Source organism: Bradyrhizobium sp. BRP19, assembly GCF_020194195.1.
Classification (GTDB): domain Bacteria; phylum Pseudomonadota; class Alphaproteobacteria; order Rhizobiales; family Xanthobacteraceae; genus Bradyrhizobium; species Bradyrhizobium yuanmingense.
Genome location: NZ_JADYVZ010000016.1, coordinates 1 through 56,423, shown reverse-complemented (window position 1 = coordinate 56,423; position 56,423 = coordinate 1). Strand labels below are relative to the sequence as shown.

Here is a 56,423-nt window from a genome sequence, read left to right as displayed (position 1 = left end):
TGATAACGCATATACAATCGGCCATCGGCTCCAAGATCGAGGATCTCGATCTTTCCCGTGTAGTGCGACATGGCGTATTTGAATGTTTTTTGGATGCCGCTGAGACGTTGGTTGATCTTGCGTGCAATCTCGATTCCGCGGCGTAGCGAAACCTGAAAATGCGACGCGCCCCTCACCGGCCTGGCCTGAAAGAGATAATAGGGGCGAACACCCATTTGGTGGCACTTAGCGAAGGTGGCAGCCAAGATCTCAGGATCATCATTGACTTTTGCGAGAAGCACCGTTTGGTTCAGTAACTGCACACCCTGTGCACGCAAGGAGCGAATGTTCCGCTCCGCATCGACAGATATTTCGCCGATGTGATCGAAGTGCGTGACAATCACTGCGGCCTTACCCGCTTCATGGATCCGTTGGAACAATCTCGGTAGAGCAGGATCCTCGAATCGCTTGGGTTGATAGGCTAATGCTTTCGTGCCAAATCGAATCGAAGTCAGATGTGGAATTGGCAGCAGATGATCAAGTATTTTGTCCAGCTTGGCCGTGCCGAGCATGAATGCATCGCCTCCCGATAGCAGCACGTTCGTCATCTCGGGATGGCTGGCAATATATTGCGCAATTTGGTCGAAATCAGTCGCTATTTCATCGGAGTCCTTGCCGACGATGCGTTTGCGAAGGCAATATCGGCAATATGAAGCGCAACGATCCGTTACCAGCAACAACCCGGTTTGGGCATACTTATGCTGGAATCCGGGCACAATCGTGTTTTCATGCTCACCGCTGGTATCCAGATGGCCAGGACTGTCGAACTCCTTGAGTGAGGGCTCCACGATGTACTTCAGCTGGTCATAGTAGCCACTGTTGGTGATCTGCTCACGGTAGAACTTTGTCACCTGATAACGCGTTATGCTGTTGGCTTGCAGTTCGCTTTCGCTAACGACTCGCGTTTCCTCGATGAAATTCATCACCGCAGCGTGGGGGCGCGGATCCGAGTAGGTGGGTGGTGCAGGCAGATGAGCGGCTGCTGATTGTTCTCGTCTGCCAAGGGTTGGGATCGAGATAGGGTCGATACCGTGAAATTGCGACGGCGTACTCGCGGTTGTCCGCTTGTCATCTAAACGCGTGCCCCTTCCGACCTTGCATTTGATAGTATTCGACATAGCGCCCTCTTTTTCGTTCATAGAACCCGCCATCTGACCGAAGCAGCCTCGCGCACGAGCAACAGCTAGGCCCTGCTACCAGCTAAGCTCGGTCGTAAGGTGAAGAGGCCTCAAGATCCGCTGCTCAACGGCTCGAGCCCAGAAAACTCAGCCTTATGCTCCACCCGTCCGATTAGGTCGGAAGGGCTTGCCTTGAAGTACCGGTCGTTGCCTCAACGTTGTACGAAAGTTCACGAGTCCTGCATCAGCCAATTGCCAGTCCATGAACGAACACTCCGCTTCTACTGCTGTCTCAGCAATCGGCGTGCCAAAGACATCGCGCGAGCCTTGCCCTAGGAACCAGGGGCGTGTTTCGCTGCGCCAGCGAAGACTTGCACCTTTATGTCGGGTATGGAACATAAACGGCTTGAACGGATCGCGCCAAACACGTCTCGCGCAAAGCTCACCAAATTTTATGTGACGGCTCTAGCGTCGCTTGACCAATTCCGTCGTGAACGTGTGATGCGCGCGAAGGACCAGAGGGAGAATGCACGTTTCTTGCGCTGGCATAAGATCACAGACGAGTAGATCGGCCAGTTGGCTTCGCCCTCACAGATCCGGGCGGGCCGCTTTCCCGCACTCCGGATCTTCCCGCGGAGCCCGCGTCATATCCACACCTGCGCACATGTGCGATTAATGCGTGGAGTTGGCAGGCGAACGCGGTCCTCAAGGCGTCGAACTCCGGCCGGCCATGCGCCAGCTTTTCTGGCTGCGCCGTCTCACACCACGCAACCAGGTCCGACGCACTCCCCGGTAGAAGCCGCTGAGCGAAGGAGAGTTGTGCGGCCATAGTAGCCGTAGTGGCAACGGCGAGCGGCGACGAACCATTCGTGCTGTGTAACCGGTATGAGCTCCCACGTCCGCGATGATTAGCGGTCGCGGGCGTAGCGAATGGGCATCCAGTGCTGGCGCAGCGCCTCGACGACGGCTGGGATATCGAGGTAGGCGTTACGGAGGAAATCCTCGGTTTTGCGACCGCTTCGTGGCGGTCCGAGCAGCGGACGGGCCTGATCGTCGCGACAATGCAGCAGGATGGGGAGCAGCAGGCCGTGATTGACGTTGTTGACGTCGAGCAACGGCGCCCACGCCGACAGTCTGAGCCGCATCGCAGCATAGAAACCCTGGCACCAGGGATGCGCATCGATGTTGCCGCTGGGGTCGCGCCGGTGCATCGGCTCGAACCGATCGGGGGCAGTCGAGAGGGTGTTGCTGATGTCGTTGTGGGGCAGCGCGACGGCGGAGATCACTCCGGCGTGCCGCCATGGTTGAAAGCGTCGGCATCGATCGCGAGCAGCGGGCAGATCCAATCGAGCGGGCTCATCGACACCGGTCCGGCCACGATCGCGGCGGTATAGCCGTCGAGCATGGGAATGCTGGTGGCGGCAGGATGGCGATCGACGCGATCCTGGAGCCATCGCTCGAGCTCCGCAAGCGACATCGCGGCTGACGCCATCGACGATGCTGCCTTATGGCGACGTGGGCTCATGCCGCCGCCTGCGGTGTGTGCCGGCGCGCCGCCTTCCAGTTCCAGGCGAGCAGCTCGTGCAGCTGATGGCTCTTGGTTCGCCCAGACACGATGCGCTCCAGCACATCGGTCAGGTAGGCCTGCGGGTCGAGCTCATGGAGTTTTGCCGTGTTCACGAGCGACGCCAGGATCGCCCAGCTCTCGGCGCCGCCTTCGCTGCCGCTGAACAATGAGTTGCGTCTTCCCATCGCAATCGGGCGCATGGAACGCTCGACTGTGTTGCTGTCAACTTCGACACGGCCGTCGCGGAGAAACAGCGTCAACCCGTCCCAGTGATTGAGTGCGTAGTTGATGGCCTCCGCCAGCTTCGATTGGGAGAAGAGCTGGCCGACCATTGCGGTCAGGCGCGTCCTGAGCGCCTCCATCAATGGAGCGGACCTGGTGCCGCGGGTGGCCAGCCGCTGCTCGGCAGCTGCTGCCACGGATCTCTGCTTCGATGGCATAGACCGCCTGCAGGCGCTCGATCACTTCGCGCGCGAACGCCGACTGGGTCTTCTTATACACCTCGACGAATTTGCGGCGGGCGTGGGCGACACAAAAGGCGAGTTGGATCGCGCCGCCATGATCGCGGGCGAGCGCTTTGTAGGCGGCATAACCGTCGACCTGCAGAATGCCGGAAAAGCCCATCAACTGTCTGGCGATCTCCGCCGTGCCGCGGCCGTCGGCGAACACGTAGGCCACCGCCGGCGGCGAGGGACCGCCCCATGGCCGGTCATCCATGGCATGCGCCCAGAACTGGCAGATGCGCGGGCGATGTCGTCCGGGATCGAGCACCGGCATCGGCGTCTCGTCGCAGAACAGGCGCGGCGCGGTCTGGATCGTGCGCAGCTGAAGCGCATAGAGGCTCCTGAGCCACCAGGCCGCACGCTTCACCCAGCCGGCAAGCGTCGCCCGGTCGAGATGGACACCCTGGCCGGCCAGAATTTGCACCTGTCGGTACAGCGGCAGATACCAGGCGAACTTCGAGACTACCACGTGGCTCACGAGTGCGGTCGAAGCCATGCCGCTCTCGATCAGGCGCGGCAGCACCTTCGCCTGGATCACACCATCGGTGCAGCGGCGGCAGCCGTACTTGGGACGGACCGTCCGCAGCACCCGCAGGATCGCCGGGATGATGTCCAGCACCTCGCTGACGTCCTCGCCGATCTTGTGAAGCTGGCCCTTGCAACACGGGCATGCGGTCGCCTCCGGCTCCAGCACATGCTCACAGCGCGGCAGGTGCTTTGGAAGCGCGCCGATGTTGCGGCGCGCCTTCTTCCGCAGTGGCTTGCCGGGCGGCTTTGCCGCAGCTGCATCGTCGTTGGCAGCTGCAGGCGGCGTGACGTCGGTCTCAAGATCGCCAAGCTCAAGCGCGAGCTGCTCGGCCACGAGCGCGGCAAGCCGCTCCGAGCGCTTCCCGAAGATCATGTCCTTGAACGTTTGCATTGCTACGCGCAGCGTCTCGTTCTCAGCGTCAAGCGCGAGCACCATCTCGGTCAGAGCTGCCGGATCGGTCGGGAGAGTGTCGGGGCGAATCGCCATGACCAGACGATACATCCGTGCGACCCATGCTCCAGTGAAATCCTCACTTCTCAGCCGACAATGGCCGGCTGCTTCACAGGCTTGGGCGACACACGCGTCCACTCGAGCCCGTCGAGTAGCATCGCAAGCTGCGTCGCACTGAGATGCACAACGCCGTCGCGGATCGGCGGCCAGGTGAAACGCCCCTGGTGCAACCACTTCGTTACCAACACCATGCCGCTGCCGTCCCACGCCAGAAGCTTCACTCTGTCCATGCGCTTGCTGCGGAACACGAAGACGTCGCCGCAATATGGGTTCGCGCGCAGTGCTTCGCTCACCAGCGCCGACAGCGTATGCACCGACTTACGAAAGTCGACCGGCTGGGCCGCCAGCACCACCTTGAGGTCTGACCGTAGAGCAATCACCGGATCCCTCGAAGCGCCGATAGCACCACCGAAAGCGTCGCCAGTTCCACCCCCGGCTCGACCCGGATGCGCGCCCCGTTCACCTCGATCTCGACCACTCCACAGACCTTGGCCGGCGGCGTGGCAATCTCCACGGGCTTCGTCTGTACCGGCGAAATACACTCGGACTTGCCAACCCTCCCGCCATCGCTCTCGGCGCCAATTTGGATAGGCACGAAGTTCTGGGCTTTGCCGGCCAGCGCCGCCGCTACCTGGCGGCGCCACACCGTGAGCAGTCCGCGAGAAACGCCATTGCGCCGCGCCACCTCGGAGATGTTCGCCCCCTCCTCAAAGCTCTCTGCCGCGATCCGGGCCTTCTCCTCGCTCGTCCACCGTCGCCGCCGGCGCTCCCCAGTGATCACCTCAACGCGGCGATAAGAGTCACCTTCCTGCCTGGCATCAAGCATGGCATTTGCCATCGCGCCACCTCCACCGATCAGCTCTTGCCAGCCTGTATCGCAGACAAGCTTCGTCACTGCGAGGTGAGGCCCTCATGCCGGTTACCGTGCTGTGTGGCTAGTGGCGAGTGCATAAGCCGCCAAGCTCAAGCACAACGCCCTCAGCTTGCGCGTCAGGCGTTCCCCTTCCGTCTTGTGATTCACGATGAACGGGCCGTCCCAGGTCAGCCCGCAGTAATGGATGACGCCGAGAACGGCAAAGGTTTCGGGTCGCCGTTCGCCGCGCCGCTCACGCAAGAGGGCCGCGAACCGGCCACACTCGATCAGCCGCGTCTCGCCCTCATGGAGTGCCAGGCCGAAGCTGGCCAGCCCAAATAATCGGTGATCTCGGCAAGCGTGCCGGTTTCCTACTTTGCGCGAAGAATTTCTCGATCTCCAGCACGTTTGTGGCTTGGCGAACGATCATAGCGGCGCGGCGTCCTGATAGGGCTGACCGAGCATCTTCTTCGCGGCGCGAAGATGCGGCTTGTCGATCATCATGCCGTCGAGACGCAGCGTGCCGGAGTTCGGATTGCTTGCGAACGCCGCGATCACCTTCTGCGCCCAGGTACGTTCAGCCTCCGTCGGCTCGAACGCCGCATTGACGACGTCGACATGCTTGGGGTGGATCAGCGCCTTGGCCGAAAAGCCGTCCCGCCGCGCCGCGCGCGTCTCCTGCTCGAGCCCTGCAAGATTATCGATGTCAGTAAAGACGGTATCGATCGCGGCAACCTCGGCCGCGGCCGCCGCCATCAGGCAGAGATCGCGCGCCAGACGATAGGGGCTGTGGAACACGCCGCCGCTGGCCCTTTCGGTAGCGCCGAGCGAAGCTGACAGATCCTCCGCACCCCACATCAGGCCGGTGAGGCGCGGAGAGCAGCCGTTGTAGCTGCCGAGACCGAAGATCGAGCCGGCGGTCTCGGTAGCCACGCAGACGATGCGGGTTGCGCCGACCGTGATGCCGGCCGCAGCCTCCAGCGCTTCGAGCCAAGAGGCAATCCGCCGGACGTCGTCGCCGCCCTGCGACTTCGGTAGCACGATGCCGTCGGGCTTGCCTGGCATGACAGCGGCGAGATCGGCAAGTGTCATCCCGGTGTCGAGCGCGTTGACCCGGACATAGAGTTGGTGCAGGCCGCGCCTACCCGTGACCATCGCCAACGTCAGCTTGCGCGCCTCTTTTTTCTTCTCGGTGACGACGGAATCCTCGAGATCGATGATCAGCGCGTCGGCCTTGCCTTCGCTCGCCTTCTCGAATTTTCGCGGAGAATCCCCCGGCACAAACAGCATCGAACGCATTAGACGGCTCTTACGCATCATCCTTAGACGTCATCGCGGTGAACCCCGAACAGGATCTAGCGATAACTTCTTCTTTCCGAGTACCGCGGCGACAAGCCCATTCCCGCTCCCACGGCGCGAGTTCTGCTGCGCGGCGTGATTGTCAATGTCTCAGCCGCTAATCGCCCGCCAACGCCGAAACAGAAACAATATCAATACGCCCATCACTGGGACGATCAACACCACAGTCGAGATTGCCGGGAGTATGGGTGTGACTTCGAACAAGATGCCGTCCCAGAGCCGCACCGGCAGCGTCTTGTTGCGCGCACCACTTAGGAAGAACGACAAGATCACTTCATCAAAAGACACATGGAAGGCCAGTAACGCGCTACCAACCAGAGCGGTACTGATTTGCGGCAGCGTTACACGCCAGAACGTCTGCCAAGGCTTCGCTCCCAAATTGGCGGATGCCTGCGCCAGGTCGGGGCTCAGCGTTTGTAAGCGGCTTCCCATCATGACAACGACAAACGGCAAGGCGACTACAGTGTGCATCACCGCTATGCCTGTAACGGTGCCAACCATCCCGAGTTCAACAAATATGAAATACGCAGACGCCGCGATCACCACCGAAGGAACAATCTGAGGCGACATGAACACGGCCTCAGCAATCCCGCGCAGGCGTGCGGGCAAACGCCTAATCCCCATCGCCGCCAACGTCCCGAGCACGGTCGCGTTGATCATGACTATCGAGGCAACCTTTACCGAGAGCCAGAACGATTCCATCCATCTCGCGTCGGAAAAGAACAGACGGTACTGAGTCAGCGATGGATGGGAAGGAACGATCTCAAAACGAGTCGAGTCGTTGAACGACATTGGAATCACAGCGAATACCGGAAGGAGAAGGAACAGAATTGTGCCAACTCCAGCGAGCGCAAGGAGGATCCGCATTCCAGTGCTTTGGGGGCGATATTGAGACATGCCGGAAATGGTCTCGAAACCGTGGTATTCAGACTGCCTTCAACACTGTCGCTTCGGGTAAGAGCGCGCGATAGATCATGTATAGAATCAGCGTCGAGGCGAGTAGGCTCGTCGACAATGCAAATGCAAGCGACCAATTCAGCACTTCCTTGACGTTGAATGCGATGAGGTTTGCTACCATCATCTCCCGTGTCCCACCGAGCATTGCAGGCGTGATGTAGAAACCTAGGCCCATGATGAACGTCAGAAGCACGGCCACCGCGGCGCCCGGAACAGTGAGCGGCAGCGTCACGCGAATGAAGGTCCGCATTTCGCTCGCGCCCAGGCTAGAAGAAGCTGTTTTCAGTTCCCGCGGTATTGCCAAGAGCGAGCTCAAGATAGGCAATATGGCATACGGCAAGAGCATGTTCACCATCGCGACAACCACCGCAAAGCGGTTGTACATGAGCTCAAGTGGTTGAAAAATCAAACCGCTATCTACCAGGAGCCGGTTGATCAATCCTGTATCCTGCAGGATGAGCATCCACACATAGTTCCTCACCAAGACAGACAACATGAACGGAAATGAGATCAGGCCGATCGCAATCGTGCGCCACTTCGAGTCCAGTGAGGCGATGAAGTACGCACACAGGTATCCGACGATCAGACAAATCGCACAAACGATGAGCGCCACCTCGAATGTTCTCAGAAATACCGAACGGTATAGAGGAACTTCCACTAGACGACGGTAATGCGAAAAATCGAGAGCCGTCGATCCGACACTTTGGGCGATACTTCCAGCAATCGGGAGCAGGAAGAACACGCCAAGGAATGCTGCTGGAAGAGCCATCAGCGCGGCAGTGGCACCGTAGCTGCCGAGATAGCGGCTCATGCAGTCACCATACGCGCGTCGACGATGTGTGCCCCCTCCGAATTCACGATGACAGGGTTGAGGTCGAGCTCAATCAGATCATTTCTTCGATCCCAGCAGAATCGAGACACCTTCTCAATTAGCTCCACGAGCGCTTGTTGCGCCACTTTGTCGCCACCTCGGAAGCCGGACAAGAGGGGCGAGATGCGGGACGCGTTTACGATTGCGGCCGATTCCACGGCGGTCATAGGCGCTAGCCTGCAATTCACATCCTTCATGATTTCGATCCACACGCCGCCCGCACCGAAGAAGATTGCGGGCCCGAACTGCGGGTCGATCTTCGCCCCGATAAAGCATTCGATCCCCTTCCCTATCATAGGAGTGACTAAGGCCTTGGGATTCTCCTCCCCCAGCCGGGCCGCGATACCTTCGAGTTTCGTATACGCTACCGCTGCGTCTTCATCGGTAGCTATACTAAGCAATACTCCACCAACATCCGACTTATGAATTGCTCGCGACGACACTAATTTCATTGCCACTGGCACACCAGCCTTTGACATCACTTGGCGTGCTTCTGCAGAGCTGCGTACAACCCACGAGGGCGGCATTGCTATGCCTGCTTCGCTCAGGATCCGACGGCATTCATCTTCAAGCAGCACCGCGTCCACGACGTCTTCATGGGCATCAGCATGCGCTTGCACCTCAACAAGAGCCGACAAGGTTTTGCGCTGCATCAATGCAGCCATGCCTTTTGCCGAAGACTCAAGCTTTCCATAGACAGGTACGCCTGCAAGATGCAGGGGGCGCAAAGTACTCGGATGGCTGTCTGCATGATCGCTGTGGATCAATACGGGTTTACCCGAGGCAGTGGCAAGCTGACCAATGCGCTCAGCTGCAGCCGATTCAGCAGACTTCACTCCACTCAACAATTCGCCACCAGGCGCCATCAAGTGGTAGCCGCCGAAGTGACCGGCAAAGATGACACCACTCACAGCCGGATCTTCGAGACATGCTTGCAGCACCCCTGGGATGCTTTCGGGGTTCGATTCAGCCACGCCAGCGAAGTCGACTGGATTTCCGATGCCGCTGCGCACCGGCAACAGAGTCTTCAGCTTTTCATGGGTGCTAGGCGAAAAGCTAGCAAGCGTAAGCCCTAGGCGCCCAGCAGTATCGGCCACCATGGTCGCATGGCCGCCGCCATCAGACAGGATCGCAACCGCGTTGCTTCGAAGCCTCTTCCCAATTGAGAAAGCCAGGGCGACATCAAACGCCTCATCGATTTCTTGGGCTCGATACACCCCGGCCGCGCGGAGGGCGGAGTCAGCAATGATGTCATCACCGGCCAGCGATCCGGTGTGAGACTGGACTGCCCGGCGCCCCTCTTCCGATCCGCCAGGTTTGAGAATAACAACCGGCTTTCGGATTGCCGAACGCGACAGAACGTCTATCAACCTGCGCCCGTCATTGGGCGCGAAGCCTTCACAATAGATCAAGATGACATTCGTCTCGTCGTCCAACAACAGAACCTCAACCAGCTCTGAGATGGTGAGATCAGCGCTATTCCCCACGGCAAGAATGCTGGAGAAGCCGACCTGACGCGCGTGCGCATAGCGCGTAAAGCTGAGCGCAATATTCCCGCTTTGGGTAATCAGACCGATATGACCGCTTGGAATCTCCCAACCGAGCGTGTTCACCCCGCCAGCAGCGCTAAAAACGCCAGCACTGTTGGGTCCCAGCATGCGGATACCGCGATCGCGCAGGGTGGCTACCATCTCACGCTCTGCGACGCGCCCCGCCTCACCGGTCTCGCCGAAACCAGCCGAGACAACGATGACGGCCTTCGCATTCGCGGCCGCACATTCGCCGACGACGTTGGCCACGAATTCAGACGGCACCATCACGACCGCCAGATCTACCGCATCCGGCAGTTCCTTTAGAGTTCGGTAAGCGCGCTTTCCATCGAGTTGATCGGCGGAGGGATGAATCGGGTAGATAGCTCGGTCGCCGCGTGCAGTCAGGGCACTCCGCCAGCGCCGTCCGCCAGCTTTGTGTACGGCCGCAGTAGCGCCAATCATCGCGATGGAGCGCGGCCGCAGAAAACTGTCGGCCAACGATTCAACCGGAGCGCTCATGTGTCAGCGCCCCTTCCAAACGGGCTGACGCTTTTCGGCAAAGGCGAGAGGGCCCTCCTTGGCGTCTTCACTCGCATGCATCAATGCCAATCCGGCGGCAACAAAGCGCATAAATTCTTGCGGATGTTCGTGCAAACCTCGCCAGCCAAGTTCCTTGGTGATCTTGACCGCCATCGGAGCATTCTCGGCGATAGACCCGGCGAGCTGCAAAGCTGTCGGCAATAGCTCGTCAGGCGCAACAACTTGGCTAATGAGCCCGGTTTCATATGCGCGCTGCGCATTAATGTGCTTGCCTGTGAGCAACATTTCCATCGCGACGGCGAACGGAATCGTCTGCACGAGTCTCATTGCCCCATACCCATGCAGGACAGCTCGCTTCACTTCGGGACACCCGAATGACGCCTGTGTCGAGGCAATGCGTAGATCGCACGCCAATGCGAGCTCGAGGCCGCCAGCCAGACAATACCCGTTAATGGCAGCAATTACCGGCTTGCGAACTTGGATGGCCTGTCCGAGCCGATACGATCGATCATCGTCCCAAAGTTCCGCGACGCCACCGCCAAAATTTGCCCCGTGCAGGCTTTTCAGATCAGCGCCAGCACAAAAGGACTTTTCTCCGGCACCGGTGAGGATACACACTTTCAGTTCTGGGTCTCGATCGAATTCACCAAAGTATTCGCCCATGGAGGCGACCACCTCTGCATCATAGGCATTCATTGCAGCCGGGCGGTTGATGGTTAGGATGGCCACTTGACCACGACGTTCGAAGACGACCTTTTCCATAGAATCACTCATTGCCTTTAAGGTTTCGCGGCCCCTAAGTCGATTAGCTCAGTCGCCATTCGTTAAACTGCTCCGTGACACGAGCCAGGTTCGGCCCCCACCACTCACCGTTAAAGAGGAATCCCGCTTCAAAGTTTTTCGGTGCGGACGGCAGCAAATCGAGGATCGAAGGCGCTACTAGTGGAAGCGCCTTACGATTTGTTGGTCCGTATGCGATGTACTTTGTGAGCTCAGCCTGACGGTCGGGGCGAATCGCGAACTCGATAAAGCGCATCGCCTGGTCGTAGTTCTTCGATCCTTTTGGAATGACCCAGCCCTCGTATGAGATTGCGGCCCCTTCGTACGAAACGCGAATAGGCTTGCCCGCGAGTTGGGATGTGACACCTCGGGTCCATGGCGTCATTACAATCTCGCGCGAAAGAAGCATCTGCTCGACCTGTGGGAACTGGGTCCACCAGACGGCGGTTCGCTTAAATTTTTCCAAGCTTTTGAGAGCTCTTTCGACGTCGAGCGGATAGAGCTTTTCTTTCGGAACGCCGTCCGCCAGGAGTGCGAACTCCAGTAAATAAGTGACCGAAGAGAGCATGCCGCGGCGCCCCTTGAACTTGTCCGTGTCCCACACGTCACTCCACGTAGTAGGGACGGACTGAGCGCTGAATACCTCACTATTGTAGGCAAGTTGCGCAGCGAACGTGACGCAGCCACAGCAGTAGTCGGTCACCGTCTGGGGAAGCAGATCCGCGGCTGAAAATCTGCTGTAGTCCAACTTCTCAAGAAGCCCATCGAGCAGAGCCGTGTAGCGCAGGCGATCTGGCAGCGAGATCAGATCCCATTCGACATTGCGGGAGCCCACCTGCGCTTTCAGGCGCGCTAGTTCAACGCCTGTTGTCGCAACGATACGGATGCCGGTCTCCTTCTCAAATGGCTCGAACAGCGCCTTGACTTGCCCTTCTTGATAAGCGCCACCGAAGCCTGCAAAGACAAGCTCCTTGCTGCTCTGCGCGCGCGCCCGTATCGCAGGAAGAGCTAGCGCGGCGGAAGCGGTCGCCATCGTGGCAACGAAGCGACGGCGCGTGGTCATGCGGCTTTCGATTGTCATGGGTGGCTTCCTTTCGGCACTGGGGAGATGAGCACTAACTCGGAGGGATGCCAGGAAACTCGAGCGTCTTCGCCCGGCTCGGGCAGCCATCGAGAATTGCCGCCGATCGGCTTCGATAAAAGACGGGTGCCGTCCGACAATTGCAGAGTCACTCGGAACGTGTCGCCGCAGAAGATGCGCTGAAGGACTCGGCCTCGCAGTTCACGAGATGCATCTGCTGTAGGCGGGAATAGGTCGATGGCCTCAGGGCGAACGAGGCAGGTGACAGATGCACCCGAGCTAACTGAGGAGGGCTCATCCATCTGGACTCGCAGTCCTGAGCCCAACACCAGCTCAGCTCGGCCCGCATCCACTTCGACGCGCCCTTTGAGGACGTTGGATTCACCGAGGAAGCCCGCAACAAATTCATTTTGGGGTCGGTAGTAGAGGTCCGCGGGATTGCCAGTCTGTTGAACTACCCCATCGTTAATAACGACGATCACGTCCGACATCACGAGTGCTTCGGTTTGGTCGTGAGTGACAGCGATCGTGGTAATCTTCAGCTCGCGTTGAAGATTGCGGATCTCAAGCTGCATTTCCTCACGTAGCCGCTTATCAAGCGCCGCAAGCGACTCGTCCATCAGCAGCACCGGCGGACGGAATATCACGGCCCGAGCAAGCGCGACGCGCTGTTGTTGACCACCGGAGAGATCCGAAGGTCGTCGAGTTGCCAAGTGCGAGAGCCGCACCATCTCAAGCGCTTCTTTAACCGCGACTTCAATCTCGCGCTTTCGCATCCCGCGCATTTGAAGTGGGTAGGCCAGATTGCCAGCGACTGTAAGGTGCGGGAACAGCGCGTATTGCTGGAATACGAAACCGACGTTGCGCTTTTGCGGGGCTAGACCTGTGACCTCGCGGTTACCTATCAGTATTGCCCCTGTAGAGGGTTGTTCGAATCCCGCAATCATTTTGAGCAGGGTAGTTTTTCCTGAGCCGCTCGGTCCAAGCAAAGTCACGAACTGCCCCGGCTCAATCGAGAGTGACGTCGAACGCACGACTTCTAGATTACCGAAGCGCTTGCTCACGTCGCGAATCTCAAGCCTGCCGCGATCGTTCGTCCCTGATCGTTCTGCGTACATCGTCATCGAACTCGGCGATTCAGGTGATGCCAATAAACCAATCGAATTTCTCTGGCCTAAATGTAGGACCTATGGTAACGGTCCGTCAAGCAAATTGTTGGACCAATTGTTCGACGCGAGGTAAGACCGCAATGAAGCCAGATAAGCCCACCCTGGACATCGATGTCATTCAGACGCCGAAGAAGTCCGGCGTCCTCGCAGCCATGTTGCGCGAGAAAATCTTGAATGACGAACTGCGAGAGGGTGACCCTCTTCCTTCCGAGCGCGAGCTTGTAGAAAAGACTGGGATTAGTCGCACCTCGGTTCGCGAGGCGCTTAGCCTGCTAGAAGCAGACGATCTCATCACGACGCGACCCGGGCGAAACGGCGGGGCCGTTGTGCAGAAGCCTGGGCCGGCGATCATGACCCGCCCGATTCAACTCCTGATTCGCGGCCGCCGGCTCCCCTTTCAAGCGATTATTGAAACTCGAGAAGCGCTCGAACCAAACGGCGCGAGCCTAGCAGCGATCCACCGTACCGATGACGACCTTGAGCGTATGGAGCGCGCATGCCTGGAATTGGAGTCATCCTTGGATGATGTAAGCCGGTATCTCAAGGCCAACACAAAGTGGCACTTAGCTGTAATGCAGGCGAGCCACAACGACCTGTTGATCGGATTCATGCTCGCGATTTCAGACGTCATGCACGCAGCAACCGACATCGATGAATTCAATACGGCTGAATCGCGGGTCGCGGTGGCCAAAGCGCATCGGCGCGTAATGGATGCAATCTTGCGCCAAGACGCAGCGGCCGCACGCAGGCGTATGGAACGACATGTGGTCGCCTATTCGAAGCAGATCGCGCCTCATGCGCCAGCCAACATCTCACTCGAAGACTAGACAGAAGGCTAGACATGAGCATTGATCTTACCATCGACGATGGGATAGCGACGGTAACCATCAACCGTCCCGATCGCCTCAACGCGCTGAATCAAGAGCATTATCAATCGCTTTCCGCGGCGTGGATAGAGGTGCGGGACAACGCAAATATTCGTGCGGCCATCGTCACTGGTGCAGGCACAAAATCATTCTGCGCAGGCGCAGATCTGAAGGAGTTCATACCGAACCCGCCAAGCGCAAGCGAAATGTGGCTGACACAAACGGAGCAGCTTCTCAATCGAGGGTTGGAGGTTTGGAAACCGATCATCGCAGCCGTGAATGGGTGGTGCTTGGGAGGTGGAATGACGCTCCTTTTTGCAACCGACATTCGCATTGCCGCCTCTCACGCACGCTTCGGCTTACCAGAGATCAAGAGAGGGATCATCGCAGGCAATGGCGGCACACAACGGACGTTGATGAATTTGCCGTATCCGCTCGCGATGGAACTACTCCTGACCGGCGACGATGTTGATGCAGAGACGGCGAGAGGTTGGGGAATCATCAACAAGGTTGTTGCGCCCGATGAATTGATGCCTGCAGCGCTGGAATATGCACATCGGATTGCTCGCAACGCGCCGCTCGCTGTGCAGGCGTCAAAGGAACTTGCCCTTCGGAGCAGGGACGTCGACTTGGCAACGGGGCTCCGGATAGAGCAGATGTTCAATCGGTTCCTTATGAGCACACAAGATGCGTCTGAAGGGGCCCAGGCGTTCACAGTAAGCCGGCCGCCGAAATTTGTCGGAAATTGAATGGTGATTCGCTGCGCCGGCTCGACTGCGAGCCCAGCACATCGTGCTGGGCTCGCAATGGTCGTGCCTGCGATGTGCTTCGCGTTAATTGCGGAGGCAAGACGCGCACAATTCGTAAAATGTATCGATCTGTACGCAGACAGCCATAACGGTTCGACCGAATTTCGAGACCTGCGCTGGGCGACCGCCGCATTCCAGGATCGGAGCCTTCGTCAGGCGGCAGAGACGCTCAGAATTAGGCAATCAACGCTCAGTCGCTGCCTGCGAAGTCTCGAACACACGTTAGGCAGCAAGCTCTTCGAGAGCATTAGCGGTGGCACGCGACCAACCATGGACGGTCAAGAATTCCTCGATGCTGCCCGGCGCATCGTGGGCGATACGGAAGCACTGACGGCTCAACTCAAGATCCAATCGCGCGGCGAATGCGGTCGATTGATCATTGGCATCCACGCTTCTATCTCCGCCGGCAATTAGCGGGCTACTCTCCTCGACCATCGACGCCGCTTCCCGATGTCGATACGCATCTCGTCGATGGAGCGAGAGACCAACTGATCTCCGATCTCATCAGTTCGACCATTGATATCGCTTCGTAGCGGAACCGAATCCAAAGTGGAACGACAAGTCCTTATTGGTCTGGAGCGTCGTCCTCGCTCTCCCCGAAGACCAGCCGCTGACGGCCCGCAAAGTAGTTCATTGGAGCGAGTTGAGGGGCGAGACGCTCTTGTTGTCACAGCATGGCCCGGGACCGGAATTCCACAAGCTGCTTGTCAGCAAAATGGGAGGCTCCGATCCATGTCCAGTGCTTCGCCATGATGTGGCGCTCGAGCGACTGCTCACCTTGGTCGGCGCAGGCTGGGGTGTCTTGCTGGCCCTTGAAGGTGCGACCGGCGCTGCTTATCCAGGTGCTTCCTTCCGAGAGGTTCGCGATGCCGACGGTCCGACACGAATGAGCTTCCGCGCGTACTGGCGGCATGCCAACAGCGATCCATCGCTGCGGCCATTTCTTGATCTGCTTCGTGAACGCTATCCGGATCTTTCCGCTGCTACTGGGATAGGCTGATCAGCATCCGCCGAGCCTTACCAGACGAGCTATTAGCCGGATGGAAAAGTGCGCGCCCTGTTTCCTTTCCGCTGCAGGGTAGATGAGGCCGACCCAGAGAAGGGGTCAATTGCTCGGCAGGTTTTCGGGTGCGACGGCAAGAGTTTCAGTTAATCCGGTTTACCGTTGTCCAACAGAAGATGCAGGAGCTGTAAATCGGCTACTTGGCATACACGAGCCGCTCATCAGTCAAACACGGCAGGCCTATGCGCATCGGCCGAGAACGCAAATGCAGCTTCGATATCGCTTTCTAGCACCCTTGCATGTGATAGGGGTGGCAGTTCATTGCGCCGGAAGAACCCCACTTCGCTCGTCTCTCCACCAGAGGCAGGTTCGCCGCAGCCGACGCGATCGCAAAGGAGAACATCTTGTAGAAATCCCGGACATCTGCCGAATAAGAACCGCTCGCCTTGTATCGAACGGCGTAAAGACGCCGTGCAGTAAATCGCAAGCCAGCTTCTTCGAGCATCTCTTTCTCGATGTTCTGCGCAACAGATCGTCCGACGTCGGCGAAGCCGCCTGGGAGCGTCCAGCGGCTGTCGCTTCGCTCACGCACAAGCAAGATCGCATCATCCTCAATGATTGCTCCTCGCACGTCGACCCTGGGTGTGGCGTAACCGCGAGCGAAGTCGGAAACGAGAGCTTCGATCCTTTCGATCGGAACATGACCAAGAGTCGCCAGCATCTCATTGGCGATGGTGGCGATTTCGTCGAACCGTTCCCGATCGTATGGGTCCTTTGAGAAATGCAGACCAGTCGAAGCAATCGCCTGGAGACGTTTTGCGTAGGTAAGCCATTGGGGTTCCATTTCAGACCTCTGCTGAGTGACTATCTGTGCGACGGTCCCCAAGTCCATAATCTAGTATGGCCCAGGACGTGGATCAGTACGAGCAAGCACTCAACAATCCGCGAGCGAATGGATTAGAGCATAGCTGGCGCTACTTGAATTCTTATTTGCCGTCTGACTCTGCTCGTTCATGACGAGCAGAGGGCTGAATGCCATCCATGTCATCCGGGATCTCCTGCCGCAGCTTCGGCCCTTGACTGAGCCGGCGGCCGAGCACCGCAACGAAATTGTCCCACCGCGCGCCCCCCTGCGCCTTGGCCGCTTTTGCAGCCGGTTCGGGGAGTGGCGGTGTTGTCGCAAGCCAAAAGCGGATGAAGAGAGCGACGGTCTCGACCGAAATCCCGACATCCCGCTCAAGACGCGCGACCCGGCGATCGATTTGGTCGAGGCGCTTGGTAACTGCGGCCTCCCGCCGCTCGTCAGCATCTGGCGACAGGAAGGACGCAATGGCGGCTTCGGCGATGAGCGAGAGCGATTGCTCGCGCCGGGCGGCATAGGCCGACAGCGCCTTCATGACATCAGGATCGAGATAGACCGACATCTGCGCCTTCTTCTTCGCTGCGGTCATGCTTGCCTCACAATCCGAGATCATCGCCAGGATCGAGCGAGGCTTGGCGCGCGACGCCCCGCATCATGTCGTTCATGCGCCTGATCCGCGGGGGATCTTCATCGAACTCGTCGGCCACGTCAGACGCGAACTCGTTGTCGAGCGGTTCCTTCTTTTCCGCGGTATCGCAATCCAATTCCGGATGCCGCCGCCGATCCGCGGTCTTGGGGTCTTCGTCATCCGTCGGGTCGTCGGTCGATGCCTGCAATGCCATTGGGCGCGGCGGCAGAGGCCGCGAGCTCCAATCGTCTGGCCGCCTGTTCTTGGCCTTGGTCAGCGCCGGCGGCGCCAGGATGCGCTCCTGCAAGCGCCCGTCCTCGTAATAGCGCGCCTTCCTGGCGCGGATCGGATGGAGGCCCGACATCATCACGATCTCATCGGATGGTGGCAACTGCATCATCTCGCCGGGCGTCAGCAGCGGACGGGCGGTCTCTGACCGCGACACCATCAGATGACCGAGCCAGGGCGCCAGCCGGCTGCCGGCATAGTTCTTCATCGCTTTCATCTCGGTCGCCATGCCGAGGGCGTCGCTCACCCGCTTCGCAGTCCGTTCGTCGTTGGTCGCGAAGCTGACCCGGACGTGACAGTTGTCGAGAATGGAGTTGTTGGGCCCATAGGCTTTCTCGATCTGGTTCAGGGACTGGGCGATCAAGAAGCTCTTGATGCCGTAACCCGCCATGAAGGCCAACGCTGACTCGAAGAAGTCGAGCCGGCCGAGCGCCGGAAACTCGTCGAGCATCAAGAGGAGCCGGCGCCGGCCCCCCTTAGCCTGCAGATCCTCGGTCAAGCGACGGCCGATCTGATTGAGGATCAGGCGGATCAGCGGCTTGGTGCGGTTGATATCCGATGGCGGCACGACAAGGTAAAGTGTGGTCGCTCGCTCTCCGCCGACGATGTCGGTGATCCGCCAGTCGCAACGTCGCGTCACCTCCGCCACCACCGGATCGCGGTAGAGGCCCAGAAACGACATCGCGGTGCTCAAGACACCGGAGCGTTCGTTGCCGGACTTATTCAGCAGCTCGCGCGCGGCGGACGCGACAACGGGATGGACACCGGCCTCACCGAGATGCGCGGTCCGCATCATTGCGGCAAGCGTCGTCTCGATCGGCCGCTTTGGATCGGACAGGAACGCAGCAACACCGGCAAGCGTCTTGTCTTCCTCCGCGTAGAGCACGTGGAGAATGGCACCGACGAGCAGGGCGTGACTTGTCTTCTCCCAATGGTTCCGCTTCTCGAGACTACCCTCGGGGTCGACCAGGATGTCGGCGATATTCTGGACGTCGCGCACCTCCCACTCGCCGCGGCGGACCTCGAGCAACGGGTTATAGGCCGACGACTTTGCATTGGTCGGATCGAACAGAAGGACGCGACCGTGCTGGCCGCGGAAGCCGGCAGTGAGCTGCCAGTTCTCGCCTTTGATGTCGTGAACGATCGCCGAGCCCGGCCAAGTCAGGAGGGACGGGATGACCAGGCCGACGCCCTTGCCCGATCTTGTGGGAGCAAAGCACAGGACATGCTCCGGCCCATCATGGCGAAGATAGGTGCGCTCAAATAGGCCGAGCACGACGCCGTCGGGGCCGAGCAGGCCAGCCTGCTCGATCTCCTTTGCCTCAGCCCAGCGCGCAGACCCGTAGGTCTCAGCATTCTTCGCTTCACGAGCGCGCCAGACCGACATGCCGATCGCAACGGCTGCGGCGATGATGCCGCCGGATGCCGCGATGTAGGCGCCCTCGGTGAAGATTGAGGGCGCATAGGCATCGTAAGCGTACCACCACCAGAAGAAGGCCGGCGGGAGATAGAACGGAAAATGGAGCAGTTCGAACCAGGGCTGCCCGAGCTGGGGCTGGAAGCCAAGCCGCCAGGCCGTCCACTCCGTCGCGGCCCAGATCATCAGCACGACGATTGCGAAGACCGTGATGACCTGCCCCCAGAGAATCTTGGTCGCGGACATGGCGGCGGCCCTCTCCTGACGTCGGTGACTGGAAGGATCGCTCACAAGCCGAGCCCCCGGTTGCGCGCAAAACCCCAATCGATGCCGCCATCCGCGCGAGCGACGCCGGAGACATGCCGGCCGAGCTGCTTTTCGAGCGAGGGCGTCCAGGGCACGAGTTGGAAGCCGAGACCATCGTCGATCATGGCGAAGCGGCCGGAAGCGAGCGCGAAGCGCCGCCGATAGGTGCCCGCCACATACTCGCCACCAGCCGACGGGTTGAGTGGCTGGCCGGTCTCGGCGGCGAGCTGCTTGCCGAGATCCTCCAATTCTCGGCGCCGCAGCGTGCCGATGAGATTCTTCTCGAACACCAGCCCATGCGCCTGGCGCTCAGCGAGCCCCTGTTCGATGAGCTGCTCGGCCCGCTGCTGCATGGCGCTGCGGACCTCGGCGCCGAAGCCGACCTGGCCAAGCGGCACCGGATCGCGGGCGACCGCCTGCCGGTCGAGCCACGTCGCGCCGCTCGCCCTCACCTGCGCTTCGATCGAGAGATCGGAGCGCACCGCCAATGCCACGCGCCGTTGCCTTCTCGCGTCATCGAATTTGCGGAGCTCGACGATCGAGCCCGGTGCGCTGTCACCGGCGGCGTCGAGATCGGGCAGCCTGATGTGGTGGGTGCGGCCATCGACGCCGTCGACCACGGCATAGGCGGTTCCCTTGAGCTCGTCGTCAAGGCCGCGATCGACGAGGCGGCCGATGACAGGAACGTCGAGGCTTTCGCCTGCCAGCACATAGTTGGCGCTCCCACGCTCAATGCCGCGTTCGCTCAAGCTGCGGTGGATGCGCTTGATGATGTCGCCGCGCTCGCCGAGCTCGCGCAACGTCGTCTCGGCGGCTTCGTCCATGGACCATTGGCCGGGCCCGAGTTGATGAGCTAGGCCAAGGCTCTCCAAGCGCCGCAGCCGGCCCACCTTCAACGCATGGAACTGATCGGGCTGCCGCCCCGGCTCGGGAGCAAGCTCGATGACACCATGCCGGTCTGCATCCCGGACAAGCTGGCGGTCGAGCTGGGTCCAGTGCTCGGCTTCGACCTGGCGCTCGAGCGAGCGGTGGATGTCGAGATCGGAGCGTAGTCCAAGCTCCTGTGTGACCAGGTCCTGGGCACGGGCTCGCATACCCTCCTTGATGTAGTCGCGAGAAATGACGAGGTCCTGACCATCATCGGCGACCCCCCGCACGATGATGTGGACGTGGGGGTGCTGGGTGTTCCAGTGGTCGACACCCACCCAGTCGAGCTTGGTGCCGAGGTCCGTCTCCATCCGGCCAATCAAATCGCGGGCGAAACCTTTGAGGTTGGCCATATCGGCTGCGTCTTCGGGCGAGACGATGAAGCGGAAATGGTGGCGGTCATTCTGACAGCGTTCGGCAAAGGCCTTGGGATCGGCATCCTCGGTGTCGGGGCCGAACAGGTGGGCCTTCTCCCCGTCCCGGGTCACGCCCTCACGCCGGAGGTAGCTGAGATGGGCGGCGAGCGGCGCCGATCTCGCTCTATGCCGGACAACGCGGGTCTTGATCGTCACCAGCCGCGAACGGCCGGTGAGCAGCCGGTTTGCCCGTTCGCTGGCGACCCGGCCGCGGCCGAAGCGCGAATGACGGTGGCTGACGAGATGGCCAGTTCGCGAAATGCCGCCGCCGGCGCGCTGAGCGGCAGCGAGCGCCTGGGCGATGAAAGGTTTTGCCCGCTGGGCCCGCGAGGAGCGGATGCGGCCGGGCCGAGGCTGAAATTCGTTCTCTTCAGCCATGGCCAGCCTCGGCAATGTGCGAAATCGAGAATCCGTACAATGAGTTGATGGTGGGTCGCACATTGCGCGCCGAAGCCGCACATTGCCGGATCAGCAAAAAAAGAAAGCAACAACAACCAACCAACCGAGCCGCACATTGCGGCCTTTTATCTCGCCATCGTCCGGTCGGTACTTGCGGCGATTTGCGACAGGTTCGGGTCATTGCGGTAGATCCTTCAATAGCGCCCGCCCGAACACGTTGGCTGGTGGCCGATTCATTGGAAAAGATCCGCCGCGACTTGGCAGTTGACCGAGCGTTTGCGATAGCGATCGTTACCCGAAGGGCCGAGACACCCGTAGGGTGGCTCGGTGAGGAGCGAAGCGACGAGTAGAGCGCGGGCCGAAGGCATCGCCCGTATGACTGTGTTGCAGCGTTTCGAATGCAAACCGAATGTCCGTCACGGGGCGCCAGCGAACCTGGAAACTGACGGCTGATATCACGAGCTGCCCGATGTGCAGCCGCCGCGACAAGGGTGCGTGCAGACGTACCGCGATCCGCGCATTGACGTTGAAGATGCCGTGCAGTCATTGCGATCGCCCCGTGGCCGAAAGCGCGACGAACAGGCCCTCCGACTGCGGCGCTATCGCAGAGAGATCGTGCACGGGAACGGCAGCCGATCTGTCGAGCGCTGGCCGATCGAATGCTGCCGGGGCGGCAGACGACGGACCGTCAACGTGGTCGAAAAACAGCGGCGCCCGCGTCCAGGATGAACGAGAAGAGGCCGCGAGGAGAAGAGGCCCTGGCGCCCCCTCCGCATCGACAAAAGGGACGATGGCTGCGACATAGGCTGTCGTCTCCGCGGGCAGTGGACGGCGTTTATCGCGAAACTCCTCATAGCGGCCGGGACCTGCATTATAGGCCGCGAGAAAGCCCGGCGAGCCGTAGCGGTCGTGCAGTTCGCGAAGGAAGGCGGCGCCGGCGAGGATATTGTCACGGGGATCGAAGGGATCGCGTCCGAGACCGTAGCGGACTCGCATGTCCGTCCAGGTCTTGGGCATGAGTTGCATCAGGCCGAGTGCACCTTTCGGTGAGACGGCACGCCGATCGCCGTTGCTCTCGACCCGCATGACGGCGCGTATCCATGCTGCCGGAATGCCAAAGCGCTGCGCGGCCTCCGCCACATGAGCTGCGTAGTGATCGCTCGCCGGTTGACTTTGCGCCGGCGCTCTCTGCCCGGAGACTGCTGCCGTTGTCCCGCTAATCACCAGCAGGCCGGTAAGGAGTAGAACGGCAAAGCCCGCCGTGGCTCCGCCATCATGGCGAGGCGTCGTGCTGCCTACCGGCGGTGCGCACGGACCGCCGGTTTGACCGCCGCTGTGCGCGGCAGCCGCCCGACCGTTGCGCGAACCCGAGGGATGAGACGGCTTTCCCCCGAACAAGGAGGTGGACCGTTGATGCGCCTGGTTGCCGGCACGCGTGACGGGACCCTGCATGCAATCAGTCCCGCTCGGCGCGCTGGGGCAGACGATTCCAGTTCAGCGTCCAAGCCGACTTGTCGTCGGTCGATTGAAAGAGATTTGCTCGGATCGGCCGCGGAAGCGTCGGATCGTCGATGACGAGCGAAACGTATTCGCCGGCCTTCTCGCCGGTACGCTTCCAGCCTGCCCCGATCTCCGGGCCGTCGGCATCGCCGAGGCGGACACGGTAGTCCGGCGCGTTCTCGGCATCGGAGGATTCGGCCGGGACGAGGGTGAGAATCCGCTCGAAGAACAGCGTTTCAACGCGTCCGGTGAAGCCGGACTTGTCGCGGGTGAACTGGCCGATTTGTGCCATGGGAAAGCTCCTGGGTTGCTCGGTTGGAAACGGGTCAATGGGTGGCTGCACGCCAGACGAAGCGGCCGTCGGCGGCTTCGTCGGTCCAAAGCGGGACCGCACGAGCGACAATCGAGGTGACGGGGAGCGCGCCGAAATAGCGGCCGTCCAGGCTGTCGGGGACGGTCGGGTTCATGAGGAAGACCTCGCCCGGCTCGAGGGTATGGCAACCGCTCCAACGCGGCAGCGGACGGCCGCGATGATCGCGATCGTGCGCGGTACCGGCATCGACATGATCGACGGAAACGGTGTCGCCTGACCGGCAAACAGTCTGCCCGGGCAGCGCCATCACCCGCTTCAGCAGCGGCAGACCTTTTGGAAGAAAGCCGCCATCGGCAAGGAAGCTCGCGATCGGCTCCGGTAGTCGTACCGCGACCAGTTCCAAGTCGTGCAGCTCTCCAAGCGGATGTAACACGTAGAGCCCTATTGGCGTGCTCGCGGTGGCGTTCCAGATCAGCCGCGGCGCAGGATGAACGAGCACCAGGGCGCCAGCGACCAGGGCCGCAATGTAGGTCAACATGAGATAGCCGAAGCGGGTCATGGCGTGACGCTCCGACGCTTGAGCCAGGCGACATGCTGCTCGCGCGTGTAGGCGCGCGGCACATGGTCGGCAGCGAGACGGTTGTGGAGATGCCGCCAATATTCCGGCGCAGCGTCAGCCGGATCGATGGAGAGCGCCTCAATGGCGTCGACGGCCTGCAACACGCGCTCGACCTTCGGCCAGCTATCGACACGCAGCAGGATTTCGCCGCCGGGGCGGACGAACGGCAGCGTCTGATAGCGCTGGCCCGCTTCCACGGCGCGCACGATGTCCATGCGCGACACCACGGTGCCATAGTCGTTCGAGGCCCAGCGGACGAAGCCGAAGATGCTGCCCGGCGTAAAGCTCGACAGGCTGCGGCGGCGGTCAAGGATCCTCTCTTCAGTGCGACGGCCAAAGCGCAGCCAGTGCTCGATCCGCTTCTCGATCCAGGTTAGCTCGACATGGGTCAGCGCGACACCCTGTCGATGCGACGACGGCACGGCGCGCGGCGACAGGGCCTCATTGTCATTCATGACGGCTCTCCGGCGTCAGTGGGGAACTCTCGCGCGAGCAATTCGCGGAGCATGTCGGCGACGGTCACGCCGCGCTGGAACGCGGCGACCTTGATGCGGCCGCGAAGCGCCGGCGTGACGTCGATGGTCAGGCGCGCGGTGAATGCGGCCGCGTCGTCCACGCGGCGTGGCGGTGCGTCGCTGGACTTGATCCAACTCTCGGCATCGCCTGGACGCGAGGCAAAGCCGCGCTTGGTGGAACGCTCGCTCATGGCGCGAACCTCGCGACTTCGGCAGCGAGAGCTGTGATCTCGCGGGCAGCAGCGCTCTGCTCGACAAACTCGAAGACGAGCCGACCGGACTGCGCGGCGTCAGCGAAGACGACGCGTTGGCCGACCGTGCTGGCGAGCACCGGCGGATCGTGATCGGCGAGCGTTTCAGCCGTCTCGCGGGCGATGATCGTGCGCGCACCGCAGCGGTTGAGCACAAAGCGAGCGGCGAGCTGTGGCCGGTAGATGCGGGCCTCTCGCAGCAGAGCGAGCATCTCGGCCGACGCCCAGCCGTCGAATGGCGACGGCTGCACGGGGATCAGGACCAGATCCGCCGCCAGCAGCGCCGAACGCATCAATCCAGCGACGCGCGGCGGCCCGTCAATGACGACATGATCGGCGGTGCGTGCGATCTCCGGCGCCTCGCGGTGGAGCGTATCGCGTGCGAGACCAACGACGCCGAACAACCGTGCGACGTTCTCCCTCGCGCGCTGCTGCGACCAGTCCAATGCCGAACCCTGGGGGTCAGCATCGATCAGCGTCACCCGTTTTCCGCGCAGCGCCCATTCACCGGCGAGGTGCAGGGCGAGCGTGGTCTTGCCGACACCGCCTTTCTGGTTGAGTACGGCGACGATCATCGCTTGCCTCCCGTCTTGCGACCTGGAAGCGGCAGAGATGATTGGCTTGGGTGCTTGGTTGGTGGCTCAGCACGAGCGTCGTCTTTATCCGCAAGACGCGCGGGCCCACTACAACAGTTAGATTCTAAGTTAGACTCTAAGTTAAGACCGGGAATCGCGGTTTCCGGCCAAAGCGTTAGTTGCGGTTCACGCGTGCGAAGTCCCGATAGGGCTGCGTGCGGAATCCCGATATGGTTTGCGTGCGAAGTCCCGAGCGCTTCCACAGCGCCGTCCACAGGGGCAGTGGATAGTTTGGCCGGAACAATGCGCAGCAATTCGCGACGCGCTTCACGCTCGATGCGCAAGCGGTAGCCGGGAAGCGGCTGACGCGCGGCGATGCGCCGGATCTGCAGCGCAAAATCAGAGACACGCGCCAGACTGCCCGACTTTGCATGGAGGTGTGCGACCTCGAACAGCCATCCTCTTGGCTGGCGGCCGGCGTGCTTGCGCGCGACGCGGGAGAGCCAGCGCTCGATCCCGCCGGTCAGGCTGAAGTAGGCCGGATCGATCGTGAGAACGAGCGAGCGATCGATGACGCCGCGATAGAACCAGTCGGGGAGGACAAATTCCATGCCTTCGACGCGGCCGTCACGCCGCGTGCATTCCTCCCATTCGTTGATCCAGGAGAACTGGTGGCGCCGCCAATGCTCGCCCTGGCGGATGCTGGTGCGGATCACGGTCGCCTGCAGGCGTGTCAGTGCTCCCTTCAAGAGCTTGTAGTCGCGGGCTCCGGTCTGTCGGCCGACGGCGGTTAGAAGCTGGTACGGTGTGAAGCGCAGGAAACGTGAAGTCTTCAGGCCAACGTTCTCAGCCTCGACAATCTGGCTGGCCGCCCAAATCAGCACGTCGGCATCCCAAATGGTCGCCATCCCGTGCTCGGGAACCGCATAAACCTCGACGCAGATGTCGCCGGCCTGGTAAAGGATCGGCGTCGTCCGCTTGGCCTTGGCGAGCGAAAAGAACGGGCGCTCCATCAGGTCGCGCTGATCGCGCGGGCTGGCATCGCCGGTGGCGACAACGAATGGGTCGAGCTTGCTTCGCTCGCTTGATGTGATGAGGCGACGCGACATGGCAGGCGTTGCCTTAGCGATGCGCGTTGCCGGCGGCGCGGGCCTCGAGATAGCGAGGATCCGACGTTGAGCTGCAGGCGGCCTGATCGGCCCAGGCTTCGAGATCGCCGACGGCGTAGACGACGCGGCCGCCGAGCTTACGAAAAGTCGGGCCATTGCCATGGCAGCGATATTTTTCCAGCGTGCGCGGCGAGATGCCGAGCAGGCGCGCGGCCTCGGGGGTGCGCACGTAGCGGGTGGCGAGTTGCGCGAGCCTATCGAGCATGGGAGATCTCCGTCTTGCCTCGAAGCGCCGCGGCCAAGTCGCGGCGTGTCCGGGCCAGAGTGGCGGAGAGTTCAGGCGTTGGGGGTGGACGAAAATTGACGTACGTTTGTGTCCCCCCATCGTCGCAACCGGGCGAAGCCAGGCATTGCCACGAGGCGCGGATTAACTCAGGGATGGATGGCTTTGAGGGATCGGGCCGATCAGAGGCCGCGCAGGAGTCTCAGATAGTCGCGCTCGACCAGGGCGATCGAATCGTGAATGAGCCGGTTCGCCTTGCGGCGGGCATGCGAATCCTTCCACTCGACCGAACGACGCTGGGCGTGATCGGAGGCCAGCACCTTCGCCGCCACGTCTCGCGGACCGCCGCCCAGGTCGTGGACGTCGAAGGCGTGAAGAAGCTGTGTCAGTCGCCGTTTCTGAAACGACGTCAGCCGCAGCGCCGCCGGCAGAAGACCTGTGCGCTGGCCGGCAAGGCGGCGGGCGAAGTGTAGCGCCACGTCGGCGCGCAGTTCGCCCATACTGTCGAGCGGCACAAGCACCGCAGGGCGGCGCGCGGCCTGCTCGTCGCGCAAATGGACATGGAGTTCACCCGACGCGTCCGCAATCACCAGCTCGCGACCGTCAGCATCTGTCCGCTCGACGAGCGGCAGTCCGAAAGCATTGCGATCAATCGAATGGACGGTCTCGAAGTCCGGCGGCGCAGGCGTCAGGATTAATGTTCCCGGTGATGCCTCGGGCAGCCAAATGGCTGTCTCGGGCCCAACCGGAGAAGCGGGATCATGGGCGACACCGCAACCTCCATCGATGTGCGAAACTGGTTCGGACAGCTTCGGGATCAGCGCCGTCGCGCGCGATCTGGCGCTCAGTACGGGCGAAGTCGCGGCGGTAGTCAGCGTTGCGGCGAAGGAATTCAAGGGCAAAACCCGGGCGCTCAAGGCGATTGAGGCGTTCGATGGTCTCCGGCGAGCGCCAGTACTGGGTCGGCATGGTCTGTCTTCTCGTCTCTGTGCCCCATGCTACGATCCGAAAAGACGGCACGAGAGACTAGACCCTTAGGTTGCATCACGCGAGATCGCAATTTGCGTTACGTGGGCGCAGTTCACTGCATCCGCGGCTCCAAAAGGTCCTGATAACCGGCTTTCGACATCCATCGCGCACGGGCGAGGTGGCTGTTATGGACGAGTCTGGCACGATCCGGTTCGCGCGCGGGATCGAGGCCGAAGATCACACTGACCACCTCACGCCAGTCAGCGCCCTCCTCTTCGGCCATCAACAACCGAACGTAGATGGCAAGATGTTTCTCGTCGTAGGCGTTGACGCGATCAGTTATTGGCGGCTGGTCCTGAAATGGCGCGTCGTTCATTGCAATTGCCCCTCAGCATCGATGCAGCGGTTAGAATTCATCTAAAGCTCCAGAACTTTGCAAGCTGGGAAATCGTCGCACGCGATTTGTGCCGTGATGCGCAAATCGCATCGCGGCGCTCCCCGCAAGCGGCAAACTCGGCCCAAGCCAGACGATATGAATAGCACGGCTCGGTACGAATCGGAACGATCGTTCCTGGAACGATCGTTCCGATGTGAGTTCCCTTGTCGCCATGGATCTCAAGGAGGTCATGGCGATCAATTTGCGTCGGATACGCCATAAGAAGGAGATGACGCAGGAAGAGTTGGCCGATGGCGCCGGACTAAGTGTCCGTTACGTCGGCGCAATTGAACGCGCCGATGTGTCGGCCAGCGTAACCGTGCTCGGCCGAATCGCGGAGGCGCTAGGGGTCGAAGCAACCGATCTGATCAAACGAACGGCGGTTCATCCTCATCGCGCTCGATGAGGCAACAAACTTGTGCTCCATCGCAGCCTTGTCACGTTATGTATCAACTGGGCATTACCTCACGCACAAGTTGATAGGCAACTTTGCGTAAATCTGGTCTGTCTCAAAAACGCGCATACCAGTCCAGGGGCGGAAGGGCGTGCTGAGCGAGATAGAGTGAGCCTTATGACCACCCTGTACGAGCACTTGCCAGCCGACATCCGCAAAGTCGTGGACGCTTACGTCGCGGACCTCAGGCCCCAAACTTGGCGAATTCGCTTCCTCTTGCTGATTGATCTCCTTCAAGAAAGGTTGGAGAGCGGACCCGCGGCTGAGCACTGGCGCCTACTTCAACAATGGACCGGCATAGTGACGGCAATCTTGGAACACTTGCCGCCTGACAGTACGGTTGTCGAATGTGTGGGGTTGATGAGCATCAGCTTCAACGACCAATGGCGTGCTCAGGCGCTCGGGCAGATCGAGCGCGATCCTACGGTTCTGGATCGTCTCATCGCAATCTGCCCCGACTGGGGAGACATCGTCGAAACGATATCGGAGGCCGATCAGAGACGGCCAATCAAGGCCCGTCAGGTTCGCCGTCGCTGATCGGAATCGATCCGCCACCTGTGCCTGACTGCGGAACTCTGCACGGCTTCTTGAGCTTAGCGATGCCCCGCCCGGGCCAAGCCGGGCGAGGCATTGCGGATCGGATCAGTCGCCGTTCCGACGGTTGGGACGAGACCAGATCAGGCTGAAGCCCTCGCCCTCTTCATCGGCGAAGAGGTTGGCGAAGATCGGTGCGGTGAAGCTCGGGTCGTCGAGCTTGAGGCCGAGATAGTCGCGGCCCTCGTTGGAGCGCTTGGACCAGGCGGCCCCGATCTCAACCCGGCCGACATAGATCCGGTGGCTGGGGGCGTTGTCGCCCGAGCGGCTGCTTTCGGGGACGATGCGGACGTTCCTCGCCTGCAGCGAGAGGGTAACGATTTCGCCGTTGAACTCGTTGTTGCCGGTCTTCTTGAAGGTGCCGATGGTCGCCATGGTAGTTCTCCTTGATCTCTGTTCTCCGAGCCCGCACCTTGCGGCCTCGATGGTGATCGACAGGCCGGAGGCGATCGACGGCGCACCCCGAAGGGGCCGAAGCGTCAGCGGAGGATGGCAGCCAGGCGACTTTCTTGTTTCGCGAGGAATGACGGCGCAGCCGGCAGGGGAAGAAAGTCGATCGGCGCCATTGCGCCATAGGCGGTCGAGGCGTCAGCCGTCCTTCGGCCAGATCCACCCATCGAAGAGGCCGTTCGGTGCGCTCGGTCCGAACAGAGCTGACATCAAGGAGAGCGTGACGATCTGCGAGTCTACTGAAAGACTGGCGCAACCGAATCCAATGGTGATGAGCTCTCTTTATTGCAGGTAGGCGGATCTCCGCTTGCGCGATCGCGGGTCGGCTGGACGCCCCGTTGACGAGAGCGGCTGGCCGTATCTGTGATCCGTCGCCGTTTGGTCGATGCCGCATACGACCGCCACGAAACTGCCACTCTGCGATGATCGGTCGAGCCTCGACGCTTGGGCCCGCTCTGAGTGTAGCTCAAAGACAAGAATCGCGAGCACGCTGGATGCCTGATCCGCCCTTTCAATGTGACGCTATCGGCCGTCGCCAGGCCCTTCGTCGGACGGCGCAGAGGTCACGACATGTGAGCCGCGCAGCCCACGGAGGATCTCGTGCAGGACGATGCCCGTTAACAGCTCAAGGAAGAAGAGAATCGGATGAGCGACAATAGCAACCTCGAAGACAGAACCATCGAAGCGATACGGTACTATCGCGAGACCCTCGCCGTGGTCGACGGCCTGGAGCGAAAAGAACGTTCCGCGCATCGAGCGCTGACCAGGATACTGCCTGAATTGGGGCGCGCCTTACGCAGCCAAGACCCGCGGTGTCTTAAGAATAGCATCAAGATCGGCTTGGCAGCTGTCTCGCGGCAGGACGAAGCGTGGGCCAACCTAACCGAGGCGACCGCACGTTTGGATTCAGCCCGCTCGACTTTGGCCGCCCTTGAGCGCCAACTGGGATATGTTCCAAATGTCTCAAGAGCGCGAGATTCGGACTAGCTCAAAGAACGCCAGGACGTCGAGCCTCGCCTCATCCTAGGCGGAGATTTTCTGCGGCTTGTTTGCCGCTGCGGTTCGTCACCAGCTCGTAGCTGACCTTCGCGCCTTCAACGAGCGAGGTATAGCCCGCCTTCTCCACAGCCGAGATGTGCACGAAAACATCTTTGCCACCATCATCCGGCGCAATGAATCCATAGCCTTTCGTCGGGTTGAACCACTTAACAGTCCCTAACGCCACGTCATTTGCTCCAAAAAGGAAAAACACGTTCATATCTAAATCAATCAACGATCCGGTCGCAAGTCTCCGCGCGAATCGTAGCTTGAAGGGATCCGTTGTCTCGCGCGGTCGCAGGTCTTGGACAGAGGAAATAAAATGCCCGACGTGCTGGTCGTACAAGCACCTTGAAATGGGCCGACGTTCAAGAACGCGGACGCGAAGGTCACATTTTCTTCGAAAACCGCGTGCTAACTGTTGCCTGGTTGTCGCGGCCGGATGTACGCCGTGGCATCACGGGAGCCCCGGCCTTCATGCCGGGGTTTTTCGTTTTTGGCGCGAGAAGCCCGCCGATTCAAGATGCCTTTTGTGCAGCTGATTTGAGTAGGATCATGACGCGTCGTAGACTGCGACAATTCTGCTTGGATCTGCAGGAACTGTCCGGGGCAGAGCGAAAAGCCGAACAGCAGGCAGACATGGCGCAGAATATTTACGACAATCCCGATTTCTTCGCTGGCTACAGCCAGTTGCCCCGACAGGTACATGGGCTGGACGGCGCCCCTGAATGGCCCGCGATCCGAGCTATGCTGCCCGATCTAGGCGGGAAACGTGTCGTCGATCTGGGATGTGGCTTCGGCTGGGCCTCGCGCTGGATGCGCGAGCAGGGCGCGGCCTCGGTCCTGGGTCTGGATCTGTCGCAGAACATGATCGAGCGTGCCAGGAGAGACACAGCGGATACGGCCATCGAGTATCGCATCGCCGATCTGGACACACTGGACCTACCTGAGACGGCTTTCGAACTCGCCTACAGCGCACTGACCTTTCACTATGTTCAGGATTTTGGCCGCCTCGTGCAGGTGATCCGCAAGGCACTGGTTCCTGATGGGCATTTCGTCTTTACGATTGAGCATCCGATCTTCATGGCAGCGGCACATGCGCACTGGATTTCCGATGAGGAGGGCCGCAAAACCTGGCCGGTCAATCGATATTCCGTCGAGGGTGAACGTCGGACGGACTGGTTCGCCAAGGGCGTTCTGAAATACCACAGGACGCTTGGCACTACCCTGAACGCGCTGATCGGCGCGGGCTTTCAAATTCGACGGGTCGAGGAGTTTACCCCGACACGCGACCAGATCCAGCAGATGCCGCAATTGGCCGAAGAATTGGAGCGCCCCATGATGCTGATTGTGTCTGCGTCCACATCGATGGCCGGTAGAGCTTTGAAGCCGTCGTGAGATCCGGCCTGACTGGGTTCCTGCCGGGCCCGCCCCCAGTGCTGACGTCAGCTCCGCGCCACGCGTTGTCTCGCTGGTTCGTCTGCGGCCATCCCGGTGAAGCGAACCAAGGCCGTCATGCTAACGGCAACAGCCCCGACGACTGCGAAAACCATCTGCCACGCGGGTGAAGATATCCCCATCTGGACGATTCCGTGCGTCGCGCTGTAACCGGCGAAGGTAGCAGGCGCGACATAGATGAGGATGATCAAGAGTCGAAGCCAAGTCCATGGCACGAAGGCGAGCGCGAGTTGGCCAATGCAAATCGTTGCACCGCCCGCCACGAGCCCTGCTGCGATGCCGCCGAACACCCCGGCGCCGGTGTGGAAGGCCCAGATGCCGATCGTCAGGCCGACGAAGAAGGGCAGTGCGAAGACAGCGAGCGTGAACAGCAGCCAGCAGAAAAAGCCGATGCCAACTAGGATAAGCAGTGGTCCAAAGATGATCATGGTGGTGGTCTCCGTGAGATAAAGGTCTGACGGTCGCGCCTTCCACCACCACCACGGCGCGAACGCTGTATAGCAGCAAACGCCAGGAATCGGAATCATCACAAATCCGGTTGCGCGCGACCGACAAAGTCACCATATTGAGCGTCAGGAGCCGATCGCCTGGGCTGCAAGCGACCCAAAAGGCGGCATCTCGATTTCCCAATCGAACACCCGAACGGCAACCATTCTGCCGGCGCGCGGTGGTCATGAAGCGCTTGTGACTGCCACTAAGACGCCGGTGTGAATAGGATTTGCCATGTCTACCATCCAAAAGGACTGCGCAGACTTTCTGCGTATGACGTTCAACAATCCGACCGGCGGCAAGCTCGGGTCAGGTCACGCCCACGAGATCGTGGCTGCGTATTTTGGCTATTGCACCGCAGCGGCTTTAAGGGCCGAACCCAAATACCAGCTTTCTGCTTTGGACGAAGCCGCGATCCTAATACCTGATCTTCGCTTGATGGACCACCGGATGCAGCAGCTCAACGGTCTCCCCGTGGGCCTACCCAATGTTGACGAACTGGCGTCGCAGCTCTCCGGCTTTCTCAGTAAAAACGGCTACCTTTCAGGTGAGGTTTGGTACACCCGAGATCTCGAAGAGTATATCGAGGTGTCCTTCATTCAAGAAGATCCCATGATGATTGAGGACGCTCTCTCGGGTGAGATGGCAACGACGAATGCTTTTTTTGACGAGCTTTACATCGACAAAGTAAGCCTGAACGTCGGAGACGATGTGCTTGTGGCAAATGTCTCAGGTGCTCTCAATGGAGAGAACGATCCGGATAAGCCGTTCCACGGGGATTCGATCGCTTTTACGACAATGATGACATTTGAGCGCGTGGCCGGTCGAATCGGCTATAGGCGGCCGGAGCTGGAGACATCGGGCGCCGTTGATGACTCGTACTATTATGATGAGGACGCCTGAAGGCCGTTAGCTATTTCATGGCGCGATTGGACCCTGAGCTCACGCGTAATTCTGCACGACAACGTACGGCGGCGCTCACGCGCCGCCGAATTTCCAGACCGGGATGCCTAGCTTCTTGGCCTTGTCGGCGAGATTGTCCTGGATCCCGGTGCCGGGAAAGTGCATCACGCCGATCGGCAGCTCGTTGAGCATCGCATCGTTGCGCTTGAACGGAGCGGCTTTGGCGTGCTTGGCCCAGTCGGGCTTGAAGGCGATCTGCGGGACCTTGCGGCTATCGGCCCATTTGGCGGCGATCAACTCGGCGCCCTTGGGGGATCCGCCGTGCAGCAGCACCATGTCCGGGTGCTTGGCGTGCACCTGGTCGAGCTTAGCCCAGATTAGCCGGTGGTTGCTGAAGTCGAGACCGCCTGTCAGCGCGACCTTCGGGCCGGGCGGCACGAGCACCTGGTTGTCGGCGCGCTTCTTCGCGGCCAGGAAATCGCGGCTATCGATCATCGCGGCGGTCAGATTGCGGTGGTTGACCTTCGACCCGTTGCGCGGCCACCAACTCGAGTGGGTGTGGCGTTCGAACTCATCGGCGGCGTGGTCGCGCATCAGCTCGAAGGCGCCTCGTCGCTCGATCAGCGTCTGCCCTTCTGCCGTCAGTCGCTCCAGCTCGACGGATTTGATCTCGCTGCCGTCCTGCTCCCGCTGCGAGCGCTGCTGCGCCAGCTCGTTGACGTCGAGCTCGCGCTCGACCCTGTCGATGGCACGGTGGAAGACGTTCACTGTCGACCAGAGCAGGTCTTCGAGGTCTGGCTCGAGACGGGTATCGGACAGCGCCGCCACCAAGGCCTCGAAGATGTCCGCGACGCTGCCAGCGAGGATGTGACCTTCGGGGAGCGGCCTCGGATCAGGCTCGTCCTGGAAGGCACGGTAGCCATAGAGCTGGAGTTCCTGGAGAACCTGGTCGGTCGGGGATGAGCTGTGGTGCGGCTCGAAGTCGTTGTCGCGGTCGGTGGTCATTGCGGCTTCCCTCGTCGGATCGACCGCGCCCATCGCGGCCTTCATGGCGACGAAGGCGGCAGGCGGAACGGACTTGCACCCGCAGCGAAGCGAAAGGCCGAAGCGGAGCGGAGGACCGAAGGGGGCCGACTATTTTGCCTCGCGATGTAAAGGCGGCTCTGCCGCCGACGGAAAATAGTCGGCCCACGAGGTTGCCGGTCCGGGCCGCTTGCCGCCCGATCGCCCTCTCAGAAGGCCGTGGGTGCGGTTCTCTCCGGCCGCCGAGTAGAAGCATGACCACCGACCTCGCTGAGACGAAGCGGCCGCATCGCCCCTCCTCCCGCTTCGGCTATGTCGCCAGCTCCATAAAGCGCGCGAGGTCCTGCGCCGCGATCTGCATGCGGCTCGCGGCCCGAAGGGCGTCAAATCCGAGCAGGCGAAGATCCTCGTTGAAGTCGCCAAGCCGTGGCGAGATCACGATTGCCTCGATCCCGGCCTCCTGCGCCCGATCGATCAAGGTCGCCATGGCGCCGTCACCGGCAGGATCGTCATCGCGGGCGATGTAGAGCCGGCGAAGCGTGTCCGGGAGAAGGATGGCGGAGAGATGCGCCGCCGAGAGGGCCGCGACCATCGGCATGGTCGGCAGGACGCTGCGGAGCGAGAGCATCGTCTCGATTCCCTCGCCGGCTGCCATGACTTCACCAGCGACGCCAAATCGAACAGCGTGACCAAGCAGGTCGCCCATCGCCCGCTTCGGCGTGTCGATCCGCGCCTTGCCGAGCGTCGTCTCGCTGAAGCCTTCGGGGTCAAGCCAGGTGCGATGCGCGCCGGTCAGGCGGCCGGAGAGATCGGTGACGGCGGCGATCATCGCCGGCCAGGTCTCGGTCGGGCTGTGGTCGTCGGGCCGGTAGTAGCAACGTGGGTGAAAGCGCAGACTTCCAGTTTCGTGCAAAGCCGCAATGCCGCGATTGCGGAGATACGTTTCTGCGAGTGTCCCTGTGATCGACCGCGACATGCCGAAGAGCCGCCGCGCCGCCTCTGGCGATCCGAGGGGTACAGGCGATTTTCGCGACCGGCGGTGATTTGGCTCGGGCTCCTGTTCTGAACGCGGCAGACTCAGAAAGCGTCGCGCCTCATTGGCGACATCACGAAAACTGGTGAAACCGCAGCTCTCGCGGATCACGTCGAGGAGATCGCCATGTTCGGCCGAGGCGGCATCGGTCCATTTGCCCGCGGGTCCCTTCACCGATTCCTTGAGTCGCACGAACATTGAGCGACCAGGCGTATTACGGACGTCACCTACCATCCAGTAACGACCCTGGCGGCGCCCGTTGGACAAATAATGGCGGCACACCGCCTCCGCCTCACGCGCGAGACGGTGAGCCAGTTCGGAGGCGTTGTCGCGAGCCATCAGGCGGCTTCCCGCTCACTGACGCGCGCGACCGGATAATGGTCGAGCACCTTTGCCAGCACCACGGCACCGGTCTCGTTAGTCGGCACGAACATGCGCAGCTTCCACGAGATGATCTCGCTGAAGAGGCCGTACGCGCGCAGCCGCTCACGCATCGCATCGGTGAAGCCGGACAGCTCGATACGATGGGCGCCCATCACGCGGACGCGACGGAGTTGCAGGTCCTCGGCGAGGTTAAGGACGGTGCGTCCCTCCATCAGCGCCGAGAACGCCTCGTGTGGGGTCAAACTGCAGGTCGCGGTCGCGCAAGCATTCGCCGCCCAGACCGGCGAGACCCTGCGACCGATGATGCGTTCGCCCTCGTCGGTCTGAAGCCGATAAACCCGGGTCGATTCGTTCGGAAGGCGCTTCCAGATCGGTAGCAGCAAGCCAGCGACGATGTGGAGGGTGCTCTCAGCGAACTCGGGGACGTCGACGACTTCAGCGTTCCAGCTTGCGGCGAATGTCTCGCGATCCGCGGGTTGCCAGTGGCTCTCGTCCATCATCTTCATCGAAGCATGATGGTGCTCCATGGGGCGGATCAGCCGGACACGGCGTTCGATCTCGCCGTCATCGAGCATGAAGCTCGGCGCCGGAATCTGCACGGCGGCACGCCCCGAGCGCTCGTTGACCAGCGGCACCGCGCGAGCATCGGCGAGATGATCGAGCGCTTGATCCAGCGTCATGGGGCGATTGCGCCGGCGTTCCGTGATCGTGAGCAGCCGGGTTTCTGCCCCGGTCGCGGGATGCGTGTAGATCGGGTGCCGATCGGCGACGACGAAGCTGTCGGCCTGCAGTGTCTCCAGGCCGACGTCGTAGACGCCGCTGGCGATGGCGCCCTCGACCTTGGCGTTCAGCAACTGCTCGAAGGCCGTGAACAGCAGACCTTGCAGGTCGATGGTGAGCGCGAGCAGGCGGTTGAGGAACGTCGTGATCGGCGGCAGCTCGTCCTTGATGCCGTTGTCGTCCACTAGCTTTAAGCCCGTGGCGTCCTCGAAGGTCTGGAGCGAGCAGTCTTCTAGCTTGCCGCGCGCGAGCAGCAGGTAGAGCTGGCGCAGCGCATCGCGGGCGTAGTGGCTCTCAAGATTGTCTTCGGGCCGGAACAGACCTTGGCCGCCGGTCTGGCGCTGGCCGCGCGTGATGGCACCGAGCGTGTCGAGCCGGCGGGCAATGGTCGAGAGGAACCGCTTCTCCGCCTTCACGTTGGTCGCGATGGGGCGGAATAGAGGCGGCTGCGCCTGGTTGGTGCGGTTGGTTCGACCGAGCCCCTGGATCGCGGCATCGGCCTTCCAGCCCGGCTCGAGCAAATAATGGACGCGAAGCCGGCGATTACGCGCCGAGAGTTCGGCGTGGTAGCTGCGACCCGTACCGCCAGCCTCCGAGAAGACAAGCACGCGCTTCACGTCATCCATGAAGGCAGCGGTCTCGGCGAGATTGGCGGAGGCTGAACGGTTCTCGACGGCAAGGCGGTCACCCCTGCGCACCACGCGCCGCGAGCGTCCGGTCACCTCCGCCACGATGTCCGTGCCGAAACGCTGCACGATCTGGTCGAGCGCGCCGGGAACGGGCGGAAGCGAAGCGAGGTGCTCGATCAGCTCATTGCGGCGGGCGACGGCCTCGCGGCTCTCGACGGGTTGGCCGGCGCGGAAGACAGGCCGGGATGAGAGATTGCCCTCGCTGTCGGTGAAGGGCTCATAGAGCTGAACCGGGAAGGAATGGGCGAGGTAATCCAGCACGTACTCGCGCGGGGTGATGTCCACGCGCACGTCATTCCACTCATCGGTCGGGATCTCGGCAAGCCGCCGCTCCATCAGCGCCTCGCCGGTCGAGACAATCTGGATGACCGCGGCATGGCCCTGGGCCAAGTCCCGCTCGATAGAGCGGACCAGGGTCGGCGTCTTCATGCTGGTGAGCAGATGGCCGAAGAAGCGCTGCTTGGCCGATTCGAAGGCCGAGCGCGCGGCGGACTTCGCCTGACGATTGAGCGTGCCGGTCTCGCCGGTGATGTTGGCGGCCTGCATTGCCGCGTCGAGGTGATTGTGGATGACGCTGAAGGCTCCGGCATAGGCGTCGTAGATGCGCCGCTGCTCGTCGGTGAGCTGGTGCTCGACGAGCTCGTACTCGACGCCGTCGTAGGAAAGCGAGCGAGCAGTGTAGAGGCCGAGCGAGCGAAGGTCGCGCGAGAGCACCTCCATCGCCGCGACGCCGCCCTCCTCGATCGCCTCGACGAATTCCGCACGCGTGGCGAACGGAAAATCCTCGCCGCCCCAGAGGCCAAGGCGCTGGGCGTAGGCGAGATTGTGGACCGTGGTGGCGCCGGTCGCCGAGACATAGACGACGCGGGCATTGGGCAGCGCATGCTGCAGGCGCAAGCCCGCACGCCCCTGCTGCGAGGGTGCGACGTCGCCCCGCTCGCCCTTGCCGCCGCCGGCATTCTGCATGGCATGGCTCTCGTCGAAAATGATGACGCCGTCGAAGTCGGAGCCCAACCATTGAACAATCTGCCGGACGCGCGAAAGCTTCTCGCCGCGGTCGTCGGACCGCAGCGTAGCGTAGGTTAAAAATAGGATACCTTCGGCCAAGGGGATGTCGCGCCCTTGAGGGAAGCGCGAGAGCGGCGTGACCAGCAGACGCTCCATGCCGAGCGCGGACCAGTCGCGCTGCGCGTCCTCGAGCAGCTTGTCGGACTTCGAGATCCAGACCGCCTTGCGCCGACCCTGCAGCCAGTTGTCCAGGATAATGCCGCCGGACTGGCGACCCTTGCCGGCACCGGTCCCGTCGCCGAGCATGAAACCTCGACGGAAGCGAACGGCGTTCGGCGCATCATCGCGGGCGGCCGTGACAAGGTCGAAGGTCTCGTCAACCGTCCAGGCGCCGGCGAGATAGTCACCATGCGCCTCGCCGGCATAGATGACCGTCTCAAGCTGGGCGTCGGAGAGAATGCTGTCGCTGACGAGGTTGGCCGGCAGCTGGGGCCTGTAGCTCGGCCTCGGCGGTGCGACCGAGGCCATCGCGGCCGACTGCACCAGCTTGGTCGGGTGCGCCTGCGCGCCGGGGATCCGGATGGATTGGAGACGGTATTCCTCGTAGATAGCGTCGCTGAGGCGCGCGCCCTCGGGCGGCGCCCAATCTGTCGTCTCATAGACGAGGTCAACCGCTTCGGGGTCGGCGACCGACGGCTTGGCCGTCTGCCCGGCCGCCCGTGCCAGATAGCCGCGCACGGTGCGAGGCGCTGACGCGGTTGATACGGGGAGCAGACCGGTTGATGCGACGCTCAGGCGAGGTGGAACGTGTTCGCCGATCCAACGGAGCAGCGTCGCGACGTCGGGCGCGATTCCCGGCGACTCCGGGAAACCGTTCGGGTCATCGGCAGGCACCTTGTCGATGACGGTGAGGCGCGTCTCGATCGTGGTGCCGTGCCTGGCATAGACCGCGCCGGCGATCGCGGCGGTGAACACCACCCGGCCACGTTCCTGCAATCGGGCGAAGGCGTCGCGCCAGGCTGAGGCTTCGGGTGAGAAGTTTGCGCCAGTGATCGTGACCAGCCGGCCGCCTTCGGCGAGACGCGCCAGGGCCGAGGCGATGTGACGGTACGCCGTGTCGGCCATGCGGCCGGAGACGTTTGCCATCGCCGAGAAGGGCGGGTTCATCAGCACGACACTCGGGACCACCGTGGGATCGAGGTGATCGTCGATTTGAGCCGCGTCGAAGCGCGTGACGGAAATGGCCGGAAAGAGGGAGGAGAGCAACATGGCGCGGGTCTCGGCCAGTTCGTTCAGCACGAGCTTGCTGCCGGCGATCTCGACTAGGATGGCGAGCAGCCCTGTGCCTGCGGACGGCTCCAGCACGCGATCCGCCGGCGTAATGGCGGCCGCGGTCAGCGCAGCCAGGCCGAGCGGAATCGGAGTCGAGAATTGCTGGAAAGTCTCGCTCTCGGCAGAGCGGCGCGTGTGGGTCGGCAGAAGCTCCGCGATCTTGCCCAAGGCGGAAAGTCGTGAAGCCGGAGAAGCGGCTTTGCGGAAGAGCGCCTTTCCGTATTTGCGCAGGAACAGGACGGTGGCGACCTCACAAACGTCATAGGCCGTCTTCCAATCCCACGCGCCCGTCGCATCGGATGCGCCGAAGGCCGCTTCCATGACGGCGCGCAGGATTGCGGCGTCGATGCGTCGACCATGCTCAAGATGAGGGAGAAGCTGCTCAGCCGCAGCGATGATGACGCTGACGCCCTCGGGCGCGCGCGCAGGCGAGATCGGGGCGGCCTCGTCGGCCGCGATCGAGAAAAGGTGGTTCATGAGGGGAAGCCTTAAGGAGAGCGAGAGGGAGCGAGCCGGCGGCGCTCTCCTCTCGGACCGGACCGGCTCAAATCCTTCCCGGCCCCTCTCTCACTCTCTGCCCGATGCCTTGAAACGTTGCGGCCAGGAACTTATCTCTGCTGCGTCAGGGTCGCTGCGCGTTCGCGCAGCAAGAACCGCTTGTGGTGCGAGCCTCAAGAGCTGAACGGCCTGGTCAACAGGCTGCCGCTGACCTGCCCCCGCGCGTTTGCGCAGGGCGCGGGTCTCGGCATGCGGTTCACGGGCCCCGACAAGACCATCGAACCGCTTCACACAACGAAGGAGGATTTGATGGCTCTAATCTTGAGGTTTCCCACCAAGAAGATCGAACCGGTCACCGTTCGCAGCGGGAGCAAGCACCGCATCAGCGTCGAAGTGCTCGATGATGTTCGGCCGCGACGCACGCGCTGGAGGGTTCAGTTCGAGATTCAGGAAGCGGCAGGGTTTGCTGCTTTGAAAGGCTTTACCGATCGCGCCGTAACCCAAGGCTATCGACATCGCTTCGAAGTCAGCAGCACGCGGGCGGTACGGCGCTTCGTGGCGGAAACCTCCGGCCTCGTGGCCGTCGGCCGGATCGCGATCTGGATCGACGGCTTGCGGGTGCAGCCACGGGTGGCTCGCAGCGCATAAAAATAGGCTGGGGCGAACCTCGTCGCCCCAGCCAGTGCTTCTACTCGGCGGCGAGCATGCGCGACTCGTCCGCTTGATCGGCCGGAGTTTCCTCGTCGTCCCCGGCGAGGAATTCCGGAAGCGCTTCGTCATCGCCCTCGGACTCCGCGGCGTCGCCGGGCGCCGCCTGGTCGGCATCGGCCATTCGCAGGGGCTCGGGCAGCCAGCCGGTCTCGGCCAGGAGGCGTTCGGCCTCCTTGGCCATGTCGCCCTTCTTCAGATGGTCGATGAGCTGGGCGGCCCGCTCGCCGGCACCCTCGCGCACCGCCTCGAGGATGCGGCGTTTCGGCACCCGGCCGAGATAGTTTTCGACGGTCGGTCGCCAACCGGACGCCACCATGTCGAGGTCGACGGCGAGGGCGATGCGATCGGCATCCGCGATCCGCTGCTCGACGGCGTGCGGGGTGGCGCCGCCGCCGTAGCGGTCGCCCTTCTCGTAGAGCGCGTTGACGCCGAATGAGGCGCAGTGCGCAAAGAGCGCCGCCTGCTCGTCGCCCGTCAGCCTGGTGAGCCAGTCCCAAAGACCGGCTTTGTCCTTGGGCAGGCGCTCCTCCCACGTCTTGTGGCGCGCGTCGATGGCCTTGGCCGCCGGTGTGTCCTTCAGGCCCTGCGCTTGCACGGGGAAGCTGACGCTGCGCACGGAGACCTCCATCGCCGTCCCAAAGGAGGAATAGCGGGAGAACACGTCCAGGCAGAATTTGTGCAGCACCGCCTGGAAAGCGACCGAAGGCGTGATCGCCAGCTTGTCGCGTAGCGCCAGCGTCCGCTCTGCCGTGAGCTCGGTCAGCAGGCGGTCCGGCAGCGGCTTCACCGCATCGTCGTCCTCGTCCTCGGGATCCGCGACCTGCCCGCCGATGGTGATGACGGCGCGCTGGACAACGGGCGCTGATGGTTCGTCGCCGTCCAGGGCCGCGGCATCGGGTTCGCTGCCCCTGCCCTGCTCTGGTTCGGACACGGGCACTTCATCCTCGGGTCGGACGTAGCCGCGATCAACCAAGAGCTTGCCTTCGGCGTCGATGCCGACGAACACGCCCGCGCGGGCGATGTCGGCGGGCTGATAGATGACGGGTCGATCGTTCAAAACAGCGAGAGCCGTCTCAATTTCGCCAAGTCGCTGGTCAACCTCGTCGGGAAGCTCATCCGCGCCGTCATGCTCGGCTTCGAGCTTGGCATATTCGGCTTTGAGCGCCTCGATGGCCGCCTGCTCTTCGGCGGTGAGATCGGCGGGTACGCCGTCCAGCTCGCGCAAGCCCCGAGTATGGCCGTAGGGGAAGTCGATCGCGAGCTGGATCCACTTCCAACCTTCGGCGGCGATTGTTTGCGCCTCTGCCTGCAGCTTCTCAGCGACCAGGCGGTCGAGCAGAGCGACGTCCTCGAGCCAGCCGCCGTCGTCGGACTGGAACAGGTCGCGCAGCACCACGCCACCGGCCGCCTCGTAGGCGTCGAGGCCAACAAACATGGCGCGACGATCAAAGGCGCGCACCGTCTTCTCCGTCAGCATGCGGCGGATCTGATAGGGCTCCTTCTGCCAAGCGCCGGAGATGGCCTGCCAGACCTGCTCCTGGCGTCCATGATCTGCGCTGACGGTGAAAGCCATCAACTGCTCGAGCGACATGCCGTCCTCGGCATAGGCGTCGAGCAGCGCGGGTGAGACCGAGGCCAGGCGCAAGCGCTGCTTCACGACGTTGACGGAGGTGAAGAAGGCAGCGGCGATGTCCTCCTCGGACTGCCCCTTCTCGCGCAAAGCCAGGAATGCCCGGAACTGGTCGAGCGGATGGAGTGGCGCGCGCTGAATATTCTCCGCAAGCGAGTCGTCTTCGGCGAGAATGGTGGTTGCCGGGTCGCGTACGACACAAGGCACCGGCGCGGTCTTGGCCAGGCGCTTCTGCTTTACCAGCAGCTCCAGCGCACGGTAGCGCCGTCCGCCGGCCGGGATCTCGAACATCCCGGTCTCGGTGCCCTCGGGGTTTAGGACCGGCCGGACATTGAGGCTTTGGAGCAGGGTACGCCGGGCGATGTCCTCGGCCAGCTCCTCGATGGAGATGCCGGCCTTCACGCGCCGGACGTTCGATTGGCTGAGTACCAGCTTATTGAAGGGAATGTCGCGCGAGGACGACAGGGTGATTTTCTGAACGACGTTAGCCATAGGTGATACTCCGCGACGGGCGGCCCAAAGACTCTCTTTGGTCCTCCAACCCGTCACGAAGCGCAGCGCGGCCCTCTTCCTCTCAAGGGCCGCGCCGCAAATGGACGATCAGTACGAACGGAAAGGCACGAAGCTGCCAGACACGCCGTTCCGTATCTCCGGCTTTCCGGGTATCAGCCTGCGCGATCGAGCAACTTCTTCGCGCGCGTCTCGAGATCGAGTCGTGCGTCCTGATGGGTCTTGCCGCGCGCAACCGCTGTGATGCCCTGCACGAAATCGAACACGCTTTCGGGCTTGCGCCCTTCCTCAGACAACACCCGTTCGATGATCCTCGCTGTCTCGGCCTTAGAGAACCCGCGCTTGCGCAGGAACTCGCTGCGGTCGTCGTCGGTGCGGGCGACGACCTTCTCCCGGGCCGCCTTGATGCCGTTGATGAAGGGCATCGGTGAGGAATTGGCAAAGCTGGCCAGCGCCGGCGCTGCCTCCTGGGCAAAGCGTGAGGCCGCGTATTTGGAGTGGCGGATGGTGATCTCCTCGAAATCTTCCACGCCCCATAAATTGCGGTTCTGGCAGACGGCGCGGAGATAGAAGCTCGCCATGCCGAGCGTCTTCGCGCCCACCTCGGAATTCCAGCAGTAGAATCCACGGAAGTAGAGATCGGGCGAACCGTCGGGAAGCCGCCCGGCCTCGATTGGGTTGAGGTCGTCGACCAGGAAGAGGAAAACGTCTCGATCGGAAGCGTAGAGGGTCGTTGTGTCCTGGGTGATGTCGACGCGCGGGTTATAGACGCCGGTTGTCCAGTTGAGGACACCCGGCACCTTCCAGCGCGTGTCGCCTGTGCCGTTGCCCGCGATGCGCTGAACGGCCGCCACAAGTTCGTCGTCAAAGATTCGCCCGTATTCGGGGCCCGTAACGGCGCGAAGCTCAACGCGACCGTCTTCGATCTCGAGCGTCTTCACCTGCTCGGCGGAATGGGAGGTCAGCCCGTACTGCAGATTGATGCCGGCCAGCGGTGCCGGAAGCTGCCGGAGGTAGGCCGCTGGCGCTCCGACCAGGCTGGCGAGTTGGCCGAAACTCCAGTGGGTCGGTGCAATCGGCGTGTCAGAGCCGGGCAAGATAAGAGACAACCGCTCCGGGTCGGTCCGGCTCGCCTCGACATGGATGAGCGCGGTTTCCACCACGCGCGTCCGGCTGCGCTCCGACCGACCGCGTACCGAGTCCGCCAGTTCGGAGAGCGAGAGGTAACGCTCGTCGGCCGGACGCGAAAACCACTCGGAGGAAACGCGGCCGATCCGGTCGCCGCGGCTGACATCCACCTTGTATCCGCCGCTCATGTCACGGCGGGCATCGAGAACCTTCATGTTCATGGGGTTAGACTCCATGACGGGCGCCGTGAGCCTCTCTCTCGGCACTCAACCCGTCACGGAAATCCCTTCCAAACTCTCACTCTGCGGGGGCGTTGCGGGGTCTCCCCGCAGAAGGGGTCGGCCGAGACCTCGGCTCGGCCGCAGGGGAAAGCTTTCCCCATAAAGGCACGTAGTTTCAAGGGAAGCGTCATTCACCTTTGGTTAGTCGCGGTGTATTGTCAGAAGCAAACAACTGGGGGCTACATGCGTGGAAGGTGAAGCAGAGCCGGCGGATTCGCCGGAGGCATTTCTTACGACATTGGGAGAAAGCCTGAAGCAAAGAGAAGGTGTCGATGCCGGCCTAGCGGAGATCCTGAAGACGTACATCCTGAAGGCGGCGCCCGCTCAGAACGCCGTCGCTCAGGCCAAGGATGCCATCCTGAAACTCGCAGGCGAACGTGCCAATCCTCCAAAACCGGAGGTGGCCAATGGCTGACCCTTACTTCCTCCAGTCCCTGGGACTTTCTGGATTCCGCGCGTATCTCCAACCAAAGACATTCGATTTCAGCAAGAAGCGTTGCCTAGCGATCTTCGCGCCGAATGGCAGCGGCAAGTCCAGTGTCATCGATGCGCTGGAATTCATGTTCTCCAAGGATGGCACACTCGAAAGGCTCGGGCAGCGCACTATCAACAACCAGGCCGGCCCCGTCGCAATGGCGCACAATCTGTCGGAGGAAGCGAAGATCGCTCCGGCGGTCACGATTGGCGTCGTTTCGGGCAAGGATGCCACCAACGGTAGCCGAGCGGCGGCGGGGGCGAAGCGACCGATACCGTGCGACTTTGAACGCCTGCTTCGCGGTGCCGCCGATCATCCGCGGGCATGCGCTGCGCACGTTCGTCGAAATCCATACGCCCGAACAGCGCTACACGGATGTCGCCAATTGGCTGCAGCTTGGCCCGCTGGTCGAGGTGCAGAAGAATATTCGCGCGCTGCGCACGCAGGTGAAGGCTGCCTCAGAGGACGGCACGGCACTACAGCGTGCAGACACCCAGCTTGCTCGGGAGACGGCCCAGGTGGTGAAAGCTTGGGATTCGGTGGAGATCCTCGCTTACGCCAACACGTCGGTCCTGGCCCCGCTCGACGCGGCGCTAGTGCTGGTGGCGCTGACGGCTGGTGATCCGGCCTATATCGAGCTGAAAGTGCGAGCCAAGGCCGAAGAGAACAAGATAGGGCTTGCAGGCCTGCGTCAGATCAGCAATGCGGCGGCCGCTTTGTGGTCGGAGGTAACGGACGCGGAGAGCGGCAAGACCGTCGTCAGCGGCGCGATTCCGACCTTTGATGCGGCCTTGGGGGCGCTGTCGGCCGCCGTCGCGGAGGAAGCGGAGGAGCGCGGCAAGGCGGCGAGCACCATGTTTCAGGCTTTGTGGAAAGCCGCAGAGCCGCTTTTCGCCGAAGGTGTACCGGCGCCTGCTGTATGCCCAGTCTGTGAAACGCCCGTAGCCGACACGGCGGCGGGCAGTGCCGGGGCCATCCGAGGACATATCGCCAAGCATCTGGAAGAGCTGGCCGATTATGCCGCCGCCAAGAAGGTGCTCGACACAGCCAAGACCGCGGCGACCAAAGCTCATACCCAATTGGTGGCGGCGTTACCGGGGCTTATTGGCCTCCTTGGCGACGATGAAGCGAAACTGAAAGCCAATCTCATCGCATATCAAACTGGCATCGCCGGCTGGCCTCAGGCTGCCGTGCCGGCCTCGGCCGATATCGTTACCTCGATCGCCAAGCTGCTCGCTATGCTCGATCAGGCCATCGTCGACATCGAGTCGAAGCAAGGCGACCACACCTATATCAAAGCCAAGACGAAGATCGATCGGCTGCTGGAGCTACAGAGCGAGCGGGACCTCGCCCTGCGGACGCGAACTCAGCTGGGGAAACTCTCTGACGCGTTGACGGCGCAGGCGACGATAATCTCGGCCGAGATCCGCAAGAAGGTGCAAGCTCTGCTCGACAAGCTTCAGAGGCCGATGAACGACATCTACAAGCGGATCCAGGGCGCGAGCGCCGCGTCAATCCGGTTGGAGCTGCCGGCGGAAGATGACACGAACCAACAGCGGCTCAACCTGCTGATCGATTTCGCCAAGAACCGCACGGGCGTGCAGCCGGGTGGCTATTTGAGCGACTCCCAGATCCATTCGGTGGCGCTGGCGTTGCGCATGGCGGCAATCAAGCAATTTAATGCAGGCGCGCCCATCATCGCGCTCGACGACATCGTTACCTCCTACGATGCGGATCATAGGCGCACCATTGCCGGACTCATCGCCACCATGTTCGGAGACTGCCAGATCCTGATCACCACGCACGACGAGCGGTTCTTCAATTATTTGAAGGATCAGCTCGAGGCGAAAGCGTGGCACTTCACCCGGATCATTGGCCTCGATCCGGCCTACGGGCCGCGTTTCGCTGATCACAAGGTCAGCGATGAGATGATCGAGGCGCGTTGGGCAGCGGGCCAGTCGGCGGCCAACGAGATGCGCCAGGCGGAGGAGGAGTGGCTTCTCGGCATCTGTCGGGATTTCGGGGTCAGCGTCCGCATCCGACCGCTGGAGAGGGCCTATTCCTACGAACGCAGCGAATTGGCCTCTGCGCTCGCCGGCCTGCTTAAGGATGCCAAGCTGGTGCCAGCGCTGGTGCCGGGCGTCAACAATCGCTTCCTCGACAGTTTGGTGAAGGGCGAGATCGAAAATTTCGGCAGCCACTTCCAGGACGGGCCCTATGGCGACGGTTCGATTGGTGACGAGAAAGCGCGCTGGGAGGAGTTTAAGACTTTCCGCAGCCAGTTTGCCTGCAAGAAGTGCAGTCGAACGAAATTCCAGCGACCCTTTACTCTCAAAAAGCCGGTATGTGCGCATAATGGCTGCGAGGCGCAGTTCGAGTTTGCGGCAGCACCAGCAGGGGCGGCTTGAATGGCGGGGCGTTCGAAACCCGTCGAGCTGGCGACACGCAGCTTCGAGAAGCAAGGCGACGCAACGGCGTTCTTCAAGGCCATGCTGAACCGCTACCAGCCCGGTGAGCGAGTGAGCGATGAGGATGGCCTCGACGTTGCCGCTCTTCTCGAACGCCACACCGAATATGTTGCCAAGGTGGGCTGTGGCGTCAGCCATTTTCAGGTCATGATGACCGAGCATGGGACGCAATGCTTCCGGATCATCCGCACCGACGGCAGCGGCACGGATTTCTCCTATCCGCACTGCATCTCCCAGCGACCACCCAGCCATAAGCAGGAGGTCGCCCAAGCCTTTCGACGTGCGGTGCGCTTCGATCTCTACAAGGCCCGCGATAACTTCTTCGCCATCCACAGCGGTTCTGACGGTCTGGTTTCTTGCGCCGTGACAGGCGAACGCATCGCGCGGGACGAGGCGCATATGGATCACCGTCCACCGATGACCTTCGAGGTCATCGTGAGGACGTTTCTTTGCGGGCGCGGGCTATCACTCGACGATGTGCCGCTCACGACAGGCAAGGATGATCAAGTCTCGCCTGAGGTGACGGATAATGCCCTGAGCGAGGCGTTTCGAGCCTACCACGCTGGGATTGCGCGGCTCGAATTCGTGCGGAATACGGTCAATCTGGCACAAGCCAGTCGGCATCGGCTGAAGGATGGCCGGATTACCCTGACAGGATAGCGACTGCCGGTCATGAGAGCTTCGCCGCGCGTTCCCGTCTCATCGGGCACTAAGAAAATATTAGGTCGGCGACCATGTCGTCGTCCGACACCTCTCGGTCAAGCTTCGAATAAGGACGGGGATGGCCGAGGATTCGGGCATTCCCAAGCCAACCACCTTGTGATAAAACCTCTGCTATATATTTCCAGATCAGAGGAAACGTCACACTCCATGCCGTCCACCAGCGCCCAGCGACTTCGTGCGCTCGACCTCCTGAAGACCCGAGGAATGCTCCGGCTGAAGGATTTCGTCGCCGAAGGCATCGGCCCGGAGACGCTTGCCCGTCTTGTTCGGGAGGAGGCAGTCGTCCGCCCAGCGCGTGGCCTCTATCAACTCCCCGACGCCCACCTCGAGGCTGCCCATACCCTCGCTGAGGCAGCAGTCCTGGTTCCAAAGGGTGTGGTCTGCCTTACCTCGGCCCTCCAATACCACGAACTGACGCTGCAGATGCCGTCGGCTGTATGGATGGCGATCGATCGCGCCGCCTGGCGACCCAAGATCGATTATCCACCTATCCGGTTCGTGCGATTCACCGGATCGGCGCTTACCGAAGGGGTCGAGCGTCACCGCATTGAGAATGTCGACGTTCCTATCACGGATCCGGCGAGGACAATTGTCGATTGCTTTCGCTACCGGACCAAGATCGGCCTTGACGTCGCGATGGAGGGTCTGCGCGAAGGCCTCCGCCGTCGCCGATGCAAGCCGGATCAACTCTGGCATTACGCACGCAAGGTGCGGGTCTGGTCGGTCATGAGTCCCTACGTCGAAGCAATGGTGTCCGATGGCGCGTGAGCCTCGCAACATCGGCGCATCAGTGCGAGCGCGGCTCCTCGATCGGGCACGTGCCGAGCGATCGGATTTCCAGATCCTCCTGACGCGATATGCGCTCGAGCGTCTGCTCTACCGGCTAAGCGCGTCGACGCACCGCGACCGCTTCATCCTCAAAGGTGCGATGCTCTTCGTGACCTGGATAGCCGATCCGTTTCGGCCTACGCGCGATCTGGATCTGCTTGGCCACGGCGACCGCGACTCCGAAGCCATTGCCGAAACCTTCCGGGCCATTTGTGCGCAGCCGGTTGTCGATGACGGTGTGACGTTTGATGTCGCAGCGCTGATGGCGACCCCGATTCGTGAGGAGCTGGAATATGGTGGCGTGCGGGTCCGCACAACGGCAACTATCGCCGGGGCGCGAATTCCGATCCAGGTCGACATCGGTTTCGGCGACGCCATTACACCCGCGGCCGTCGAGATCGACTATCCCACCCTGCTGGACGCCCCAACGCCGCACCTTCGCGCATATCCGGTCGAAACAGTGGTGGCTGAGAAATTCGAAGCGCTCGTGACGCTCGGCGTCGCCAACAGTCGGCTCAAGGACTTCTATGATCTCTGGGTAATCTCCCGAACATTCGAACTTCGCCGGGCCGCTGTTGCCGAGGCAATTCAGCGGACCTTCGAGCGTCGCGGAACGGTCCTCCCATCCGTTGTCCCGATCGGTCTGACCGATGAATTTGCGGAAGCATGGGCTGCTCAGTGGCACGCCTTCCTCGGGCGCGATCGGATGGCAGCCGCACCGAATGCTTTTGCCGTTACCGTCGCCGATCTCCGCCTCTTCTTGATGCCGCTGGTTGTCGGATCGAAAGAAGAACGAATTTGGCCGCCGAGCGGGCCATGGTCGCCGGGAGCAGCAATCGATGAGGCATAGCGGGATGATAATTTACTTCGTTCCGCATGGCGCGATTGATGGAGAAAAGAGCCGCGATCGCGGTTGGGGGAAGTATGGATAAGAAGCACTTTTATCGCGTAGGCAGTCACTCAGGCGCCTGGCACGATCTGCCCACTGACCCAGATGAACTAGACACCCTGACCAATAGTGCTCGAAAGCATATCGAGCCGTGGCTCTCTGCTGTCTTCCAAGCAGAGCACCTCAACCTGCTGCTCGGCAGCGGGTTCACCACAGCGGTTGGTTACCTGGCGGGCGTAGGGACCACAGGCATGGCCAAGGTTACATTTGGCACGTCATATGACGCCGCGATCGATGCGCACGCCCAGGCCGGAGCAACGGCGATGAAAAGAGGTGCGGCAAACATCGAAGATCAGTTTCGAAGTGCGCTTGCTCTGCTTGAGGGGCTGGGAGTCATCGACAAGGGAGCAGAACAAACCCTCAAGAAGGGCATCGACGCCCAGATGTCTGGCTTTCTCACTTCATTATTGAAGACGGAAAGCGGGATTGTTGCTGGAAAGGATCCCGCATCGAAAGATGCTGCCCAAGGTGCTCTGCAATCATTCCTGCTGAGTTTTGCGAGCCGCGCTGCATCTCGTGAACGTTTGCACATCTTCACAACAAACTACGACCGCCTGATCGAACATGGTTGCGATTTTGCAGGTCTTCGGATCATAGATAGATTCGTCGGTGCCCTGAACCCGGTCTTCCGAGCATCGCGCGTTGAAGTTGATGTCCACTACAATCCACCCGGCATTCGGGGAGAGCCGCGGTTCATGGAGGGCGTCATTCGCCTGACTAAGCTCCATGGTTCACTGGACTGGTTTTTTGATAAGGACGAACGGCGAATCTATCGCAAGGGCATCCCATTCGGAGCGCCTGCGGATCATACCGACATTCCCAAAGAACCCGTCGATACGGTCATGATCTACCCCAATCCTGCGAAGGACGTCGAAACAACGCAATATCCATATGCGGAGCTCTTTCGCGATTTTGCGGCCGCAGCTTGCCGACCTAACGTCGTTGTCGTGACCTACGGCTATGGGTTCGGCGACGATCATGTCAATCGAGTGCTGCTCGATATGCTCACGATCCCGTCGACCCATTTGGTGATTATGGCCTATTCGGCCGACGATCGCCTCAAAGCATTCGTAGAAAAGACGCGCAATGCGCAGGTCTCGTTGATGATCGGGCCTCATTTCTCTGACCTTCAAACACTAGTCGCAAACTATCTGCCAAAACCGGCGCTCGACTACATATCCGGCCGCATGACCGAACTGTTGAAGCATCGTCCGGGCGATCCGAAAGCCAGCGATCCGCCAGCGGTACCGCCTCCGGCGTCCTCAATTGGCGTGGCGTGAGGCGATCATGACGACTCCAATCGAACGTTTGTCAGGTCTTGTGGTAGGTGTGGTCGAGTCGGTCGCGCCTGATGAGGTTCGGGCGCTTCTCGAGCTGGATGCTCCGCACTCCACGGCATTGAATACCGGCGTACCGGCCGGGTTTCCACGTCTGAACGGATACGTACTTATCCCTAACGAAGCTGGAGCGACGGTTGCCTACATCACTTGGATTGGCATCGAGCGCTCTCCCTATCCGAAGCGCGCTGGGCTCAAAGATTTCGGCCTGATCGATCTGCCGTTTCCGCTTCGGAAAATGTCGCTATCCCCGGTCGGAACCCTCACCTTCCGGCGCGAACGCAGCTCGGGAACGACCAAATACGAACTCACCCGCGGCGTCGTCGCATTTCCATCGGTCGGGGATCAGGTCTTAATACCGACGTCGGCACAGATCGAAGCCATTGTCGGAGCGCGAGCCGACGACAAGAGAGTTAGAATTGGCTCGTCGCCAATGGCAGCAAATGCGGCGATCATGGTGGACCCAGATAAGTTGTTTGGGCGCCACCTCGCCGTCTTGGGCAACACCGGCAGTGGAAAGTCCTGCACGGTTGCCGGACTCATTCGGTGGTCGATGGAAGCAGCTAGCAAGGCAATTGGTGATTCGACCAAAATGCCGAACATGCGTTTCATCGTGTTAGATCCCAATGGTGAATATGCTCGGGCGTTTACCGATCTGCCCGATAGGGTGCGTGTCTTCAAGCCTGGAGACCAGCACAACCCACTAACACTGCCGGCGTGGATGTGGAACAGCCATGAATGGGGCGCAGTCACCCAAGCCCAGCCGGGAGCGCAGCGACCGCTGCTTATGCAAGCTCTGAGAAATTTGCGTGCAGGGCGAACACTCCGGGAGCCCATCCACGTTGGTATAGTAAGGCAAGTTCGTCTCTATCGGTCTCGCATTCTCGCATATATCGCCGATGGTACGGGCGCATCTTACACAGATTATGTTGGGCTGCTCGGCTGCTGCCAAGCGTACAAGAACCTATCGGAAGTGATGCGGGACTTTCATGGGCGTATCCCGGCCGCAGATTTGGCAAGCGCACATCTTGATACCTTGGCGACCGCCGCAAAGGCCTTCTTCGACGCACACGCGGTTTGGAATAATCAAAACCAACGCTTCTATTACAACGCGCCAAATGCCGCGGAATTTGGCGCTTTTCTTCCGTTATTTGATCTTATCGAGCAGGCTCTGCCACCGGTAGCGGCTGAAGAAGAAATCAGCGAAGACGCTCCCTCGCCATTTGATGTTCGGAAAATTGCCGACCATGTCGAAGCCCTTTCGGCAGACACTTCAGCAAACCCGAACGTCGCGAACTTTATTGCTACACTAACATTGCGAATACGCTCAATGCTGGCCGATCGGCAGCTCGCGCAAGTGATAGCGCCCGAGAACCCGCCGACTCTCGAGAATTGGCTCTCGGGCTTGCTCGGAATGTCTAACGCTGAAAACGGTCAAGTTGCGATTGTGGATCTGTCGCTGGTACCCTCGGAAACCACTCACATCGTAATTGCCGTCCTCGCGAGACTGGTTTTTGAGGCATCTCAGAGATATCGAAAGCAACATGCTCAGGGCAAGGCACTTCCAACGGTTTTAGTGCTTGAAGAGGCGCACACGTTCGTGCGCGGCGGGGGTGGTGGGGATGACGCAAATATTGTTTCAGCATCCCGGCTCTGCCGCGAAGCGTTCGAGCGGATCGCTCGCGAAGGTCGAAAATTTGGATTGGGCTTAGTCCTGTCGTCGCAGCGACCGTCGGAGCTTTCTCCAACGGTTCTCGCGCAGTGCAACACATTTCTGTTGCATCGAATCGTCAACGATTCCGACCAGAACCTCGTAGCCCGTCTTGTCCCAGACAACGTCGGGGGACTGCTGCGCGAACTGCCGAGTCTTCCGTCCCGCCAGGCGGTTCTCTTGGGCTGGGCAGCGCCGATCCCGGTGCTAGTTGAGGTCGATGAATTGCCCGATGCGCAGCGACCGCAGTCGGCGGACCCGGATTTCTGGAAGGTGTGGACGCTGACCGAGGAGCGTGGCGTCGGTTGGGGCGCAATCTCTGAAGAATGGTCGGGCGCTCCTCCGGTGCAAGATCCGGCGGAATAAAGACAATGATCCGTATCCTTCACACGGCTGATTGGCATATCGGTCAAACTCTACGCGGGTTCTCTCGGGAGCACGAGCACCGCAGGGTGTTCGAGCGGCTCGAAGAGATCGTTGTGGAGCGGGATGTCGATGCCCTCGTCATCGCCGGCGACGTGTTTGACAGCCAAAACCCCTCCGGGGAAGCGCAACAGCTCTTCTACAATACGCTCGTGCGGCTCAGCCGCGCGCATCCGCGCATGGCTATGGTGATCGCTGCTGGCAACCATGATGCAGCTGGTCGGTTGGAAGCGCCGCGGCCTCTGTTGGAGACATTCAACATCCGTGTCGTGGGCAATGTGCGGCGGCGCGAAGGGCGAGTCGAGGCGGCCCGTCATCTCGTTCCCATCGCTGATGCAAGCGGTTCGGTAGCTGCTCATGTGCTTGCAGTCTCCTACCCAACCGCAGCCTGCCTTCCGAATTTGACGCGGCTCGATGGTGAAGTAGGCTCGCCCGTCATCGCTGGCGTGCGGAGCCTCTATGCCGAATTGGTCGACACGTTACGGGGACCTATGGATGGTCTACCGTTCGTCCTGACGGGACACCTCCATGTTGCGGGCGGCATTGAGTCGGAAGGCGCGGAGCGCAGAATTCTAGTTGGTGGCCAGCATGCTGTGCCGCACGACGTGTTCCCGGCGGAAGCGAGCTACGTGGCGCTTGGCCACTTGCATAAGGCTCAGGCCATCGGTCGTGATACCGTCCGCTATTCTGGTTCACTGATCCCCTTGTCGGCGACGGAGATGCCTTACGCGCACGGGGTCACTCTTGTGAGCCTCGACGGAACAACGGTTCTATCCGAACATATCCCGATCGACCGGCCAGTTGCCTTCGTCCGCCTTCCTGAGGCGGAAGATATGCGCTTGAGCGAACTTGGTGATCATCTGACGGCAATGAACCTCTCATCGGACCTGCCGCTTCATGAACAGCCATTCGTCCAGATCAGGCTTGCCAGAGAAGGGTTATCGCCCGGGTTCAGAGAGGAGGTCGACCGCATTGCGGAGAGCTTTCCGGCGCGCATCGTCGACACCCGTGTCGCGGCAATACCCGAGGCGTCAAACGACGTGACTTCCGCCGATCCTATGATCCGCCTTGCGGAAAGAGATCCGGAGGATCTGTTCAAGCTCGCATTTGAGCGCACCTTCGGCGTAGCCCCGGATGCCACGCATCTCGATGTCTTCCACCGCGCACAGGCGGAGACATAGCCATGCGGATCTTGGTTATCCGCGGCGAGAATCTGGCAAGTCTTGGTGCTCCTTTCGAGATCGATCTTGCCGCAGAACCTCTTGCAGGTTCCGGCCTCTTTGCCATCACTGGCGAGACCGGCGCCGGAAAATCGACCATCCTCGACGCGCTCTGCCTCGCGCTCTATGGCGAGTATCCACGAGTCTCCGTCGGTCGACGGGAGAATGCGCCCGATCCCAGTGGGGAGGCGATTTCAATTCATGATGGCCGGGCGATCCTGCGCCGAGACGCCGGCAGCGGATATGCCGAGGTGGATTTCGTTGGGCAGGACGGCGAGCGCTATCGCGTCCGCTGGGAGGCCAATCGGGCTCGAGGGCGTGCAAATGGGCGGCTGCAGAATGAGCAGCGTTCGTTGTATCGACTCGACGACGGCAGCGCGGTGGCGACTGGTAAGACTCAGGTCCGTGAGGCGGTGGAGAGGAGAACCGACCTCACATTCGACCAGTTCCGGCGAACGGTGCTCCTCGCACAGGGCGAGTTCGACGCTTTCCTGCTCGCCGCCGAGAGCGAGCGCGCAGAATTGCTGGAGAAGATCACCGGTACTGAAATCTACGCAGCGATCTCGGTCCACGTTCACGATGGAACGGACGCACGACGAAGAATTGTCGAGCAATTGGAGCGGCGTCGAGACGACATCGGGCTTCTTGATGACGAAGCCAGGCAGGCGCTGCTGGACGAGCAGAGGCAGCTTGCTTCAACCATTGCACAGAAAGGCGCGGAGCGCGATCAACACAGCGGGCGGTTAGATCATTTCAAGCGCGTCGCCGCCGCCCGCAGCGACCTCGCACGGGCTGAGGCTCAAGCGGTCGCAGCGCACGCGGCGCGCGAGGCAGCCGCTGATGAGTATCAATCTCTTGCCGAACTCGATCTTGTCGAGCCGCTTCGTTCCCTAGCAGGCGACTTGCAAAATGCACGGCGGACGGCAGCGGAGGCCCAAACCCGCCTCGACGGTTTGCTTGTTGCACGCGAGGAAGCGCAGAAACTACACTCGGACTCTACAACGCAACTGGCGGACGCGATAACCGCCAACGCAGCGGCAGAACAGGTCCTCAAGAATTTTGGTCCCCTTTGGAGCGAAGCCGAAAGGCTCGACACTGAGCTGGCGGCAGCTCGGACTGAGTTTATTGATACGCTGGAAAAATCACAGCAGGCGGAAGCGACACTGCGCGAGAAGGCCGATGCGCTGGCAACGATTGATGAGACTCTCGGTCGAACATCAGAATCGTACCGCACCACTGCGGCGCAATTAAACAGCCGATCGGATCGCGTTCTTCTTGCTGATCGTCTTGGCGATGCGATGGACTTGTTAGCGAAGCGAGGAGCGCTCCAACAGGAGCACGCTGCAGCCAGGCAGGCGGCCGCTGCAACGGAAGAAACAGCTACGCTGTCGCAAAATGAAATAACTGCGCTGCTGGAGAAGCTCACCCAGGATCGCGAGCGAAAGGATGGCTTAAGTCGTGAAATCGGTGATCGTAGAGCCAGTCTCGCCGGCATCGATGAGGCGACGCTCCACGAACGAGACATCGACCTGCAACGCGCGCTCGAGGCTCTGCGCGAGGCTAGTACCGTCTCCGACCAGTATACTCGGGCATCGGCAGATCTAGCACGACGAGCATCGGAACACACGCTGGCGGCGCAGGCGGTAAGTACAGCAAAAGGGCAGATCGTTGAAGCTGAAGCGGACCAGCTCCGCGATCGGACCGCGCGTACGGAAATTGTTCCGATCGCAGAGCTCGCCGACGAGGCGGTCTCATCTGAGGCCATTCATCTGCGCAGCCTGCTGGCTCCAAATTTGGCCTGCCCGGTGTGCGGCAGCACCGACCATCCCCATCTTGCGCATCCAAGCGCGCTGAACGAAATAGCTGCTAGCATTACAGTTGCATCTTCCTGAAGGTTCTGAATCCATGGGCGACCATGATTCGGGATCTGATGATTGGTGGCGCGTCAGTTGAAGATACGCTGACGCTGTGGGCTTCGGCGTTGCGAGATATCAAGC

General features: G+C 61.3%; 54 protein-coding genes and 2 pseudogenes (1 of these 56 running past the window's edge). 20 read left to right on the top strand and 36 right to left on the bottom strand.

The features are described from left to right. The 13 genes and pseudogenes from I6F36_RS31575 to I6F36_RS31515 all read right to left on the bottom strand — a co-directional run. A protein-coding gene (locus I6F36_RS31575) for a KamA family radical SAM protein (protein WP_225145021.1) crosses the window boundary here: on the bottom strand, positions 1–1,178 show its 5' portion. 91 nt of this gene lie to the left of the window's left edge; only the first 1,178 of its 1,269 coding nucleotides appear in the window; the start codon lies at positions 1,176–1,178; the stop codon falls past the left edge of the window. Between the two features lie 887 nt (positions 1,179–2,065). Then, entirely contained in the window at positions 2,066–2,443 is a 378-nt protein-coding gene (locus I6F36_RS31570) for a UPF0149 family protein (RefSeq protein ID WP_225145020.1), read from the bottom strand. Next, entirely contained in the window at positions 2,440–2,682 is a 243-nt protein-coding gene (locus I6F36_RS31565) for a hypothetical protein (RefSeq protein ID WP_225145019.1), read from the bottom strand. Before I6F36_RS31565 ends, I6F36_RS31570 begins: the two co-directional genes overlap by 4 nt. Next, a pseudogene (locus I6F36_RS31560) lies at positions 2,679–4,242 on the bottom strand (IS66 family transposase). The gene I6F36_RS31565 and the pseudogene I6F36_RS31560 overlap by 4 nt, the downstream one beginning before the upstream one ends. A gap of 50 nt (positions 4,243–4,292) precedes the next feature. Further along, on the bottom strand, positions 4,293–4,646 hold the full coding sequence (tnpB, locus tag I6F36_RS31555) for an IS66 family insertion sequence element accessory protein TnpB (protein WP_069279868.1): 354 nt from the start codon (positions 4,644–4,646) through the stop codon (positions 4,293–4,295). After that, positions 4,643–5,104 (bottom strand): transposase, encoded by a 462-nt coding sequence (locus I6F36_RS31550; RefSeq protein ID WP_141343522.1) that lies wholly within the window; start codon positions 5,102–5,104, stop codon positions 4,643–4,645. The genes tnpB and I6F36_RS31550 overlap by 4 nt, the downstream gene beginning before the upstream one ends. A 441-nt stretch (positions 5,105–5,545) precedes the next feature. Then, positions 5,546–6,418, bottom strand: a complete 873-nt coding sequence (locus I6F36_RS31545; RefSeq protein ID WP_225145018.1) for a CoA ester lyase — start codon at positions 6,416–6,418, stop codon at positions 5,546–5,548. A gap of 150 nt (positions 6,419–6,568) precedes the next feature. Next, on the bottom strand, positions 6,569–7,270 hold the full coding sequence (locus tag I6F36_RS31540; RefSeq protein ID WP_225172858.1) for an ABC transporter permease: 702 nt from the start codon (positions 7,268–7,270) through the stop codon (positions 6,569–6,571). A 133-nt stretch (positions 7,271–7,403) separates the two neighbouring features. Beyond that, on the bottom strand, positions 7,404–8,246 hold the full coding sequence (locus tag I6F36_RS31535; protein ID WP_225145016.1) for an ABC transporter permease: 843 nt from the start codon (positions 8,244–8,246) through the stop codon (positions 7,404–7,406). Next, positions 8,243–10,357: an acetate--CoA ligase family protein gene (locus I6F36_RS31530; RefSeq protein WP_225172857.1), complete on the bottom strand. Its 2,115-nt coding sequence runs from the start codon at positions 10,355–10,357 to the stop codon at positions 8,243–8,245. Before I6F36_RS31530 ends, I6F36_RS31535 begins: the two co-directional genes overlap by 4 nt. A 3-nt stretch (positions 10,358–10,360) precedes the next feature. Further along, a complete protein-coding gene (locus tag I6F36_RS31525; protein ID WP_225145014.1) occupies positions 10,361–11,140 on the bottom strand; it encodes an enoyl-CoA hydratase/isomerase family protein in 780 nt (259 codons plus the stop codon). 43 nt (positions 11,141–11,183) lie between these two features. After that, positions 11,184–12,239 carry an ABC transporter substrate-binding protein gene (locus I6F36_RS31520; RefSeq protein ID WP_225145013.1) on the bottom strand — a complete coding sequence of 352 codons (1,056 nt, stop codon included), beginning with the start codon at positions 12,237–12,239 and terminating at the stop codon, positions 11,184–11,186. Next, complete coding sequence (locus I6F36_RS31515) at positions 12,236–13,363, bottom strand: ABC transporter ATP-binding protein (protein ID WP_225145012.1); 1,128 nt, start codon at positions 13,361–13,363, stop codon at positions 12,236–12,238. Before I6F36_RS31515 ends, I6F36_RS31520 begins: the two co-directional genes overlap by 4 nt. Positions 13,364–13,488: 125 nt before the next feature. Between I6F36_RS31515 and I6F36_RS31510 the strand changes: the two genes are divergently transcribed. From I6F36_RS31510 to I6F36_RS31495, 4 genes are all read left to right on the top strand, one after another. Then, positions 13,489–14,235 (top strand): FadR/GntR family transcriptional regulator, encoded by a 747-nt coding sequence (locus I6F36_RS31510; RefSeq protein WP_225145011.1) that lies wholly within the window; start codon positions 13,489–13,491, stop codon positions 14,233–14,235. A 14-nt stretch (positions 14,236–14,249) separates the two neighbouring features. Next, entirely contained in the window at positions 14,250–15,023 is a 774-nt protein-coding gene (locus I6F36_RS31505) for an enoyl-CoA hydratase/isomerase family protein (protein ID WP_225145010.1), read from the top strand. Positions 15,024–15,080: 57 nt separating this feature from the next. Beyond that, entirely contained in the window at positions 15,081–15,497 is a 417-nt protein-coding gene (locus I6F36_RS31500; protein WP_225145009.1) for a LysR family transcriptional regulator, read from the top strand. A gap of 154 nt (positions 15,498–15,651) precedes the next feature. Beyond that, the gene (locus tag I6F36_RS31495) at positions 15,652–16,083 is read left to right on the top strand and encodes a LysR substrate-binding domain-containing protein (protein WP_225145008.1); all 432 of its coding nucleotides are present in this window, start codon (positions 15,652–15,654) and stop codon (positions 16,081–16,083) included. Positions 16,084–16,372: 289 nt separating this feature from the next. On the opposite strand, the gene I6F36_RS31490 is transcribed toward I6F36_RS31495, so the two are convergent. The 15 genes from I6F36_RS31490 to I6F36_RS31420 form a co-directional block, all read right to left on the bottom strand. Then, positions 16,373–16,930: an NUDIX hydrolase N-terminal domain-containing protein gene (locus I6F36_RS31490; RefSeq protein ID WP_225145007.1), complete on the bottom strand. Its 558-nt coding sequence runs from the start codon at positions 16,928–16,930 to the stop codon at positions 16,373–16,375. Between the two features lie 142 nt (positions 16,931–17,072). After that, positions 17,073–17,537, bottom strand: a complete 465-nt coding sequence (locus I6F36_RS31485; RefSeq protein ID WP_225145006.1) for a dolichyl-diphosphooligosaccharide--protein glycosyltransferase subunit 2 — start codon at positions 17,535–17,537, stop codon at positions 17,073–17,075. 7 nt (positions 17,538–17,544) lie between these two features. Further along, entirely contained in the window at positions 17,545–19,527 is a 1,983-nt protein-coding gene (locus tag I6F36_RS31480) for a conjugal transfer protein TraG (RefSeq protein WP_225145005.1), read from the bottom strand. A gap of 41 nt (positions 19,528–19,568) precedes the next feature. Next, a complete protein-coding gene (locus I6F36_RS31475; protein WP_225145004.1) occupies positions 19,569–21,308 on the bottom strand; it encodes a VirD2 family relaxase/mobilization nuclease in 1,740 nt (579 codons plus the stop codon). 564 nt (positions 21,309–21,872) lie between these two features. Further along, entirely contained in the window at positions 21,873–22,781 is a 909-nt protein-coding gene (locus tag I6F36_RS31470; RefSeq protein WP_225145003.1) for a lytic transglycosylase domain-containing protein, read from the bottom strand. Between the two features lie 4 nt (positions 22,782–22,785). Beyond that, positions 22,786–23,121 carry a DUF736 domain-containing protein gene (locus I6F36_RS31465; RefSeq protein WP_225145002.1) on the bottom strand — a complete coding sequence of 112 codons (336 nt, stop codon included), beginning with the start codon at positions 23,119–23,121 and terminating at the stop codon, positions 22,786–22,788. Between the two features lie 34 nt (positions 23,122–23,155). Continuing rightward, positions 23,156–23,701, bottom strand: a complete 546-nt coding sequence (locus I6F36_RS31460; protein WP_225145001.1) for a S26 family signal peptidase — start codon at positions 23,699–23,701, stop codon at positions 23,156–23,158. Then, positions 23,698–24,216 carry a DUF2840 domain-containing protein gene (locus tag I6F36_RS31455; RefSeq protein WP_225145000.1) on the bottom strand — a complete coding sequence of 173 codons (519 nt, stop codon included), beginning with the start codon at positions 24,214–24,216 and terminating at the stop codon, positions 23,698–23,700. Before I6F36_RS31455 ends, I6F36_RS31460 begins: the two co-directional genes overlap by 4 nt. Further along, positions 24,213–24,467, bottom strand: coding sequence for a hypothetical protein (locus I6F36_RS31450; protein ID WP_225144999.1), 255 nt, complete (start codon positions 24,465–24,467; stop codon positions 24,213–24,215). Before I6F36_RS31450 ends, I6F36_RS31455 begins: the two co-directional genes overlap by 4 nt. After that, positions 24,464–25,102 carry a ParA family partition ATPase gene (gene parA, locus I6F36_RS31445; protein ID WP_225144998.1) on the bottom strand — a complete coding sequence of 213 codons (639 nt, stop codon included), beginning with the start codon at positions 25,100–25,102 and terminating at the stop codon, positions 24,464–24,466. Before parA ends, I6F36_RS31450 begins: the two co-directional genes overlap by 4 nt. After that, positions 25,099–26,211 (bottom strand): replication initiator protein A, encoded by a 1,113-nt coding sequence (locus I6F36_RS31440; protein WP_225144997.1) that lies wholly within the window; start codon positions 26,209–26,211, stop codon positions 25,099–25,101. The genes parA and I6F36_RS31440 overlap by 4 nt, the downstream gene beginning before the upstream one ends. Positions 26,212–26,224: 13 nt before the next feature. Beyond that, positions 26,225–26,476 (bottom strand): AlpA family transcriptional regulator, encoded by a 252-nt coding sequence (locus I6F36_RS31435; RefSeq protein ID WP_225144996.1) that lies wholly within the window; start codon positions 26,474–26,476, stop codon positions 26,225–26,227. A 200-nt stretch (positions 26,477–26,676) separates the two neighbouring features. Further along, positions 26,677–27,282: a DUF2285 domain-containing protein gene (locus I6F36_RS31430; protein ID WP_225145051.1), complete on the bottom strand. Its 606-nt coding sequence runs from the start codon at positions 27,280–27,282 to the stop codon at positions 26,677–26,679. Beyond that, a complete protein-coding gene (locus I6F36_RS31425; protein ID WP_225144995.1) occupies positions 27,254–27,463 on the bottom strand; it encodes a DUF6499 domain-containing protein in 210 nt (69 codons plus the stop codon). Before I6F36_RS31425 ends, I6F36_RS31430 begins: the two co-directional genes overlap by 29 nt. A gap of 112 nt (positions 27,464–27,575) precedes the next feature. Beyond that, the gene (locus I6F36_RS31420) at positions 27,576–27,839 is read right to left on the bottom strand and encodes a DUF2285 domain-containing protein (RefSeq protein ID WP_225144994.1); all 264 of its coding nucleotides are present in this window, start codon (positions 27,837–27,839) and stop codon (positions 27,576–27,578) included. A 232-nt stretch (positions 27,840–28,071) separates the two neighbouring features. Between I6F36_RS31420 and I6F36_RS31415 the strand changes: the two genes are divergently transcribed. Both I6F36_RS31415 and I6F36_RS31410 read left to right on the top strand, forming a co-directional pair. After that, the gene (locus I6F36_RS31415) at positions 28,072–28,305 is read left to right on the top strand and encodes a helix-turn-helix domain-containing protein (protein WP_036046501.1); all 234 of its coding nucleotides are present in this window, start codon (positions 28,072–28,074) and stop codon (positions 28,303–28,305) included. A 165-nt stretch (positions 28,306–28,470) separates the two neighbouring features. Further along, the gene (locus I6F36_RS31410; protein WP_225144993.1) at positions 28,471–28,890 is read left to right on the top strand and encodes a hypothetical protein; all 420 of its coding nucleotides are present in this window, start codon (positions 28,471–28,473) and stop codon (positions 28,888–28,890) included. Between the two features lie 105 nt (positions 28,891–28,995). Here I6F36_RS31410 and I6F36_RS31405 read toward each other — a convergent pair whose 3' ends face one another. Beyond that, entirely contained in the window at positions 28,996–29,322 is a 327-nt protein-coding gene (locus I6F36_RS31405; RefSeq protein ID WP_225144992.1) for a DUF736 domain-containing protein, read from the bottom strand. 720 nt (positions 29,323–30,042) lie between these two features. Here I6F36_RS31405 and I6F36_RS31400 point away from each other — a divergent pair. Next, positions 30,043–30,384 (top strand): hypothetical protein, encoded by a 342-nt coding sequence (locus tag I6F36_RS31400; RefSeq protein WP_225144991.1) that lies wholly within the window; start codon positions 30,043–30,045, stop codon positions 30,382–30,384. 31 nt (positions 30,385–30,415) lie between these two features. Here I6F36_RS31400 and I6F36_RS31395 read toward each other — a convergent pair whose 3' ends face one another. After that, positions 30,416–30,655, bottom strand: a complete 240-nt coding sequence (locus I6F36_RS31395; protein ID WP_249784675.1) for a cold-shock protein — start codon at positions 30,653–30,655, stop codon at positions 30,416–30,418. Positions 30,656–31,074: 419 nt separating this feature from the next. Between I6F36_RS31395 and I6F36_RS31390 the strand changes: the two genes are divergently transcribed. Then, complete coding sequence (locus I6F36_RS31390; protein WP_225145050.1) at positions 31,075–31,833, top strand: bifunctional 2-polyprenyl-6-hydroxyphenol methylase/3-demethylubiquinol 3-O-methyltransferase UbiG; 759 nt, start codon at positions 31,075–31,077, stop codon at positions 31,831–31,833. A 47-nt stretch (positions 31,834–31,880) separates the two neighbouring features. On the opposite strand, the gene I6F36_RS31385 is transcribed toward I6F36_RS31390, so the two are convergent. After that, positions 31,881–32,321 (bottom strand): hypothetical protein, encoded by a 441-nt coding sequence (locus I6F36_RS31385; RefSeq protein ID WP_225144990.1) that lies wholly within the window; start codon positions 32,319–32,321, stop codon positions 31,881–31,883. Between the two features lie 295 nt (positions 32,322–32,616). On the opposite strand from I6F36_RS31385, the gene I6F36_RS31380 reads away from it, so the two are divergent. After that, the gene (locus I6F36_RS31380) at positions 32,617–33,285 is read left to right on the top strand and encodes a hypothetical protein (RefSeq protein ID WP_225144989.1); all 669 of its coding nucleotides are present in this window, start codon (positions 32,617–32,619) and stop codon (positions 33,283–33,285) included. A gap of 75 nt (positions 33,286–33,360) precedes the next feature. Here the strand turns inward: I6F36_RS31380 and I6F36_RS31375 are convergent, their stop codons facing one another. From I6F36_RS31375 to I6F36_RS31365, 3 genes are all read right to left on the bottom strand, one after another. After that, entirely contained in the window at positions 33,361–34,290 is a 930-nt protein-coding gene (locus I6F36_RS31375; RefSeq protein ID WP_225172856.1) for a DUF2493 domain-containing protein, read from the bottom strand. Positions 34,291–34,618: 328 nt separating this feature from the next. Continuing rightward, on the bottom strand, positions 34,619–35,680 hold the full coding sequence (locus tag I6F36_RS31370; RefSeq protein WP_225144987.1) for a toprim domain-containing protein: 1,062 nt from the start codon (positions 35,678–35,680) through the stop codon (positions 34,619–34,621). After that, positions 35,680–40,011, bottom strand: coding sequence for a strawberry notch family protein (locus I6F36_RS31365; RefSeq protein WP_225144986.1), 4,332 nt, complete (start codon positions 40,009–40,011; stop codon positions 35,680–35,682). The genes I6F36_RS31370 and I6F36_RS31365 overlap by 1 nt, the downstream gene beginning before the upstream one ends. A 180-nt stretch (positions 40,012–40,191) precedes the next feature. Here I6F36_RS31365 and I6F36_RS31360 point away from each other — a divergent pair, with 180 nt between their 5' ends. Further along, positions 40,192–40,680, top strand: a complete 489-nt coding sequence (locus tag I6F36_RS31360) for a hypothetical protein (protein ID WP_225143667.1) — start codon at positions 40,192–40,194, stop codon at positions 40,678–40,680. A gap of 40 nt (positions 40,681–40,720) precedes the next feature. On the opposite strand, the gene I6F36_RS31355 is transcribed toward I6F36_RS31360, so the two are convergent. Then, entirely contained in the window at positions 40,721–42,865 is a 2,145-nt protein-coding gene (locus I6F36_RS31355; RefSeq protein WP_225143663.1) for a ParB/RepB/Spo0J family partition protein, read from the bottom strand. Positions 42,866–43,038: 173 nt separating this feature from the next. Next, a complete protein-coding gene (locus I6F36_RS31350; protein WP_225143660.1) occupies positions 43,039–44,232 on the bottom strand; it encodes a DUF932 domain-containing protein in 1,194 nt (397 codons plus the stop codon). A gap of 247 nt (positions 44,233–44,479) precedes the next feature. Here I6F36_RS31350 and I6F36_RS31345 point away from each other — a divergent pair, with 247 nt between their 5' ends. The 10 genes and pseudogenes from I6F36_RS31345 (at position 44,480) to I6F36_RS31300 (ending at position 56,318) form a co-directional block, all read left to right on the top strand. Further along, positions 44,480–44,707, top strand: a complete 228-nt coding sequence (locus I6F36_RS31345; protein WP_225143658.1) for a hypothetical protein — start codon at positions 44,480–44,482, stop codon at positions 44,705–44,707. Beyond that, positions 44,700–44,807, top strand: a pseudogene (locus I6F36_RS39580) (hypothetical protein); the annotation flags it as partial. The gene I6F36_RS31345 and the pseudogene I6F36_RS39580, both read left to right, overlap by 8 nt. Positions 44,808–45,051: 244 nt before the next feature. Beyond that, positions 45,052–47,175, top strand: coding sequence for a chromosome segregation protein SMC (locus I6F36_RS31335; RefSeq protein ID WP_225172864.1), 2,124 nt, complete (start codon positions 45,052–45,054; stop codon positions 47,173–47,175). Next, entirely contained in the window at positions 47,176–47,895 is a 720-nt protein-coding gene (locus I6F36_RS31330; RefSeq protein WP_225143655.1) for a DCL family protein, read from the top strand. A 210-nt stretch (positions 47,896–48,105) separates the two neighbouring features. Next, positions 48,106–48,726 carry a type IV toxin-antitoxin system AbiEi family antitoxin domain-containing protein gene (locus I6F36_RS31325; protein WP_225143653.1) on the top strand — a complete coding sequence of 207 codons (621 nt, stop codon included), beginning with the start codon at positions 48,106–48,108 and terminating at the stop codon, positions 48,724–48,726. Then, positions 48,716–49,636 (top strand): nucleotidyl transferase AbiEii/AbiGii toxin family protein, encoded by a 921-nt coding sequence (locus I6F36_RS31320; RefSeq protein ID WP_225143651.1) that lies wholly within the window; start codon positions 48,716–48,718, stop codon positions 49,634–49,636. Before I6F36_RS31325 ends, I6F36_RS31320 begins: the two co-directional genes overlap by 11 nt. 74 nt (positions 49,637–49,710) lie before the next feature. Next, positions 49,711–51,015, top strand: coding sequence for an SIR2 family protein (locus I6F36_RS31315; protein ID WP_225143649.1), 1,305 nt, complete (start codon positions 49,711–49,713; stop codon positions 51,013–51,015). 7 nt (positions 51,016–51,022) lie between these two features. Further along, positions 51,023–53,149: an ATP-binding protein gene (locus tag I6F36_RS31310; protein WP_225143647.1), complete on the top strand. Its 2,127-nt coding sequence runs from the start codon at positions 51,023–51,025 to the stop codon at positions 53,147–53,149. Between the two features lie 5 nt (positions 53,150–53,154). Further along, positions 53,155–54,387: an exonuclease SbcCD subunit D gene (locus I6F36_RS31305; RefSeq protein WP_225143645.1), complete on the top strand. Its 1,233-nt coding sequence runs from the start codon at positions 53,155–53,157 to the stop codon at positions 54,385–54,387. Between the two features lie 2 nt (positions 54,388–54,389). Then, entirely contained in the window at positions 54,390–56,318 is a 1,929-nt protein-coding gene (locus I6F36_RS31300) for an AAA family ATPase (RefSeq protein ID WP_225172855.1), read from the top strand. Positions 56,319–56,423 lie beyond the last annotated feature (105 nt).

What these genes read in the sequence shown, in the direction of transcription:
- I6F36_RS31565 (WP_225145019.1), bottom strand. Translation starts at nt 2,682, where the DNA reads ATGAGCCCACGTCGCCATAAGGCAGCATCGTCGATGGCGTCAGCCGCG.
- I6F36_RS31550 (WP_141343522.1), bottom strand. Translation starts at nt 5,104, where the DNA reads ATGGCAAATGCCATGCTTGATGCCAGGCAGGAAGGTGACTCTTATCGC.
- I6F36_RS31545 (WP_225145018.1), bottom strand. Translation starts at nt 6,418, where the DNA reads ATGCGTTCGATGCTGTTTGTGCCGGGGGATTCTCCGCGAAAATTCGAG.
- I6F36_RS31540 (WP_225172858.1), bottom strand. Translation starts at nt 7,270, where the DNA reads ATGTCGTTCAACGACTCGACTCGTTTTGAGATCGTTCCTTCCCATCCA.
- I6F36_RS31535 (WP_225145016.1), bottom strand. Translation starts at nt 8,246, where the DNA reads ATGAGCCGCTATCTCGGCAGCTACGGTGCCACTGCCGCGCTGATGGCT.
- I6F36_RS31530 (WP_225172857.1), bottom strand. Translation starts at nt 10,357, where the DNA reads ATGAGCGCTCCGGTTGAATCGTTGGCCGACAGTTTTCTGCGGCCGCGC.
- I6F36_RS31525 (WP_225145014.1), bottom strand. Translation starts at nt 11,140, where the DNA reads ATGGAAAAGGTCGTCTTCGAACGTCGTGGTCAAGTGGCCATCCTAACC.
- I6F36_RS31520 (WP_225145013.1), bottom strand. Translation starts at nt 12,239, where the DNA reads ATGACAATCGAAAGCCGCATGACCACGCGCCGTCGCTTCGTTGCCACG.
- I6F36_RS31515 (WP_225145012.1), bottom strand. Translation starts at nt 13,363, where the DNA reads ATGACGATGTACGCAGAACGATCAGGGACGAACGATCGCGGCAGGCTT.
- I6F36_RS31510 (WP_225145011.1), top strand. Translation starts at nt 13,489, where the DNA reads ATGAAGCCAGATAAGCCCACCCTGGACATCGATGTCATTCAGACGCCG.
- I6F36_RS31505 (WP_225145010.1), top strand. Translation starts at nt 14,250, where the DNA reads ATGAGCATTGATCTTACCATCGACGATGGGATAGCGACGGTAACCATC.
- I6F36_RS31500 (WP_225145009.1), top strand. Translation starts at nt 15,081, where the DNA reads ATGGTCGTGCCTGCGATGTGCTTCGCGTTAATTGCGGAGGCAAGACGC.
- I6F36_RS31490 (WP_225145007.1), bottom strand. Translation starts at nt 16,930, where the DNA reads ATGGAACCCCAATGGCTTACCTACGCAAAACGTCTCCAGGCGATTGCT.
- I6F36_RS31485 (WP_225145006.1), bottom strand. Translation starts at nt 17,537, where the DNA reads ATGACCGCAGCGAAGAAGAAGGCGCAGATGTCGGTCTATCTCGATCCT.
- I6F36_RS31480 (WP_225145005.1), bottom strand. Translation starts at nt 19,527, where the DNA reads ATGTCCGCGACCAAGATTCTCTGGGGGCAGGTCATCACGGTCTTCGCA.
- I6F36_RS31475 (WP_225145004.1), bottom strand. Translation starts at nt 21,308, where the DNA reads ATGGCTGAAGAGAACGAATTTCAGCCTCGGCCCGGCCGCATCCGCTCC.
- I6F36_RS31470 (WP_225145003.1), bottom strand. Translation starts at nt 22,781, where the DNA reads ATGCAGGGTCCCGTCACGCGTGCCGGCAACCAGGCGCATCAACGGTCC.
- I6F36_RS31465 (WP_225145002.1), bottom strand. Translation starts at nt 23,121, where the DNA reads ATGGCACAAATCGGCCAGTTCACCCGCGACAAGTCCGGCTTCACCGGA.
- I6F36_RS31460 (WP_225145001.1), bottom strand. Translation starts at nt 23,701, where the DNA reads ATGACCCGCTTCGGCTATCTCATGTTGACCTACATTGCGGCCCTGGTC.
- I6F36_RS31455 (WP_225145000.1), bottom strand. Translation starts at nt 24,216, where the DNA reads ATGAATGACAATGAGGCCCTGTCGCCGCGCGCCGTGCCGTCGTCGCAT.
- I6F36_RS31450 (WP_225144999.1), bottom strand. Translation starts at nt 24,467, where the DNA reads ATGAGCGAGCGTTCCACCAAGCGCGGCTTTGCCTCGCGTCCAGGCGAT.
- parA (WP_225144998.1), bottom strand. Translation starts at nt 25,102, where the DNA reads ATGATCGTCGCCGTACTCAACCAGAAAGGCGGTGTCGGCAAGACCACG.
- I6F36_RS31440 (WP_225144997.1), bottom strand. Translation starts at nt 26,211, where the DNA reads ATGTCGCGTCGCCTCATCACATCAAGCGAGCGAAGCAAGCTCGACCCA.
- I6F36_RS31435 (WP_225144996.1), bottom strand. Translation starts at nt 26,476, where the DNA reads ATGCTCGATAGGCTCGCGCAACTCGCCACCCGCTACGTGCGCACCCCC.
- I6F36_RS31425 (WP_225144995.1), bottom strand. Translation starts at nt 27,463, where the DNA reads ATGCCGACCCAGTACTGGCGCTCGCCGGAGACCATCGAACGCCTCAAT.
- I6F36_RS31420 (WP_225144994.1), bottom strand. Translation starts at nt 27,839, where the DNA reads ATGAACGACGCGCCATTTCAGGACCAGCCGCCAATAACTGATCGCGTC.
- I6F36_RS31415 (WP_036046501.1), top strand. Translation starts at nt 28,072, where the DNA reads ATGGATCTCAAGGAGGTCATGGCGATCAATTTGCGTCGGATACGCCAT.
- I6F36_RS31410 (WP_225144993.1), top strand. Translation starts at nt 28,471, where the DNA reads ATGACCACCCTGTACGAGCACTTGCCAGCCGACATCCGCAAAGTCGTG.
- I6F36_RS31405 (WP_225144992.1), bottom strand. Translation starts at nt 29,322, where the DNA reads ATGGCGACCATCGGCACCTTCAAGAAGACCGGCAACAACGAGTTCAAC.
- I6F36_RS31400 (WP_225144991.1), top strand. Translation starts at nt 30,043, where the DNA reads ATGAGCGACAATAGCAACCTCGAAGACAGAACCATCGAAGCGATACGG.
- I6F36_RS31395 (WP_249784675.1), bottom strand. Translation starts at nt 30,655, where the DNA reads ATGAACGTGTTTTTCCTTTTTGGAGCAAATGACGTGGCGTTAGGGACT.
- I6F36_RS31390 (WP_225145050.1), top strand. Translation starts at nt 31,075, where the DNA reads ATGGCGCAGAATATTTACGACAATCCCGATTTCTTCGCTGGCTACAGC.
- I6F36_RS31385 (WP_225144990.1), bottom strand. Translation starts at nt 32,321, where the DNA reads ATGATCATCTTTGGACCACTGCTTATCCTAGTTGGCATCGGCTTTTTC.
- I6F36_RS31380 (WP_225144989.1), top strand. Translation starts at nt 32,617, where the DNA reads ATGTCTACCATCCAAAAGGACTGCGCAGACTTTCTGCGTATGACGTTC.
- I6F36_RS31375 (WP_225172856.1), bottom strand. Translation starts at nt 34,290, where the DNA reads ATGACCACCGACCGCGACAACGACTTCGAGCCGCACCACAGCTCATCC.
- I6F36_RS31370 (WP_225144987.1), bottom strand. Translation starts at nt 35,680, where the DNA reads ATGGCTCGCGACAACGCCTCCGAACTGGCTCACCGTCTCGCGCGTGAG.
- I6F36_RS31365 (WP_225144986.1), bottom strand. Translation starts at nt 40,011, where the DNA reads ATGAACCACCTTTTCTCGATCGCGGCCGACGAGGCCGCCCCGATCTCG.
- I6F36_RS31355 (WP_225143663.1), bottom strand. Translation starts at nt 42,865, where the DNA reads ATGGCTAACGTCGTTCAGAAAATCACCCTGTCGTCCTCGCGCGACATT.
- I6F36_RS31350 (WP_225143660.1), bottom strand. Translation starts at nt 44,232, where the DNA reads ATGAACATGAAGGTTCTCGATGCCCGCCGTGACATGAGCGGCGGATAC.
- I6F36_RS31330 (WP_225143655.1), top strand. Translation starts at nt 47,176, where the DNA reads ATGGCGGGGCGTTCGAAACCCGTCGAGCTGGCGACACGCAGCTTCGAG.
- I6F36_RS31325 (WP_225143653.1), top strand. Translation starts at nt 48,106, where the DNA reads ATGCCGTCCACCAGCGCCCAGCGACTTCGTGCGCTCGACCTCCTGAAG.
- I6F36_RS31320 (WP_225143651.1), top strand. Translation starts at nt 48,716, where the DNA reads ATGGCGCGTGAGCCTCGCAACATCGGCGCATCAGTGCGAGCGCGGCTC.
- I6F36_RS31315 (WP_225143649.1), top strand. Translation starts at nt 49,711, where the DNA reads ATGGATAAGAAGCACTTTTATCGCGTAGGCAGTCACTCAGGCGCCTGG.
- I6F36_RS31310 (WP_225143647.1), top strand. Translation starts at nt 51,023, where the DNA reads ATGACGACTCCAATCGAACGTTTGTCAGGTCTTGTGGTAGGTGTGGTC.
- I6F36_RS31305 (WP_225143645.1), top strand. Translation starts at nt 53,155, where the DNA reads ATGATCCGTATCCTTCACACGGCTGATTGGCATATCGGTCAAACTCTA.
- I6F36_RS31300 (WP_225172855.1), top strand. Translation starts at nt 54,390, where the DNA reads ATGCGGATCTTGGTTATCCGCGGCGAGAATCTGGCAAGTCTTGGTGCT.